Source organism: Niallia taxi (assembly GCF_004005475.1).
In the GTDB taxonomy this organism is placed as follows: Bacteria; Bacillota; Bacilli; order Bacillales; family Cytobacillaceae; genus Niallia; species Niallia taxi.
Map to the genome: position 1 here is coordinate 1 of NZ_RZTZ01000020.1, position 57,671 is coordinate 57,671.

Below are 57,671 nucleotides of genomic sequence, written 5' to 3' on the forward strand. Positions count from 1 at the left end.
TTCTTTAATCATAAAAAATTCCCCTCTTGTCTTCACGAACCATAGCTCCTCTCAACAAACTATGGTTCTATTTTAGATGGGGAATTTTATTCCGGCTATATTGAGGATTTTAACATCGGCTTTAACAGATGATTATACTAAGTCAAAAATATTAGTAGGAAAACGGCAGAGAAAATTAAAATAATTAATACAAACAACTTACCTTTTTATTGTTGTTTTAATGTTTTAATATATTGTTTTATATTTTTTTATTGTTTTAATTGTTTTATGATGTCGAAAAGCATAGAATTACCAAGGCTTCATGGAGTTAAAGTATCACTAATTTAGCGTAAACCATCACCAATATAGCGTAAGGTATCACTAATTTAGCGTAAACCATCACCGATATGGCGTCAAAGTATCACTAATTTAGCGTAAACCATCACTAATATAGCGTCAAAGTATCACTAATTTAGCGTAAACCATCACCGATATAGCGCCAAAGTATCACTAATTTAGCGTAAACCATCACCAATATAGCGTTAAAGTATCACTAATTTAGCGTAAACCATCACCGATATAGCGTTAAAGTATCACTAATTTAGCGTAAACCATCACCGATATAGCGTTAAAGTATCACTAATTTAGCGTAAACCATCACCAATATAGCGTCAAAGTATCACTAATTTAGCGTAAACCATTACCAATATGGCGTTAAAGTATCACCAATTTAGCGTGAATCATTACCAGTATGGCGCCAAATATCACTAATTTAGCGTGAGCTATCATTAATATGGTATTAAAGTATCACTAATTTAGCGTGAGTCATACTCAAAGGCGTTATATTATCACTAATTTTGTTTGAGCTATCCCAAAGGGCGTTAAAGTATCACTAATTTTGTGTTCAAACACCGATATGGGGTTATTACTATCACTAATTTAGCGTAGACATTAAAAAATACCTTTGAAGTATCACTAATCTTGCGAGTATCCATACATAATTAATGAAAAATCACTAATTTATTTACAAAACTTCACGAAGTTAAGATTATTTCTCTTAAAGGGATTTATGAAGGTTAGTTGTTTACAAATTACTAGAAAAAGGTGATAAAAGAATTATTAACTATCACTTATTTTGTGAAAAATGTCGAATTTGGCAAGGAAATTAAAAGAAAAGAACAGGAAATGATAAATAAATATAGAAATATGTCTAAAGAAATCAAATAAATTTAAAGGCTTATGAAATAAAAGGAACTTATTCTTGAAGTGTTTGATTTTTATTAATTTGAATATACCGGGAACTATCACTAAATTGGCGTTAGTTTTATGATGAAGTATCACTAATTTTGCGTATAAAGAAATAAAAATCAGGTTTTAACATATATTAATGAAAATTGTTCTTAACCATCACTAATTTAGCGATAAATGTACCGAATATATTTGGGATACGCAAAATTGGTGACAGTTTAAGGTTTAAAAATACACTTTTATAATTTTCTGTGCAAAATTAGTGATATTATTAAGAATACCTGAGATTTGTAGATGCTTTTATTTACAATACTATCACCCTATGTTATTTTTAGTGATAGTATACATATAGAATTTGGAGGATCGTATTCGTATGGATAATTCAATAATTGAGATGGGAAATGAACTCGATAGTATCAATACGAAAAACTGGGTAACCAAATCGAATGAGTTAATTGAAAGTACATATAAATTATCTTTGCAAGAACAACGCATTCTTTTAGTTATGGCTTCTAAAGTGCAACCTAGTGATGAAACGTTAAAAACCTATCGGTTTAGAGCAAGAGATTTTATAGAGATTATAGGAAACTCAAAAAAAACAGGTTTTTATTCTTATCTTAGAGAGATTGTAAACGGACTTCAAACTAAGGTCCTGACTATAAAAAAAGATGGTAAACAAAGAAACTATAGCTGGGTAATTACATCTATATATGAGGATAATGAAGGATATATTACACTTCAATTCCATCCGGAGTTAAAGGGCTTTTTTTTAGAATTAAAAGACAAGTTTACCTCTTATCAACTAGAAAATGTTGTTCGTCTAAATTCCGTTTATTCTATAAGGATTTATGAACTTCTTAAACAATATGAGCGAATTAGAAAAAGAAAACTAACGTTAATGGAATTGCGGACGTTTTTAGGTATAGAACCTACTAAGTATAAGCAATATGGACATTTAAAGAGTAAGGTTTTATTAGTGGCTCAAAAGGAGGTTAATAATAATACCGATATTAATTTTGAGTTTAATGAGATTAAAACCGGGCGAAAAGTAACCAGTATTGAATTTATCATTAGAAGTAATATCCATCATATAGAGGAAGCAGTTCCTGATGACGTTGACTTGGAAGAGGAAGAACAATTACTATTATTTGATGATTTGCAGACACAGTTATCTAATTTAGGAGTAACAGTTGAGAAGATAAATTGGTTAATTAGTGAATTTCCAGAAGATCAAATTAGAAGAAATATTGATTATGTCCAAGCTCGAAAGGGAATTAGTAGAAAAGCTGGTTACACTGTAAAGGCAATTCAATTAGATTATGCTCTGTCCACTGAAAAGGAATGTTCAGATAAAATTTTACTTGATCCTGTAGAAGAAGCAGTGCGTCAATTTATAAACGAAAATGTACCTAAGAAGAAAGTAAAACGAGTTGAGCATTTGCCAATATATATGTTAAGACAGCCTGCTATTAATTTCTTCAGTAAATATGTTTCCGAAGAAGAAGCAACAATGATTTGGGAGTTGCGACAAGAAGAGATTTATAATGAAATTAGTAAAAAAAGTAAAAATATGATGAGTAATAAATAATCATATTAACAATATCTGTTGAAAAACACCATGCTAATTCTATAAGCAGGGTGTTTTTTTATGTCATTTGTTTTTTGCAAAAATAAAATACATAAGTTTGCAAGTTTATAATACAGACTATTGCAATGAAAAGTGCAAAGCTATAAAGGATTTGACATGGAGCCTCTAGGGCCAAGTCCAAGAGCCTCAAAAGCCAGATATAACAAGTATCTGGATCTGCCAAGATAGGCTATAACACAAGCGCCTCTCCATGTGAAATCGTGGGTAAATCACTGTGTATTTTTGCTTGCAACTTTCTGTAATGATTCTTTGCTACACTTTACACTATAATTTTGCATTAAACATTTTTTCAGAGAATAATATACATTTTTTTTTGTAAGGTTTGTTCATACTACTTTATATTTACAATTATTATAAAGATGAGGAGGTATGTTAAGGTTTTTATTAATTTAAAAAAAAGTAATTCTACGCATTCAATTTTCTTATTATTTAAATAAATATCAATTAGGGAAGAATACATCATTTTGACAACATAAGATAAAAATAATATAAATATTCTATGTTCTGGTAAATACTTTTACAATCCAGGAAATAAAGATAAATAAATAGTGAAATATTGGGGATTAAACATGAAATTATCAAAAAGGAAATATAAGCTATATATAACTTTTAAAGGATTAGCAGTTCTTCTTCTTCTTGGGAGTTTATTAGCTATAATTAAAGGTTTTATACCCATTGAACCTACATCAAATATTTCCCATATAAATAAAGAGCTAGGTAGTAACTACTTAAAGATATTAAATACTTTTCTAATAATACCTATTGTAGAAGAATGGATATTCAGAAAATTTATTCCAGAAATTTTTCAAGATATAGTGGGAAGAAAGAAAATAATAATATTCTCCAATTTGCTTTTTTCATTTCTTCATTTTGACTGGTTTTTTCTTTCCTACTTTATGAATGGTTTAATTTACTCATGGGCATATGCAAAAACAAACGATTTAAAGATCCCTATAATAATTCACAGTATTTGGAATATAAATGTTTATTTAATATCGATAAATTTACTGTAATTCTAGACGAAATAAATACAGAAGAAAAGTGTTTGGTACTTAAATGTTAAGCAAAGAGTAGGTGAAGAATACAGAATTTCACTAAATAGTTTGGAGTATAAAAAGTGCTCAGGGAATGATTTATAATAATAGAAAAATGTTCCCTTCTTTTGAGGAAAACATAGTGTTTGGCACCTACAAATTTTAAACTTAGGAGATTTAAAAACGTTTATGGTAAAAAATACCCATAATTATTATAGGTAAATAGTATTGACCGCTCTATAATATCCGTGTAATATTTAGGTCGAAAGAAGATATCGTGTAAAATAAATACATTTTATACAATTTGTAGTAATTATTAGTTACCTGATGCTACTGTTAACCTCTCTATTATAAAATAGCAATCGCCACATGAATTAATTGGAATTATTATTAAGTGTTACAAATTTCTTTAAAATATTATTAATTATACTTTTTTAGAAATAGAGTTTCGTAAAATGATTTTCTTAATTAAGGTGTTTGTTTTTGAGAAGGCAGTAGTCCAGGTGGGCTACTGCCTTCTTTTTTTTCTATATAAAATTTAATTAAAAGAAAGGAGGAAACTATTATGGCAGAAAAGTTATATGTCGGGTGGACTGAATATGATGTGAAAGAAAAAACATGGCAGTTACTAACAACAGACGGTTCAACCTATGTTAAGGTAGATTTTAAAGGTAATTTTATTAATACAGCGACTAAAAGAATGGTACCACTTTATAAAATCTATGATCAGATTAGGAATTGTACTGATTCAGAAGGAATGATTATAGCAAAAAGGAAACGTTATGGAACACCCTTATTACCAATGAAACATAGAAAAAAAGCAAGAATTGGATAATATGCCTTTAAATAACATGTATATATTTTTAATATGCAAATAATGGTTTTAAGAAACTGATTTTATTTTGCATTGTTCCTTGAAAACTTTATATAGTTGACGTACTGCACTTGTCCCTTTGCAAGTGTCACCTGGTTGGTTGCCAGGGGTATAAGGTTATAAGACGTAAGAAGGTGTCTTTATTTTTAACATAGTTTAAATAATGTTAAAGGTTTCTGATTATCCGAAATCAGAATCAATTAAGTACTTTGCGATGACCATAGAACAGCAAACCACTGTTTGATAATTGAAGCAAAGTGTATTTGCCAAGATCCTTATTTATAAGGGGAGCAATTTACTTAATAAGGTGGCAACTCAAGGCCTTAATCGTTGCATTAAACAAAGACATAATTTGTATACTAAAAAAATATACACACTTAATGGGCAAAGCTACAGAAAAAAGGTGAACTGAATGAAAAAGAGTCTTTGGACTAGTGAAATAAGATTTATCTCTGGTAACAAAGAAGTTTTGGAATTTGCTGATGAAGAAAAAGCTATTCAGTTTTACAACATACTTTTATCTACTCAAAAAGGAGACTTCGTTAGTATCTTTTTAGATACGGGTCTAACAGAAACATTAATCAATATTAACAATATTGAAACGATTACGAAACCGAAAAAAATGATGGATATATCCACTTTAATATAATTTAATCAGTCAACTACTATTATCAAAAGAGCTATCATTTCATGTATAGCTCTTTTTTATTTTTTTTAAGGAGGGGAGGCTTACAGTACTATATTTTATCGAGTAAGATTATTAAGGAAAAGGAAGATAAAATTGTGATGAAATTTAGCTTTAAATCTATGCTTTCCCTTTTTATAGTCCTTATCGCTGCAGCTGGACTAATGAAAGAGAAGGAACTTTCTGCAGCAACCCTTCAAAATTTAAAAGATTCTACTATAGCAACAGTCGTAAATCAAAATACGGAAATTAGCAGTAAATATAGATTCTATCCGGAATTTACTAGTGAGACTACTGTAGAAACATTCGGATCTGGGTGGTCTAAGAAATTCTCCAATGATGCAGCTGATGAATCAGCAGCTTATTTGGCTTTTGTTCCGAAAAGTGATTCACAAAAAGGGAAGCAAGGAATTATTTATAAAAACGTGGGTTTATTTGAAGGAAAAGTAATGGATTTAAAGATAACCGTGTTGGATTGGGATAGTTTAAAAGAATCTCCTGCTAATATTGGTTATCGAATGAATAATATTGGACATATTACGCAAGGATACAGATCGGTTAAACAAAAATGGGAATTTATTGATCATGAAAATGGAACAGCAATTAAGGTACATGGTTATTTAACTGTTAACGATATTGATGCTGTACAAGGTGTATCGTTCACTGATACTCAAATAAACAAATTTGATAACTTGTATGTTACAAATGATGATTGGTTGAAATACGAACATAGTAATGGACAATATACTATTTTTGAAAGTGTAAATGGTGGAGCTACTAATTATGATAAGTTTGCCAGTTTTACTATTACTTTCTCGAATCAATCCGAGTTAACTTTTGAATGGAAGAAAATGTACGACTATAGTCCTTCTAAGACAAGGCCTACTCCTTCTTATGAAACAGAATTTATTTCACCTGGTCAGTATTTTTCCATTACTGGAACAAAATTAGCGAGAACAGAAGCTATGGCACTAGAAAAGTATATTAATACAACAAGTACTAGTGAGATGAAATTAGAACAAGAGAATGTTTTAACTTCCTATAAACAGAATTTTTCCTATGAATTAATAAATCAGGTACATGATGAATACCCAGAATTCTACTTTAGCAACTATCAAATAAAAGATGTGGTTCCTAAAGGATTAAAGATTGAGTCCATTAATATTTATGACAAGGACCAAAAGGATGTAAGTAGTTTATTTGATGCTAAAAATAGTGGTAATACAGTATTATTACAAGCAAAATCAACTTCTTTAGAAAAGAGCTCTTTTTATGGAAACACCTATAGAGTAGAAATCAAAGTAGTTCCAGTAAGTTTAAATGAATTAAATAAATTGGCAGAAAACGATGTGATTGAGTGGAAAAACACCGCAAGCAATAAGATTAATGGTGTAACAAGGAATTCTAATACCACTACAACTAAACTGTATCGAAGAAATGTTACCGAAAATCATATGGACAAAACAGAAGGTAAAACCATTGTAACCAACAGTAATAAAATGTTTGATGGTGAATCTTATTCTTATATTCCTAAAATGGATTTGACTTATAAATGGAACAATACTGCTTACCCTTACTCTCCAGAAAGTACGGATAAACAGGAAGGTACGATAAAAGGAAAAGATATTACGGTTAATTTTGAGTACACCCATCCAATTATTAATTTAGGATTTAAGAAGATTCAGATATATACAGATAAATCCGATAAAGGATTACCTGTAAAGCTTCAGTATGCTGTTGGTTTATTAGGTAATTCCGAAGGGTGGGACACTAAAAAAGTAGACATCATAATTAATAATAAGGATACAAATAAACAGGTGGTAAATGAAACTTTTACCGTTAATGAACTAAAGAATACAGTGGAACTTAAAATACCTACCAGTACTTTAAAAGTGGATGATAAAGCTAATTATGAGGCTCAAATTCTTCCAAAAGATAAGGGTAATGTATTTATCCAGGAAGAGAAAGAAAAAATTAGCACAATTGGATATACTTCTTCAGAAGAGCAATTGAATATGAAAGCTGCCGATGTGGAAACGACTATTTATAGAGGGGTAATTATGACAGAAAGGGAAATTGGAGAAGAAATAAAAAAATACTATGAAACCTTAACGTTACCTACTTTAAAGCATGATCCAGTTAAAAGTGGTTATGGAATAGATCTGACCAAACAGATCACATATAAGAATGATTTGAAGATGTTGCTAAATCTAATTAAATCCCAATATATCGTTGATAATCGGTTAATTGATTCTTATGTAGATTACCCACAAAAAGATAATAAAGCCAATATAAATGCTGTAACACAGTCTATAAAAATTAATGATGATACTCTGCAACAGGTAGTAACTCTTCCGAAAGTATACATTGAAGAAAAAACAGGTGCTGTTTTCTCTGAAGGACAGAAACTAGCTAGTGATGCTCGTATTCAATATAAACTTAAAAACGGTGGCAATAAACTTTATGTGCCAATTTGGCTAGACAAATTAGGGGAGTATGACATTCAATTTAGCAGTTTGGAACAAATAGGAGTTAACCAAGTATCTTTTCATATACAGGATTCTATTACTGTTAATGCCTATATGTATGGAACTATTGGTTCGGATACGATTAACAAGGATGAAATACTTATTGAGCCAGTAGATCCAGAAAATCCTTATCCAGATGGACTGCCAAAAGGTTGGACAGAAGATGATCTATCCTGGTTCATTGAATAATTATCATTAATGAAATGAAAATGCTTGATACGAATTTTGCAATATAGACACTAGGTATAGTTAAATAATTTAGCTCCTTGACAAAGTGACGTTAGATTAAAATGTAGTAAAAGAAACGTATAAATAGGTGTAACTCGTTTAGTTTGAATCTATAAAAAGTGTTCATAAGTTTCACCCTAGGAATGTATGAAAATACATTCCTTTTTTAATTCAAAAAAATATAGATGAAGGTAGGAAAATATTATGTTAGAAACGAATACAGATCGCTTTTGGTGGATGATTGGTGCACTCTCTGTTGGAGGAGCAGTTTTTGCCGTACTTAAATTGAAATATCCAGAGTTACTTGATAAAGGTATTGAAAATTTACTTGGCTCTTTCCCTAATATTGCAGGGGTTGCTTCAGGTTTATTAAATTTATTCAGTTAAAGTATAAGGAGTATACAACAGAATAGCTGGACTTCTTCTTAATTAGAAAGGATTACAAATAAATGCTAAGAGATCTTCCTTTTACTCTGTGGTTAATGCTTATGGGGATATTATTAATAATTGTAACAGGCATTTATTACCAAACTAACTTTAAGCAAGACTCAATTGTGCTGAGTCTAACGGAAACGATAAGAACAACTGCTATCCATAATGCAGATAATAGTTCGCGAATTAAGCCTGGAGAACTTTATATTTCTATCCAGGAATTTGAAAAGGACTTTGAAGAGAGAATGTCTGTAAATAATAATGTGAAAATTAGTGATGCGGCAACCTATAAATTTGAGTATTTAAAAAATGGAAATGGTGCCATAAAAGCTATTAAGGTACTTATTATAGATGGTACGATGAAATATCAAGCAACTGCTAAAGTAACTATTTCAGAATCATAAATAGGAGGCGATAGGTTGATAGAGAATAGGCTAAAAGTAAAAACCCCGTGGATAAAGCCAGAAATTCTAAAAAATATACAAGAATCATTAATTCAATCCCATGCAGAACTAATTGTAAGAGGACTCTTAGATCCTGCTGCAAGGGATGAATTAAAACAAGTTGTTATGAAGGAACATCCATATGAGGTAAGAGGAAATGAAGATATTGTAGAATATATCGTCCAAGAAACGGTCGGTACAGGAATTATTGAAGAAATTATAAGAGACGAGACTGTTACGGATATTGGCTATAATGGTACAGATTTAATTATTGAAACGAATGATAAAAAAATGAAGTATACAGGGAACCGGGAGATAACAGAAGAGTATATCATTAGGATTATACAAAAATTCGCAAATGCAAATGGGAAAGACTTCACCCCTAAAAATCCAATTTTAGATGGTAAATTCGGCAATATACGTATTAATGCGGTACATGGCCAAATTAGTACAGCAGGAACTACAATGAGCCTTAGAGTAGTTCGTCCCCAACTAGCTTTAAGGGAAGATAACTTTGTTGATTTTGCTCCAGAATTTATGTATGCGGTCTTTGAAAGTGTTATAAAACTGAGGACAAATATTGTTATTAGTGGGGAAACTGGTACAGGGAAAACAGAGTTCCAAAAACTATTAGCTTCATTTATAGATTTTAAACACAAAATTGTACTAATTGAAGATACACCGGAAACATTTTTAAAAGAAATGTTCCCAGATAAAGATATTCTATCCTGGTTGACTAGTGCAGATATAACGATTACGGATTTAGTTAAAGCGGCATTACGTAATAATCCTAGATGGATATTAGTTTCGGAAACCCGGGGTCAAGAAGCATACGAAATGATACAAGCCGTTTTGTCTGGCCACCATATTGTTACTTCCTTACATGCTATCAACGCTAGAGCTATTCCTAAAAGACTAATAAACATGGCTAAAATGGGATATACCGTATCAGAGGAAGCATTAGAAGGAGACATCAGAAGATACTTTGATTTTGGAGTCCATATTAAACGAGTAGAGTATCAGAATCAGATTATACGATATTTGGATGAAGTGGTAGAGTTTAGTGAAGATAAAGACCAAACAATATTTCAACAACAATTTAAAGATGGTTACTTCACCTGTAAAACAGGTAGCATTTCTAACGAACTAAAAGATCTATTATCTGAAAAAGGAATAAAGCTTGAATTTCCTGAAAATCAAACATTTACCCGTCCTGTTAGTTTTCTAAAACAAACAAAAAATATAGACCATTAATTATTGGGAATTTTTTTCAGCTATTATAAGTTAATTATAGTATTCTTACTCTCCAACTCTTAGTTTCTGGGAGGAAAAAAGCAGGTGTTTATTAGTGAAAGTTAATAAAAATGTGAGAAAGTTAAATACTCGAAAAAAACGTGTTTTAAATGTTAATGAATTAAATGCTTATAAAGTGGCATACGGAAAGCCCTTAAAAACAAAAGATTTTGTTTCCTATGTTGGAATGCCAGCTTTACTATTTGCTGGTTTTACATTCTTGTTACTTTATTATTGGTGGCTTTCTATCTTTATGGCTATTACAGGTGCCTTATATGGAATGAAAGTACTTTTACCTAAAAGTGTGGAAAAGGTTTATCAGTATCAATCCTTCGCTCAGAGAAATAAATTTATTAACAACATAACGCAGATATTAACGGATGATGGTAAAACAGTGACGATGGCTTTGGAAATAACTAATACCAGAGCAGAAGGGGAATTTCAAAAGGATATTAATGAACTTCAAGCTAGGTTAATTGGTGCAGATAATACCATGATTAATAAGGCTTTTACGTCAATGGAAAATAAATATCAAGATGATGTTATCTTTGCTCAATTTTTAGAGCAATTAGAAACAGCGATGCTAGAAGGACGAACAAATATAGATACGTTAAAAGATATCAAAACATACCATAACGATATGAAAAAGAAACAGAGTGAATATCAAAACAAGAAAAACGGGCATCTAACAGATGTGAAGATGCTGGGAGTTGTTGTTGTCATATTCCTTTTAGCTGTTTCTTATTCTTTTGGGATTAGTACGTATATTAATGACTTCGCACGACAACCAATAGGTTGGGTCACTTGTGGAGTATATATGCTTTTAATGGGACAGTTCTTTCGTAAGTTTTCTTTCTTCCTTTTTGATGACTCTGTTTTGGAGGTATCTCTATGAGAATAATAAAACAAACAACTAAAAGGAAGAAGTTTTATAGAGCATTGGCTGAAAAGGATCTATATCCCATGCTATTAGAGATGGGGAATAGCAAAAGGAATATTGATGCATTTCAAAAGAAAAGACTACTACAGTCATTATTTTTAATGGCTATATTCCTCTTTTTTAGCACCCTACTTACTCAATGGCTTTACCTTGTAATGGTTGTAGGGGCTTTTTTATTTTATAAAATACAGTACAAAAATATTCGTTCCAAATATACAACATGGAGATTCCAAAGACATTTGCAGTTCTCCCAATTTACCAGGCTACTAATACCTTATTTAAAACAAAGTAAAGGACAAGTTTCCTTGTATTCGATTTTCAGTAAGTTAATGCAGCGTTTAGATGATGAGCAGGATAGAAGTTCTCTTTATAGGTTAATGAGTGAAATGAGTAGTAGACCTAACGATATACAACCGTTTATCGATTATGCCAATAGATCCAGTGGAACAGATATGTCAGTCCTTTTTATGAGTACGATCTTTGACTTTCAACAGAGTACTTTTGATACTTCCGTAATTGATGAATTAGGAAGAATATCTAGTGAAGAACTCATTAGTGGAATTGATGAGATCATTACATTTAAATTGAAACGATTTATCTTCTTTCCAACTAAAATTGTAATGTCATCATTCGTTATTGTTCTTGGTTTCGCAATAGCTATGCTAATTGCTAACCTTTCAACTATCAATTTATAAAGGAGGAAGTTACATGTTAGAGGGGGCAGTAATGGAATTTTGGAAATGGATGCTAACCATTGTATTACTGATGACTTTCGTTTCTTTCGCAATGTTATGTATTGATCTTGGAAACATTAACTCTTTCAAACAACAAGTTAATTATCAAATAGAAAGATATGGCGGTCTTACAGAAACAGCAGTAGCTAATCTTAATGAATACTCCCAATCATATTATCAAGGTGACTTTATTATTGAAAGTGGTCAATTAAATGAAAAGGTTTCATTTGGCGATACGGTAGATTACAACGTAAAGGGCACTTTTGATATCAAAATTTTCCCTATCATACCAGATGTACATTTAAGTGTTAAAGGAACGGGTGTTTCCCAGGTTCGTTAAAGGAATAGGTGAAGAAATATGTTAGAAAATAATATGTTTCGCATAATGATGTTCATTGTTGGCATCTTGGCTTTAGGCGGTACTTTTTATTATTTAAACCAACATTACGGAGAATATAAGGAGATAATGAATCAGTTTTCTTCTTATAGACTAAAAAAATTTTAATAATGAGGTATGAAACATGGCAGGAAGAAAAAAAGAGAATCCAGTAGAGAAAGCTGCTGAAAAGATCTTAAGAAATAGGAATATCGATTTCAATGAATGGAAGAAAGATATTATTACTAAAAAGAAAATCGCTGTAATGTCAGATGAAGATAAAGAGTGGACAGAACGAACTATCCAAGAAGCTGCATTGCAGCTCATTATTCAAGAAACGTTAGAAGAAGAATCTTATAGATAGGGAAATAATTTTCCCTATTAATATATGCTTTGCAAATCTAAGAAAATGAAAGAAGGCTTTAACATGAAATTAAAAGAAACTGCTCAAAACCTAGCTTATAACGATATTTTTGATAGTGTATCAGGGTCATTAGAAAATTTCACTGGTAAGCTGCAAGGTATAGGCCTTGTCACGATTGTTACTTGTCTAGCTATTATTGGTTTTATGTTTATGTTTGGTGAAGGACCAAGTCGAACTGCAAAAAAATGGTTGTTTTATGTAATTGCAGGAGCATTTTTACTCTTTGGAGCAGCTACATTAGGGAGCACAATAAAAGATACAGCAGGTTTTTAATAATAGTTGGTTTGTAGGGAGATGATTCAAAATCTCCCTTTTTAATTTGTAGGCGAAAGGAGCTTATATAATGTATAAAATAACATTTAGATTATTGGATAAAAAAATTACTCGCTCGATTAAAGCTCTTAAAAGTAAGAATGGGTATGCTCTTCCTGAAGCGGATAGATTATTAAAAGAAATGCAAAAAGTGATTCATAAAGAGATGAAGATTACTATTGTCGTTCATGACCTTGATAATGAAATAGAATATACCTTTGAACAAAAAGCGATTACTCCGACTGGAAAAGAGCCAAACTTAATGGAAATTTTAAAGGATGATATCATTGCTTCTGGTCATGAAGATGCACAAAAATTAATTAGCGACTTAGAAAAACAATATCATATAGAGCGGATAGCTGAAAGAGAAAATGCTGGTAAAGAAAAGAGTCGTACAGCCAAGGGAAGTAAAAAAGGTCTTTTTAGTATATTAAAGAAACAAGAAGGCACACAAGTGACTTCAGAAGGATTTGCTGATCTCAATCGTGAAGACATCTACACTTCAAGTACAGATAACAAAGAATTCAATGAAGATGATTTTGCTGATATGAATGATCTTTCTAATGAATCGTATACAGAAGAAAAGAACCTGTGGGCAGATTTTGAGGAAGAAACAGAATACGTATCTGAAAGTATTAATACAAATGCTTTTGTTCAATTTGGATCTAATGAAAGTACTGAAGAAGAATTCTCTTTAAATAATGCTGAAATTCAGGGATACATTCCATCTGATTATACTAATTTTGAAACGGAACAGGTTGATAATTTAGAACAAGTAGTGATTTATGATGAATACGCAGAAGTTGAATCCATACCTGGCATTAAAAAAAATAACAATGCCAAATTAAAACATGAACAAGTTATTTTCCCAATTTATGATACGTTTATCGATATGTCTTCTACTAAGAGTGTAGTAGATCGAAATAAAGCACGATTGGATAATGAAAATTTACTTAAGTTTTTGGGGTTAAATAAACTCAATGACAGCACTATTCCAGAATTAAATACAGTCATTTATGATTATGCTATAAATGCATTAAGTGATACAAAATTTGAGCTAATCCGAGACTACTTCCTAAATCAAGTAGAAACCATTAAAGATAAAGCTCAAACGGAATTATCGCAGGCATATGAACAGGCTATGTCACTTAATTACAGAGAAGCAGCTAAAGAACAAAACGGAGAAGAGTTACAATCTATTGGTCTGAAAAGTGAATCAGAATTTGAGAAATTCAGATTGGAACAAGATCAGGAATACATTAGTAAGTTAGAGAAATTTGAGTTGGAACAAGAAAAGGCATTAGAAGACTTTAAGCGAATGCAAGAAAATGAGAAGTCTACTTTTGTAAATGATTTATCTACAAAAAAAGATACAAGAATTGGCATATATAAAGATAATATGCAACTTCAACTTGAAAAAAAAATGAACGATTTCTTAGATGATAAGATGTTTGATTTGAAAAATGCTTCCGTTAATCAATTATCCGAAATGAAAAGAAGAATGATCCGGATCTTTGAGGAAGAACTAGATGGCAGAGTAGATGACACTTGGAATATGATGCAAAATTCACTGAAAGAATTAAAAGATGACATTCAAAACAGAATATCTAATTGGACCATTGAACTATCCAGAAAACGAAAATTAGAAGCGGAAGAACGCGAAGAGGAACGTAAACAAAAAGAATTAGAATTAGAAAGAGAACGAATTGAGGTTCAACGTCAGCAACTAAAAGCACTGCAAAATAGGCCTGAAAGGAACCAACACACCGGGATGAACGAAGAACTTTTCCTTAAAATGATTGATCGGTACAATGACTTGCTTGATAAAACGTTAGATTCAAAACAAGTAAATATGCCGGCTCAACCGGTATACAAGGAATCCGAACAGCCTGAAGTAATGGCAAATACACGTAAAAGAAAAAACCCATTACTAATCACTGGTATAGTAGGAGCACTTCTCTTATGTGGGGGTCTGTTCTTAGGGCAGGCAATAAGCGAATTAAATAGTAATCATGTAGTAAAAGCTAAAGCAACAACAAGTACTAATATAGAGCAGGAACCATCAGCTGAAGTCCAAAAACAAGAAGCAATAATAACTTTAGAAGAGCTATTACAAGAAAAAAATTATGATAAAGCAATGGCACTATATAAAGATGATGATAGCCTAGTAACTATTGAAGAAACCCTTTTTCAAAACAAGGATTTAGCTTCCTTAATGACGTTCAATAAAGCATTTGATGGGGATACAGTATACGGAAAAATTGATGAAGCGATTCTCTCCAAGAATGATCAAAAGGTAACAGATTTATATATAAAGATGTCCAAGCAAGAAAAAAGGAATTTAAGCAAGGAGAGAAAAGCTGACATAGCACTATCCCTTTATCAAAGGGAAGAGAATAAACTTGCAACAGAATTACTTAGCAAATAAAAGTAGTGTTTTTTTACAGTTAAAGAAACATTGTTTCATCGCAAGAAAAGGTGGGAAAGCATTATGGCTATAAAGAAAAGAAAGTACTTATCCCATAGCTATAACTATAAAGTGGATGGGGAGGAACTTCCCGAAAAAAACAGCAAAATAAATATAAAGACGTTGCTGGTTTCTATATCAGTAGCGCTTATTGCGTTTTTATTCCTTAATTTCGTTGTAGTAAGCTTTTCTAATGTAATGCAGAGTATAGCAAGCGTGGATAAGGAATCATCAACCACTTTCGATATATTTCAGATAGGGATAGAGGATGATATTCACTTAATGAATGCCTTCAGTACTCCATTGGATTGGAAAGTAAATTTTATGATATTGGCCGTGGATCTCCTTTTAGGAACTTTCGTTTATTCAAAAGTTAATTATAAGAGTGAAAAAGAAATTGCCTATGGACAAAAAGGGGATTCCAGATTTACGAAAACTATTGAGATTGAAGAACAATACAAAGGCATTCCAGAAAAGGAAAAAGAATTTGAAGGGATAGGTGGTATCCCTATATCCCATTATAAAGACAACTATTTTATTGATACGGATACAGTTAATACTTGTATTTTAGGGGTTTCTCGTTCGGGTAAAGGGGAAATCATTATTACTCCCATGATTGATATATTAAGCCGAGCAAAAGAAAAATCTAGTATGATATTAAATGATCCAAAAGGTGAACTTTATGCAGGAGCGAAGGATACATTAGAAAAGAGAGGTTATGATGTACAAGTTTTAAACTTACAAGATCCTCTGCAATCCATGAGTTATAACCCGTTAGAGTTAGTAAAAGAAGCCTGGCTGCAAGGAAATGAACAAGAAGCTGCTAAAATTGCAAATTCAATTACTTTCACCTTATATAATGATCCTAATGCTGGAGATAATAAATTTTTCAATAGTGGAGCACAAGCCGCCATAACTGCGATAATTCTAGCTTTAGTTGAGCATTGCGTAAATAACAACTGTCCTGAAAAAATTACTATGTCCAATGTTGCAGAAATGCTTAATGAGTTAGGTACTATGTTTTACAAGGAAAATGAAGATGATTTTGTAGAAAAAAACGCCTTAGATGAGTTCTTTACAAACTTGCCGCAAGGTCATGTTGCTAAGAAAAAATACGGCTCTACAAGCTTTGCAGGAGATAAAACAAGGGGTTCTATCCTGGCAACTGCAAACGATGGATTACAGCCTTTTATTGATCCATTATTCGCCAAAATGACTTCTAAGAATTCCATAGACTTAAAACAAATTGGATTTCCAAAAAGTTTAATTGGACAACTAGATAATTCTTTTATGAATAAACGAATTGATTTGTCTTTTCATAAAAATAATAAAGAAAAAACATTACTTGGTAGTTATCGAGTAAAAGTAAAAGCACAAGGAATGTACAGGTTAAACTTTAATGAACAGTTAGAGAAGGGAGATTTGGTCCTTATCAAGTATAAGGATGAGCACTCTTCCTATAAATTGATTTATGAATTGAAGTTTGAAAAGGAAATAGATGAAGATGGAAACATTGTTTATCAGAAAAAAGAGAATTGCGAACATCTTCCTGAATTAAGAAGGGAAGTTACCATAAACGAACGTGTCAATACGTTCCCTGAAGTAAAAAGAAAGCTTTCTATGAAGTATTCAGACAAGCCAACAGCTGTATTTATGATTATTCCAGATTATGATTCTTCTAACCATACGTTGGCATCTATCTTTACTAAACAGCTATATACCAATCTAGCAATGAATTGCGCGGATACAAAAGGGAAGAAATGTTTTACTAGAGTTCAGTTCTTAATGGATGAATTTGGCAACATGCCGCCAATCGATGATATGGACCAAGTACTAACCGTATGTTTAGGAAGAAATATTCTGTTTAATATCGTGCTCCAGTCTTACACGCAATTAAAAAGAAAATATGGAGAAGCAGCAGACACAATTAAAGAAAATTGCCAAAATCATATATATATTATGTCTACGAATGAAGAAACCATTGAAGAATTATCGAAAAAAGCAGGTCATACAACGCTAATTAATCAATCTTCTAATGAATCACATTTGGAAATGGATAATAAAATTACGAAAAGTGCAGATCAGCAGCGTATTATCACATTTGATCGCTTATCACAATTAATTGAAGGGGAAACATTGGTTATTCGTTCTTTACATAGACAAGATAATAACGGACAAAAGGTAAGACCTTATCCTATATTCAATACAAGAGAAACAAACATGCCGTATCGTTGGCAATTCCTAACACATTGGTTAGATACATCAAAGGATCTTAATGATATCGATATTGAGTCTGAACATTCTAATTTAGAATTAAGTGATTTAGATGTTAATTTTTCCGATTTTATTGTAAATCCAGGAGCAAAAAGCAAGTACATGAAAGCTAACCAACAGGCGAAAAAACAGAAGGAAGAAGTTAAGGAGATAGAAAAAAAGCCAACAGTTAGTGAAGAAGAGCTTGTAATAAGAGATTTGACCGGTTTAATTGCAACAGTGAAAAACCCTAATAATTATCACTTATTCATAAAAAAAATGATCGTGATTTATCGACAAAATGGTGCATTGCCTTCTAATGCCAAACTGCAAGAAATAGCCAGGTCATTAGAGGAAAAACAGCTAATCATAAAATTAAGAGAACTAATGGAAGTAAGGGAGAACTAATTTATTAGTTCTCTTTTTGTTTTGAAAGGAGCTAATAATGAAGTTACATAAAAAGAAACTACTCTTTGCCTTGGGCTTTTTAAGTATAAGTTTAGCCGTTTGGTTCTTTCCTATAAATGCCTTTGCAATAACTTGGTGGTGGGAAGAAGACACGGAAGACATTGTGAAATTTTTAAAGGGACATTCTGACTGGCTTCAATATGGTTCCTTCTTTCCCTATATGTTACATGCTTTAGGATGGGCATTGATAAAGGGATTGTATTTTATAACGTCCACTTTAGAAGGATTAATACCTGAAACTTTAAGTTTATTAGATTTTTTAAATGATAGTGGATTACAAGGAATATCAAAGGCTATTATGAATGATCTTGTGTTAGTCCTTATGATACTTACCTTAGTATATATAGGATTTAAAACCATAATAGCTAAACAACCTCCTAACTTTAAATCGGTAGGAGTTAATATATTTATCTCATCTTTCTTACTTTTAGGATTACCTACTTTAATGGATGCTTTACAAGATGTTTCTACTCAATTCTATGATGCGACTCAAACAAGTGAAGATGGAGAAAATTCTGGTTTAAGTTGGAATCTAATTAAGGAAAATACAGCTGACTTGGTGTATGTTGCAGAAAATGGTTTCGACTTAATAGAAAATGATGCAGAAGGAACGGAAAAAAATGCTTTAAAACCTAGTATTTTTAAACGCGTTGATATGGCCGAGATTATTACACCAGATTCAATAAGCGATATAGAAGCAGAAGATATGGACGAATTAGAAGCTTTAAAATACACGCTTACTTCAGATGCTTCAGGGGAATATCAGGCATTGGAAATTGATGATGGTTGGTTATCTTTCTTCTCGGATAACTTTGATACCGGATATTTTAGATTTCCGGCTAAATTCCTTCCAATGTTTGTAGGATTGACTGCTTTAGGATTTGCTTATTTCTTCACCATATTTATTTTTGCCACAACGATAATTGAAATTGGAATTAAACGAATTGTAGCCTTATTTGTATTCGCGACTGATTTAGAGTCAGGACAGCGAACTAAACAAGTAGTAATGGATATATGTAACGCCTTTATGCTTATTGGTTTTACCGGTTTAATGTTCCGTTTTTATACGATATTTTTAACTTTCTTAGGATCTTCAGATGTAAATATCTTTATTTATCTAGTATCCATTGTTTCGGCTACATTCATCTTAATTAAAGGATCTAATACGATTATGAAATACTTCGGCATAGATGTTGGATTAAAAGATGGATTTGTACAAATGGCAGGCGCTCTTGGTGTAGCTGCAGGCGCTGCATCCCTAGCAAAAAAAGCAGGTGGGTCAGTTTCTAATATGGCAAGTAAAAAACAAGATAACAATAGCACAAAAGATAAATTAGCAGATGAAGCAAATGAAGATGGTAAATCTGTAAATGATGATTTAAAAGGTCAAAATGGTCCTAAGAAATTAGGCGGTCTTAAAGGTAGTGTTAATAGTGCAGGAAAAGCACTTGGTTACATGAATGAACGTGGCTTAGGTGGAATGGCAGAAGATGCCCTTAAAGGTACTGGTTCAGGTATTTCAGGCGCCGTTAAACAGGGAACTAAGGTCGTTTCTAATGGTGTTCAAGGGGTTAAAGATAGCTTCAGTGAAGGGGCTGTAAGTGGTGCTTTACAAGCGCAAGATAACAAGGATAGATGGAATGGTAGCAATAAAGCTGGTGCTCAAAGCAAACCAAACAGCGAAAATGAGGCTTCACAAGCTACTCAAAACGAAAATAAATCAAATACATTACAAGGAAAAACAGAGCAAAATACAGGCTCGTCAGGAACGCCTAGCGGTAATAGTGTAAATAATGCTTCTACATCTAATAATGGTGATTCACCAACAATGAATGCTTCTAATGGTAAAGGCCGAACAAATGAAGAAATATTAGCTACCATGAAGCTTCAAGAAGCTACTATGCCATCAAAAAGCCAGGATATTGCAGCTAATGTTAAAGCTACTTCAAATGGGGAAATTCCTTCTGGTTCAGGTAAAACTATCAGTCAAGATGTTACAACTTCAGGTCCTACCAACACATCTACAAGACAATCCATTGTCCAGGATGTACAGCAAGGATCAATGGGGCCTAAAACCGATGTAAAACAAAAAGTAGTTCAAGATGTTCAGAGAGCTGCTTCAGGAGCAACGGATACAGTTTCTCAAATGGTAGTTCAAGATGTTCAAAGAGCTGCTTCAGGAGCACCAGATACGGTTTCTCAAAAGGTGGTTCAAGATGTTCAAACTACTTCAACTAAAACAGAAACAATTAATTTCAGTGAACGATTAAATAACTATGAATCAAGAAAAGAAATAAAACCTTCTCGATTTGACTTTATCAATAAAAAATAAGGAATGAAGAAGAATGTATACCAATCCAAAGAGTACCAAACAGGAAATTAAATTATGGGCTTTTTACTTAGTGGATATAGGCATTGTGGTAGGTATGCTCATGATCGCGACATATGTAAAAAAGGTTATACCACTCGGACCAGGAATGACGATGTTTTATTATATATTGTCGGCTGCATTCGGGATGTTCTTATGCGCGAAAACTCCCAGTCATCCCACGGATCGCAACTATAATATTCTCTTCTATCTATTCAAGATGGACCGGAATAAATACCATGCTATAGAGATTAAAGACTTTGGTTTAGAGGAAAGGACGGAAAAACGGTGATGAAAGTAGCTGAAAATAAACAGAAACGTCAAGATACTACGATTCTTGACGTTTTGTTTTCTTCTTTTAAAAGTAATGACTTACCGATTATCGATATTATGCCTTATAAAAGAGTGACAAAAGAAGGCTTCCTTATAGATAAACAGAATGAATACCAAGCTTATTTAAGAGTAAAAACAAATGATTTAGTTTCGATGAACAATTCCGATTTAAACAGAATGATTTCTCAACTAACTAGTATATGCAGAGTATACACAGAGCCTTTTAAAATCCTTTCTATGACTTATTCTACTGAAACATCGAAACAGCAAATGTTTTGGAAGAGTCGAATTAACAAATATCGAAGGGTTTTAATGGCTGACAATGTGCCAGAATCAGAAATGATTAGACACGAAGTAATGCTTCGCCTGGCTGTAGACAATTTAAGAAGAGTAACGTGGGTCGAGGATAATCTAACAGAGCTTACTTTCTTTATTGTCGTGTACGAAAAAAGTCAAAAGGAGTTAGAGCTTCGCGTTAGAGATATGACAAGATTAGGCGGTAAACAGTACGATTTACAGCTTGTAGAAAGAGACAATATAGAGAACATTTTAATTCGTTTAAATAACATGAATACAGAAGTCTAGGGGGAATGAAAACATGAGATTAAAAGAAAAACAGAAAGTAAGTTTAAGAGAAAAGGGTTATGATCTTAATTTCATCTCAAAAATACAGCCAAAAGGCGGTGTACGATTTGGAGAAAAATATATTAACACTGGTGATGCACATATAGGCTGTTTACATGTTTATGAGTTTGCGGAAGATGTTAGTGCTTTATGGTTAGTTAATCTTATGAATATCGAAAATACTATTGCAACCCTAGATCTGGCAACGGCAAACAAGGAAGAAGTTATTAAGGATATCAACCGTTCTATCGGTGAATTAAGAGATCGACAAGATACGGAAAGACGTTCTACGGATCGAGACGATGCCAATTATGAACTACAAAATTTAAGAAGCTTTGCCCAAAGTATTACCCAAGGTGGAGAAGTAGTTAAAGTAGCTCATTGTCGTATTTTCTTCTATGATTTTTCCCTGGAAGAATTAGAAAAAAGAATGAGTGATACCAAAAAAGAATTGAATGGAATGAATCATAAAACAACTATTTATTTATTCCAAAGTAAGCAAGAATGGATGTCTTTATTTACTAGCTATGAACAACAAACCAAGTTTAACGATACAAGACCAGGAAAGCCATTACCTTCTGCTTCTGTAGGGGGAGGAATCCCATTTCACCATGTTTCTTTAAAAGATCCAAGAGGAATTTACTTAGGCCAAACCTCCACAGGTGGGCCTTTTTTGTTAGATCCATTTTATTCAACACAAACAAGACGTTCATTTAATGGATTTGTATTAGGAAAAATGGGATTCGGTAAATCAACACTTATGAAAATGTTAGAAGAAGGACTTGTTGCTAAAAATGCTTTTATTCGTGGATTTGATAAAGCAAGAGATTATTACGAACTAGTAAAGTCGCAAAATGGTAAAATTATTGATCTTTCTAATGGGGGTATTAATCCATTGGAAGTGTTTGCGACTATGACGAATGTACAAGGGGATCAAGTAGATGAGCTAGGCTCTTTTATGCAGCATATCTCGAAAGTAGCTAACATGATTCGTTTCTTAAATCCTCAAATTACTGAGATTGAAGTAACGGAATTTAAAGGGCTTTTAAGATCTTTTTACGTATACAAAGGGCTTTTGTCTCCTGATTATCAAATGAGACCAGAAACCATTAAAATAACGGGTTTAAGACCGGAACAATACCCGATTATGAGTGAATTTAGCCATTATTTAAAAACATCTGTAAAGTACAGCAAGCCAACGCCTGAACGTATCCGAACATTAGAAATGATTCAGATTATGGTAGATGAGATGGTGAATCAGTATGGCCCTTTATTTGATGGACATTCTCGAGTAAGTAACTTTGAAAATGAGCAAATTGTCTTCTTTGATATTGATGGTATTTCTCAATTGGACAAGCCTGTTTTTAACTGTCAACTATTCACAGCATTAACGCTAATTTGGAATCATGCATTAAAAAATGGACGAAAAATAAAGCATTTTTTAGAAGAAGGTAAAGTATCGTATGAAAATCTTCGTTACTTCATGGTCCTATTAGATGAGTGCCATAACATTATTAATTCTAACAATGTTTTTGCCGTTGAATATGTTGTTTCTTTTGAAAGAGAAATGCGTAAATTTAGCGCTGGTGTGTTTTTTGCGACTCAATCACCAAACGAAATTCTTCCTGAAAGTGCAAGTGATAAGAGTGTAGCGATCATTAAAACCGTCTTTGAATTGACTACTTATAAGGTATTTTTAAACTTAGATAACTCGGTAATGGGACGGATGAAAGACGTATTGGGGGATTCTTTAACAGATACCGAGTATTCCATGTTACCGGAATTAAAAATCGGACAGGCTATTATTCAAACGTCTTCCAGTGAATCCTATACCGTCACATTTGATCCAGAACATGACCAATTAGCACGTTTCAAAGGTGGTCAATAAGATGGAGCAAAGTCCGGTTAAAGGCGCTGTTAGTACCGCTAAAGGGTCTGTGAAAACAGTCCGAGTAGTTAAGAAAATATTAGCTCTTTTCAATGTAAAGTTTTTGCTTATAGCTCTGGCTATTCTTCTATTAATAGCTGCAGTTGCTGCAATAGCTGGTACATCAGGAAGTAAGTCCGGTTCCTTTAGTGGATCTACTGGAATGAATCTTTCAGAAGCAACATTACAATGGAAAGAGACAGTGGAAAAGGAAGCAAAAGAACAAGGAGTAGAAGATTTAGTACCTTATATATTAGCTATTATTCAAGTAGAAACAGGGGGAGAAGGCAACGATGTCATGCAATCTTCCGAAAGTACAGGGAACGGTAAAGGAAGCATAACTAATCCAAAAGCAAGCATCAAGCAAGGGGTTAAATACTTAGCAGGAATAAAAGCAAATGCGGAAGCGCTAGGTTTAACTGATCCTTGGGCAATGGTTCAATCTTATAACTTTGGTGGAAATTATGTGACTTATTTAGCTAATCATAAGGAAGAACATTCTACCGATGTTGCAGAAAAATATTCTAAAGATGTAGTAGCTCCTAGTCTTGGAAATACTTTAGGAGCTACCTATTCTTATATCAATGCTGTCTCACAGGCAAAAGGAAAAACGTACTTATATAATAATGGTGGTAACTACTATTACGCTGATTTAGTACGCCAATATGTTGCTTCAGGAAGTGCAGAAATCCCCGTTGGGGACGATGTTTTTAAAACGGTAATGGATGAAGCGATTAAGTATATTGGTTGGTCATATTCTTGGGGTGGATATACGCCTTCGATGGGCTTTGATTGTTCTGGTTTGGTTCAATATGCCTTTGGAAAAGCAGGAATTACCCTTCCACGCGTTGCAACTCAACAATGGGCAGCAACCGAAAAGATAGACATTAAAGATGCAAAACCTGGTGATTTAGTGTTCTTTAAAGGGACGTATGGGACGCCAGATCATATAAGCCATGTAGGAATTTATGTAGATGAAACGCGCATGTATGACTCTAACGGGTCCGGTATTGGCTATCATTATTGGACAGATTCTTATTGGTCCTCCCACTTTGATAGCATCAGAAGAGTTGTTAAATAAGAGATAGGAGCAAAAGAAATATGAACATTAATAAAGCAAAGAAATCAGGAAAAGGGCTATATATTGTAGCCTTTTTTTTAATTCTATCCTTGGTACTGAATGGAGTACTCTATAAAAATCTTTATGCAAAAGAAGCTGTTTCCTCGAATAAATTTAATAAAGAGTTAAAAGAAAAAGAGACCAATATAAAAGTGTTACAAAGCGAAATACAGGGCCTACAAGACGAAATAAAAAGCTTAGATCCACAGGAAAGAAAAGAGCTTTCTAAAACAGAATTAGAGCAACAAGAAGCCTTTAAAACAATAGCGAATGAATTTATAACAGATTATTTAACCTATTCCACTAACACCATAAACGAACGTAGAGAAAAGTTAACACCAATTACTACAGCAGAATTATTAAACCAAGTAGCACCAGAAAGTACAGATAATGATCCTTCTCAATTAAGTTCTGATCCTACTTTTTCCGCAAAAGTAAGTAACGTGATTTTATATATTTCAGGGTTTGATTCTTCTACAGATCAAACAAAAATCATTGGAGATGTGACTTATAAAACACAAGGAACAGAAGGGAAAACAACAGAACATAGCTTGGTAGAAATGGAACTAATTAAAGATAAAAAAGGACAAATAAAAGTTAATAGTTATACCTATTACCCGATTAATTAAAATTTTAAGGATGGAGATATAGTTGATGACCACAATTGATCGATTAACACCAAAACATGATTATTCAGAAGAGAATTGTTATCTTGTCTTTTATCATAATGCGAAACCAACACAGACAATTGAAATCAAAGTAGAGTGGTTTGACTTAAATTACGGAAACAAAGTTGTATGGTTATTAATACGTGAAAAAGCAAATAACCAGGATGAAAAACCAAAATACAGAAACATTAAATTTGAGAATATTGATCCTAATGTACGAATTGTGAAACGAAGAAAGGAGAAAGTCATTTGAAGGAAAAACTACTAGAAATCAGAAAAAAAGCCATTCAATTTAGAAAGAAACTGAAGCTAAGTTTAACACAATTATACTTAACGTGCTTTGGAGTTTTTGTGGCAACATTCTTATTCATCTTTATTTCTCCTATGATCTTTGGCGGCAATTACTCTTATGCAGAAGCGAAAGTGAATGAAGATTATCCTATAAATAACGGTGTTGAATTGGCCCTAACAAAGAAAGAATATAATCCTGAAAAGCAGTTTATGCGATTGGATTTTTCTATTGAAAAAAGCAATTCAAACAGTAATTTATCTAACATCGAGTATCAAATATCCAGTCAATATATAAAAGATCGTAAGCAATTAGATGTAGAAGTAACAAAAGTAAATGATAATTATGTTGTAGCAATCATAAAGGGAATACCGGAAGGTTATTCTGTCTTATCTACAACGATTAAACCGGAATACGTTCACCCTGAAATAGAAAAAGTGGATGATTTAAATGATCGTGAAGTAAAAATTTATATCAATGAAAACAGAAAAATAGAAAACAATGAGCTGAAAATAGGTACAGAAAAGCAGTATCAAATAGAGTATATAAGCTATCAACAAAAAGAGATTGAACAGCAAATAGAAGAAAGTAAAAAGGAAATTAGCAAAAATAATTTAGCTATTGAAGAAGTAAATAAGACGATTGAAAAACTAGAAAATGAAATGTCTTATCAAACGGAATCGGAGAAATTTACAACACAAAAAGATGTGAATAGTAATAAAACAAAGATTCAGCAATTTGAAGAAAAAATAGATTTATCTAATCAAAATATTGATGAATTAAACGAAAAGATGAAGCTATTAGAAGAGAAAAAAGCAGCAATCAATTAAAAAAACAACTATATCTCTAGAGATATTTCGGTATATCGCCACTATATCTACGGTATATCTCGACCATATCTCTACTAAAAAAAGTGATATCAGCAATTATAATTAGAAACCTAATAGGCACAGCCTATTTAACACTTTTTTTAAAAAGTGATATCAGGTTTCCTTATGCTCTTTACTAAAAAGAGGTTCTTAAAAGAAAGGGGTACTTAAATGGATATTTTAATTAGGGATATTGATCCTTCTTATATAAAAGAAATTGATAAGAGAAGTGAAGAGTTAACAGAAAAGTTAGGAAGGAATTTTAGTAGAAATGAATATATAAAAATGTTAATTCAAAATGATTGTGAATTACGCTTAACAAAATTAAAAGAAGATAAATTTGACCATGTAGTCGATAATTTGGTTACCACTTTAAGTAGACAAGAAAAGACTTTGCAAAACTTTATTAATAGTAATAACCGTCTTTTTCATATGCTTGCAACCGGAATTGATTTAGATGAAGGAGCGGAAAAATTATGAGTAATGAATATATAGGTAAGTACATTCGATTTACTCCAACTACGATAGATATAATGGATGAATTAATTCAAAATAATCCTGGAATTAAGAACTATGCAGAAGCAGTTCGATACGCTTTACTTTTTTTATCTACTAATCAAAACGATGAAAGCAAAGAAGAGGTTCTAACAAGAAAATTAAATGCAATGAGTAAGAATATTGATCTCCTTACAGAAATGATTGCTGGTGGATTTCATGAACAAGGCGTTAAAGCAATTAACAATATAGATGAAACATATATATACCAAGATGCAAAAAGAAATGTGGAAAATAAAATTCAAAGATCCACAACTATTAAGACTAATGTAAAAAGATCTAATATGATAACTTCAGAACCAATTGCAGAAGAAAAAAAGGAAATAAAGCAGGAAAAACCTAAAGCATTTAATTGGTCTATATAACTAGAAAGAAGGGGTAAGATGGTAAAACCAAGTGTGATATTAACTTCTCAATTTACAACACCAACAGCAAAAAGCTTTTCTACGTATGTAAATTATATGACTAGGAAAGAAGCATTGTTAGGAAGTGAAAAGAGTTTAACAGAAGCAGAAGAAAAGGAATTATCCAGGATTCAAAATGTCATTCGTAGATATGATATGGAACAAGGGAATGCGTACTTATTAGGAAATAAAGAAGAGGATCTTTCCGAAAAAGAATTAGAAGCCAATACGATATTAAAAACAAAAAATGAATTTCAAAGTGAAACAGACTTTAGTAAGTATTTCTCTTATATGAGTCGGCAGTATGCATTAGAAAAGAAAAAGAAGTTATCTCTTGATGAGGAAAAAGAATTGGAAGTAATAAAATATTCTATTTCTAACTTGCCGAATCAAAATTTAATAAGTGAAGCAAAAACACCTTCATTAGAAATAAAAGAAGGTGTTTTTTCAATTGATAATACCTTAACTACAAAAGATCTAGAACAAGTACATGACACTATTAAGAAGGCACAAAATAATGGGTCTGTTTTTTATCAAGATGTCATTAGTTTTGATAATGACTTTCTAATAAAAGAGAAATTGCTCAATCCAAAAACAAATGAATTAGATGAAAAGAAAATTCAATATGCTAGTAGAAAGATGATGGATAGTATGTTTAAAGATGAAAAAATAGAGTCCGGTTACTGGTTTGCTTCTATTCATCGAAACACAAAACATATTCATATTCATTACGGCACAGTGGAGCTTCAAAACACAAGGGAATTAATGACGGTAGAAGAAGATGGTGTTTCTTACTTAGCTCCTAAAGGCAAACGAAAACAAAAGACAATTGATAATATGAAAAGCACTTTTGCGAATGCCTTAATAGATCGTACGGCCGAACTTTCCAGGATTTCCGAATTGAGAAATACACTAGTTGATGAGATTAAACAAACGTATGCAGAAGATAAGGAATACCTCGAACAAGTAAAGATATTAAAAGACATATATAGTGTGCTGCCGGCAAATAAAAAACATTGGCAATATGGGAGCAAACATGTGACAAATCAAACTAGAAATAAAATTGATTACGTCACAGAATACTTAATGAGAAGTAACCCTCATTACAAAGAGTACTTAGAAAAAACAGAAGAAGAAAGTAGCTATAGAAAAGAGTTGTTTGGTGATACTCAAAGAGCTGACAAGGATTATGGATGGAATAAAAAGAAAGACATTCAAAAGAGGTTAGGAAACGCCTTATTAGCTCAAATGAAAAAACAATCAACGGATTCTGAAGTAATGAAAAGGAATTATCTAGATAATCCTTATTCAAAAAAAACCAATCAAGAAAGTAGCTATAAAGAGAAAACAAATTATAAAAAAGGCAGCTATAAAAAGCCCTTAATAAGTCGAAAAACCATGCACCAATTAGAACGGGCAGTAAATGATGATTATGCAAAGTACAGAGCAGAAAAAGAACATGAACAAGTGCAACAAAGAATTGCCCGGGAACAGGAAAGAAATGAATTTTAGTTATTAGTCTTTTATTCCTTAAAGGAGGTGAAAGGTATGCTTTCTAATCTATTTAAAAAGGAGAAAAAACTAAATAAAATGCTAGGAGGAAAAGGAACATGTTAGAAATGGAAAACGATTATTCAGTTGGAGAACTATTCATGATTGAGGAAATCGATGCAGAATCAAACAAATTGATTCTAGCTAACTATGTATTTAATAAAAGAAAAGAAGTAAGTGTATCCGATGAAAGGATTGCATTCTACGCGAACCAATTTGATCAGGCAGTAGAAAATAATTTATTCCTTTTTGTTGAGTATGATGAAAGAAGAGGTGTTATCGTTGGCTAATCCAAAGTATAACCGTAAAACAAGTGAAGAAAGAAAACAAGAAATTCAAGCTATCTCCGAAAAAGCATTACAGCAAATTGAAAAGTACACAAAATCAGTTGAAGACGTTTTAGAATATGCTGACTTTATGTCTCGTTTTCATTCCTATTCAGCGAATAATTTAGCACTTATCCAGCAGCAATTTGAAGGCGCTGAAGCAGTTGCAAGCTTTAAAGATTGGAAGGATAAAGGCTATTCTGTACAAAATGGTGAGAAGGGAATACAAATATTAAGTTATGCGCCTGTTACTCTATTTAAAGATGCTAATGGAGAAATGAAACAACTTTTACAGGCCACACAACAAGAAAAGAAAATGATTAAAGACGGTCAGATCCCAACAAGAAAAATTGCTAATTTTAAAGTTGGTCATGTATTTGATATATCCCAAACCAATGCACCAATTGAAGATTTACCGAAAATCTTCCCGAATAAACAGTTTAATTTTCAAATAGAGGAAGGTAGAAATACCGAGCATTTAAGAAAAGGAATAGAAGCTGTCTCTAAAGAATTAAAGATTGATATAAGAGATATGCGACTATCTGAATTAGGTGTAACAGAATTAGGAGTTTCCAAAGGGGCCTTTGTTCAAGGGAAAGATGGAAAAGAAATTGTCATGAATAGTCGTAACACCGAAACCCAAGCATTAGCAACTTCTATTCATGAATTGGCTCATGCGAAGCTGCACATTAAGGGTGGAGAATATGACAATATGGAAAGAGCTACAAAGGAATTTCAAGCAGAATTAACCTCCTATATTGTGTGTAAACATTTTGGAATGGATACATCCGAAAAGGCTATTCCGTATATCGCAACATGGACGCAAAACGGAGAAAAGATTGAAGATAAACAAAAGGCATTGGAAGGTGTTCATAAAACGGCTAAAGAGTTTATTGAGATTATGGATACTGTCATTTCAGAGGAAAAGGAAAAAGAAATGCAGGTAGCAAATGAACAAGAAGTGAAGCCGCAATTTAACGATAGACAATTACATTATATGAGTAACATTTTGATAGCAGATGAAGCTTCCCTTAGAAAAAATATAAATATTGATCCTTGGTCAGAAAATTTTTATGAAAACCTATCTAATGGAACAGTTGAACGTACACAAGCTGTAGAAAAACATTTAAACCAGGATGAAATAAACCAAGTTATGCAGGAAGTCAATGTATACCGGAATGAAATTGATGCGAAAGAAGAATTAACCTCAACTAACTTATATGATTTGGTACGTGGTAAAGACATTCCTAAATTTAAAGAGTTGAAAGATCAAATTAAAGATTGGCAAGAAGATAGTAAAGATATCAACCCTATACCTGGTATCGAAGAACAAATTTTCCGAGATAAATTAGAATATGACAGGATTGATACTACTTATTATAAAGATGATAATGACCGGAAAGCCCTAACAAAGTTACAGACTAGGATTGAACTGAACAGTATAAAAGTACAAGAAAGCGAATTGGCAAATGCAACTAATGGTGAATATTCAAAGATTGCAGATCAAGAGATAAAGCAGGAAGAAGTAAAATGTGAACTGACAGGAAAAGCAATTCCAGATGATAATATATATTTTAAAACGCATGATGGAAAGTCCCTTTCTGAAGAGGTGAAAATGCTAATGTATACAGATGAGGAATGGACAAAATCAACGAGAAATGGTAATTACCAGTCCTTTAACTTTTATAGCATTCACTTATCAAATAGTGAAATGACAAGTATGGAACCTGAACCGAGAATAGATAATAAAAATGTATACTACTTTTATGATGGTCAATCAAAACCTGTAAAGTTAGGAACAGTATCAGATATTGTTTCTAATGCTCAAAATCAGGAATCGATTGACCATTTTTCTTTGGATAAAGAATTTATTCGAGATCTAGCTTTTTCTAAAAATGAACCGAAAGAAGATTTTAACGAAAAAATGCAGAAACATAATGTCCTTAAAAACCCTAAGCTAAAGGATTTTCAACAAGTAAATGAACGCTTAGGACTAGGGAAAGACCACAACTTATTAGATATTAAAAATGAAGCTGGCAGAAAGGCACAAATGGCTTTAAGAATGGGTATGCAAAGGTAGGAGGAGTAATAAATCTTATGAAAACAAAGCATATGAAGGCTTTAATTCTAACTCGTGAAATAAATGTACCTGATTATTTAATTCAAAAAGTAAGTGATAATAACTTCTTAATCCATCGTGAATTAGAAGCTAATGAGCTGCATTATTACGAAAATGAAAAGGATCGCATTTTAGACTATAAAGGACAAAAATTTCTTGTGAGTATTAATTCCTTTGATTCTTTAGAGGAAGCAGAAAAGGCCATCTTAGAATATTGGTCCGTTATCAAAATGATGGATATAAAAGTTAGAAGCAAAACTAATAAGTTGTTGTCTAACGGATCTACTCATTTGAAAGGAGTTCTAACGCATGGAATTTCAAAATCAGCTAGAAATACTGTTAGAAAATCATCTTAATAATATTCGGATTGATAAGGAGCTGCTTTAAGTAAAAGTGGCTCTTTCTTTTATCTTATTAAAAGAGAAGCAAAATGCAGTATAAAACACATCTTTCCACTTCTTTAGTCGTTGCCTTTGGTGCAGTATTTCCAGATATAGATGAGCCGTATTCCTGGATTGGAAGCCGAACAAGGGGAATTTCTGATCTCATAAAAGGATTTTTTGGTCATAGGGGCCTAACGCATTCTCTAATGGGCCTATTTATCGTTTTTGTAACAATGATCCTAATAATGTGGTTAGCCTTACGCCTTTTAGCCCTATAATCGGCCTCAACCTAGGATACCTTTTACATTTAGTTGGAGATAGCTTTAGTAAATGAGGGGTTAAATGGTTATTACCCTTTTTGGACAAAGCTTTTCATTCTGGTTTGGGTGTTGTGTATTACAAAACAGGTTTTCTTGAAGAACGAATTATTTTTATCGTAAGTACGTTGCTTTTGGTTGCCCAAGTAAGAGCGCTCAACTTTGAAAGCCTATTTAATTTAAACATTGTACAAGCAATTTCAAATGTGATCAAGAACGCGACTTCATTTATTGGATCTTAACTATTAGGAGGAATTTTATATGCCGGCTTTTACAAAAGAACAAATTAAACATGCGGAAGCAATTGATATTATAGATTATTGTGAGCAAAACGGAATCGATGTAAAGAGTGATAACGAACGTTATTACCGGCTAGTAGAACATGATAGTTGTGTGATAGACAGAAGAAAAAACGCATTTTATTGGAACAGCAGAGGAAAAGGCGGTAATGTGATTAACTTTGTTCAAGAAATCGAACAAACTAACTTTATGGGGGCTATGAACAGCCTATTAAATAAGGAGTATGAATATCAAAATAATAAAAACGTTAAGTTTATTAGTGAACCTTATGAGTATTCAGCAGAAAATGAAGTTGATACGTTTGATAAAGCAAGAGATTATCTTGTTAAAGAAAGAAAAATTGACAGTGCTATAGTGGAGTATCTTTACAATCAGGGAACCATTAAACAGGACAAAAAAAATAATGTTCTTTTTTTGTGGAAAGATTATGGAAATGTGATGGGATGCAGCGAACAAGGAACGGTCCACTATGATAAATTTAAAAGAGGGTCTTGGAAGTCTATACAGAAAAACTCAACGGCCAATTATGGATTTAACTTCCTTAATGGAGAACCAAAAAACTTAAAAATGTTTGAGTCTTCTGTAGATGCTTTGAGTTATGCGACTTTAAATAAAGGAAAAATTCAAGATACCTGGTTAATAAGTATGGAGGGCCTAAAATATAATACCGTACTTAATTACGTTATAAAGGCAAAGGAAAGGCTTGGAGATGCGCCTGATAATGTTTCTCTATGTGTAGATAATGATGCTGGTGGAAAAGCCTTTATAGAAAAATTAAGCATGATTCAGATTAAGCGAAAAGATGGCAGCATGTACGATTTTGACCATGAACTTCCTAATAATGAATCCGGTAAAGACTGGAATGAACAGTTAAAATTTGAGGTAAAACACCGAGAGCAAGAAAGACAGAAACAACAACATTTTTTTAATCAACAAAGAACTTAATTAATGCTCCAAATTAATAAAAAATAACACGACAAAAAGCCAAACGGGGCTTACTCGTTCAGCTAAAATTTTATTTAATATTAGATTTGCAATGTATATCCATCCACCAATGTTTATTATAATCCTTATTTTATTCATGTATCATCCATAATTTCTATTATGACGTTTTAATATCTTGATAGCCCTCTGTATGCTGCTGGATAATTTGATCCTGTATTGTTAGGAGTAACTGTTAATTTGACACCTCTTATTTTCTTACGAAGAATTTGAATTGCCGACTCTTTCCACCAGGATTCTTTTTTATAACAGCAACAGCTATTACTGCATCAGTCAAGGGATTAGACGCGTACTTTAGCTAGCTTTTTGAATTATCCAAGTGGTCAACTACTTGTAGCACTTCTTTCTCTTTGAAGTATCTTATATAAGGTTTCAAACCAACAGTTGTTACAGCAGCTGTTGAATAGGAAGACTTGGTAACAGCTGATACATTTATGCTATTAGTTTTATTATACTCTAAAGACTTTTGAATTTCGGCAGTTCTAAAGTAATCGTTTTCTAATTTGGCAAGGTATTATTGTTCATGTGACTTAGGAACTTCAGTAAGGATATTTTGTTCATCATCTTATCCTAAATCACTTCGGTTTTATTTTGATAGTCCTATAATTCAGTCAACTTATGAAAATGTATTTGGAAAAGAGAGACAAAAAGTTATAGTTATACAAATAACCCCCTCCAATATGGAGGGGAAAACCAAATTTTAATTTCCGAATATTGGTTTTTAGAAAACATCATTCTTGATTTTATGGCTTAATTTTAATGGTTGCTTATTTATTTGTAATGTCTTATTTTATGGAATTGATAATATATCAGTATAGAAATCGAATGCATGAAACATTTTTACTTTTAATCCTTTTATTTTTGCAAACCTTGGGTTAATGGTTTCATTACTCCTCTTTTTCGTCCTCTCTCCTTAAAAATAATAGCTTAACCCAGGACCACTTTTCCACTTTTCCACTTTCACTCCTCTTGATGGACCTCTTTTTTCTTAGATTAAAACAATTTGTATTATATTGAACATTAAAAAAGGGGGTCAATATCAATAAAATGATCTTATTAACTTGAGGTTTAACAGGATAAATTAAATATTGTAGAATAATTTAAAGAACCTACAAAATAATAGACCTTGAAAATAGTGGATATGAAGTAATTGGAAAATCAATGGAGTTACCAAAAGAAGAGTGAGAAGGTGTTGCATACAGAATACCTAAAAATAGGGACCTTTGTTGAGGATAATATGAATTCCTAATTGGAAAAGTTGGATACGGAGTAGGACTATACATTTTAATGAGATTTTAAGAAGAGATGTTGTTTAAATTATCTTTTGAAATTTATAGATGTATCACCAACAGAAAAGAAAATACAGGTGGAATGTTAACTTTTACAAATTTAAGAATGGAAAGAAAAAAAGCTATACTTTTTTATTTTAAAGTATAACTACAGCTTTACATTTATTTTGAGCTTTAATGACGTCTTTGCCAAATTCTAACACTCGATGCAAATAGATACCCAGGTCCCATTGCTAACTCCCCAACAACATCTTTACTCTTATTACAAAAAGAGCAACTATCAATCTGTACAGTATTACCATAGGATGTATTGTTATTATCAGATGGCTATGAATTCTTTTCCAATGCATTATATAGTTCATCAATGACTTTTGTATCAATGTAGTCAAAATCACTTTTAAGCTTTATAGCAACTGTTGTATAGGCAATAGCCATACCTTCGTAAAAACGTTGGCTTTCTAATAAAGTACAACTTTTTGACTTTTCTTCACATAACGAGCTAAGTTGTTCTAATTCTAATATTATCTCTTCCAACTTAGCACCGGTAATAAATTCTTCTTGAGAATCTTCACTCATTTTTTTCACCACCTTTTATTAAGACATTTGTATACAATAATTATTCAATTTATTCTATAATAATGTGCCATTGGATTATTTCCTTCCTTTATCAGGTTCCTCTTTTTAGCTCCCCCTCGTACCTTTGTGCCGATGCTAGTTGAATTAAAGTTGACTAGTGGAAATTAATTTTAATGGACAATTCAGTACAGCTTAATTATGCCTACTAAGAAGTTCGGAGAATACTAGGTAATGTTGACAATCCATAATGCCTCCAGCAAGTGAAAGGGAAATATCAATTGTTGAGGAGAAGATGAAGGTTAAATTACCCAATTCCTATAAGGATTTACTGAGAGATAATAATGGTCTGTCTGTTGATGGTAGAATATTAATCTATGGCACACAAGATATAATGGAGAGAAATGAAACTTGGGAAACACAAGAAAATGCACAGGGTTATATTGCTATTGGTGACGATGTAGGTGGGAAAGTTTTTCTTATGCACCAAGGTGATAATGAGACCATGGTTTTAATGGTGATGGCGGGGATATGGTTCCCAAACATGCCCATTTGCTTACTTCAGATTTTACTCAATGGGTTCAAAAAGGATTCTTAATTAATTCAGATGAAACGGAAGATGTGTCAACTGGTCTAAAAATTGCGAAGTCGTTTTAATAGACACTCTTGATGGTGGATTAAAGGATTTAATAAAAATGAAAAGATACTTAAGGCTATATAGTGCAGCAGCCGATTTACTAAAGGATTCAAAGAAGCTCCATTTTATAATAGTAAAGGAGTTTCCATATGGATTAGCAAAGAAATTAGTTGGGAAAGTGGAGAATATTAAAATAAATCTTAGGGTTATGAAATAAAACTCCTTATTCATTATGAACTTATTAATACTATAGCTGAAAGCTCTGAACTAACAAAAAAAGAGTCAACTAAAGTAGTTGACTCTGAAATGGAAACAATCAAAACAGGAATGAAAAATGGTGAAAAAGTAAAAATCTTAGGGTTTAGTGCTTTTTCTGTCAGTGAACGTGTGTCTAGAAAGGGACGAAACCCTCAAACAAGTGAGGAAATTGAAATTGCAGCAAGTAAAGCACCTTTTAAAGCAGGAAAAAATTTGAAAGATGCTATAAAAGTATAAGAAGTTTAATATGGTAGGGGATCAATCCTCTACCTCTTTTTATATGCCTTTTAGGTTCTTTTTTTGGATTAATTTTAGACAGTAGGCTCAAAATCAATAACCTATATATTTGTATAAATCCGGGGTATGTTATTTAACGATTATATAATTTTTGTATTAACCGTTTATGGATTTAGACGTTTTTTTGTTATATGAGATTACATTCTAAAAAGGATTAATACTTGCTTATTGGAGTTATCGCTCATTTTCTAAAATTAGTATTTAAACATAGAATGTATTATTTCATACAGAAATATTTTTAAAATCTATTGCATGTAAACTATATTGATAAAGTATAATAATGTCTTTAATAAAGTAAATAGTCAGTTGGGAGATTTCAAGATGATTGAAAAAGGAAAAATGAGAGCTGGGTCTCATATTTTATATATATTTAATCAAATTGACAAATATATAGATAATGCAGTTGATTTTATTCTTGATGGAGTATTAAATAATGAAGTTATTCTTTTTGTTGATACGAAGGAATCATTCGAAAATGTTTTTAAAAAAATTAGAAAGATGGGCTATAATTCAATTCAATTGGAAAGACTCATATTTGTTGATAGTACAGAAACCTATATTATTGATAATCAATTTAATCTTAAGAAAACCGGGAATCTAATTGGTTTACTAAATCCTTATTTTGAGATGGGTTGTACTATACGAACGTGGGGGCAAGTCCTATTGACAGACCATATATCAACTTTAGAGAGACTTCGAATATTTGAATCTAATAGTGATGAGTTTATCTTAAAAAGTAACTTAATTTCTGTCTGTGCTTATAATGGCCAAACTACTTCTGCTTACATTCAAAACGAGTTGATGAGAACACATACTCATTTTATGACAGATAGTGAATATATTCCCTCTCCACTGTATGATAGAAATTATCTGCAAATTCCTTCAAAAGAAGAAATAGAAAAACAAAAAAGTATAGAAAAACAGTATAGAAATCTTAAAAGTATAAATAAAAGATTAGCACAAGAGAATGAGCTAATAAGTATAAAAAATATGGCTATAACTGAAAGTGAGCAAAAGCTTTGAATGGTATTTGAACAGTTGCCTAATCCTATCATTATAAGAAGAGATTCTAGAATTCTTTTGATAAACGACATTGCCAAAAAACAATTGTTAATTATTAGTAACAACATCAGTAAAAAACATCATTTACATATATTCTTTGATAAATATAAAGAATATTCCTATTTAACAGAAAAAGATACAGTTCATAATCATAATTTCACTCTAAATAATGGCGAGGAAAAACATTATATTATTAAATCAGTGGAGCTTCTTTTTGAAGGTGAACCATCTATTTTACATTCCTTTCTAGATATTAGTCAGGAAAAAGAAAATGAAAAAATAATTGTTCGTTCAGAGAAAATGAGAGTAGCAGGAGAACTTGCTGCTAGTATTGCACATGAAATTCGCAATCCCTTAACTGCAATTAAAGGCTTTTTTCAATTGATGAATCGAGAACAAGAAAATAGTATGTATTACAGTGTAATAGATGATGAGATAACAAGAATTTAGCAAATCACGAGCGAATTATTAACCCTTGCAAAGCCACATACTGAAAGACGTGAAATTCATAATATAGTTCACCTAATAGAGGGAGTAATAATTTTACTTACATCACAAGCCAATTTTTATAATATTCAAATTATTAATCAAGTCAAGAGCAAAGAATTATACATTAATTGCGATGAGACAAAGATCAAGCAAGTTTTTATTAATTTAATCAAAAACGCAATTGATTCTATGGAGAGTGGTGGAAAAATTATTCTCAAAATTTATGAAATTGACGACAATATTCAAGTTAAAGTAATAGATCAGGGTAATGGTATTCCAAAAGAGTTGATGAATAAGATTGGGGAACCTTTTTATACTACAAAAGAAAAAGGGACAGGAATTGGTTTAATGGTTTGTTTTCAAATTATAGAAAGTCATGAAGGTACTATAAAGGTGGAAAGTAATTATGGTAGTGGTACTACATTTACGGTCACGATACCTTCTTCTATACGTTGAATGGTGAGTGAATAAATGCTGGATTAATACAGTTAAATCCGATTTGTTGAAAGAATATATTATAAAACACAAGTGTATTAATCTTAGTTAAACGGAAAAGGATGTTTAGTTGCTAAATTATTTAAACTGTACAACCCTAATACCTAATAAGGAGCATAATTACATATATTAGAACCTTAGTTACTTCCTTATAACGTAATTAAAGGTATTCTGTCTGTATGGGAACGTATATACACAAGCAAAGAATATAATGGCGATATTAGGAAAACAGTATTCTTAAGGTGGGTCTGTGAAAGAGTTAAGCAACGTATATGGAGTTTTGATTCTTAAAGCGGTGATTTCAATTGCAAAGTCCTTTGGCATGGAATATGAAAAAGTAAAATCATATGTCCATTGCTTTTTGAATCTCAATTTCTTGCTTTACTGAAGCTTCTGTTTTTAAATGGTAGCCAGCTCTTTAGGAGTAAGGGAATATCATCTGTATTCTTACGGTATAAGTTACCTGGGTTCCGTAATGGATTTATTTTCATCCTAAGAAAATGGTAGATTATTCGTTTTCACGTTCCATAACAACAGACTTAGTAATGACTGCTTTAGGAAACGCTTACTCTATTCAAAACCAGCCAAATGTTTATTTCTACACACAGATTTAGGTTCCCAATATACAAGCTCGGAGTTACGGCAATACGTTCAATCTTGTGCAAGCCATTGGTATATAGGGGATTAGAAGGTTTTTCTTTGCTAATTAATCACTCTAAAAAGGAATAACGCTTGTTATAAGGGGTAACGGCATTTTTATGCAAACAGTTTGACCTCTACTGTAAATTAGCGGAATATAATTCTTCCTAAGTAAAATGATATAAAATTATTTAGTTTTATTTCATTTTATAGTAATATTAATTTAAAAAAATGGTTATATTTTAAATTAAGGAGGGAGAATTTAATGGTTTATGATAAATTATCTAAAATTTTTTATAAAACAGATAGTAAAACCCATCATTTAGAATATGAAAAAAGATTAAATAGCTATGGCTCCTATAAAACTAATCTAAGTATTAGACCTTTTAGAAAGGAAAAAATGTTGAGCCAGGAGGAAACTCTATTTTTTGTTAATATAGATAAACTGATTAAACTGTATGAAGAGATACTAACTAATAGTTGTACTATTCAATTAGCCGTTAATAAGTTACCACCTTTTGCAGTTGAGCCTTACTTTCATAAATTAATTATTAATGAAGCCCAAAGTAATAATGAAATTGAGGGTATTCGAAGTACAAAAGAAGAATTATCCAATGTGTTAGAACACATCAATGACAATAAAGCAACTGCCAAAAAACGTTTCTTAGGTATGATGAAAACTTATAGATATCTTGAACAGTTAAAACCATTCCACTCAGTAGAAGATTTCAGAAAACTTTATGATGATTTAGTTGCAGATGAAATTTCAATAAATAAACAACCTGATGGTAGATATTTTAGAAAAGAGGGCGTAAGCATAACTGATGGCGCTAAGGTTACTCATAGAGGAATTGATCAAGAGTCAAAAATTATTGAGAAACTGAACGAAATTATCCACTTTCTAGAAACTTCGGAAATTCCGGATTTATACAAGTATATGATTGCTCATTATTACTACGAATATATCCATCCGTTTTACGATGGAAATGGAAGAACAGGAAGATTGTTGGTTTGTAGTTACGTGTCTAGAAAGTTAGAGAGATATTCAGCCATCACATTATCTTACGCAATAAACACTGACAAAACTAAATATTACAAATCTTTAGAGAATGTTTCTGATCCTCATAATAAAGGGGAACTAACCTTTTACTTAATAGATATGTTAGAAATATTGAGTTCTGGTCAAAAGGCAATAATTGAGGATCTACAACTAGGTTTAATTAAAGCACAACGAATTAAGGAATATATTAGGGAACTAAATTGGGCAAATGATAATCTTTTAAAGAATGTTCTTCATATTTTACTTGATATAACAGTTTTTGCAGGGGAAAGTAGAATGTTAACAAATGCAGAATTAGTTCGAGTACTAAATGTAACCCCACACAAAATAAATAAAGTTATGGCGGAACTCGAAGAAAAAGAGATAGTACATTTGGTTAAACAACGCCCTAAGACCTTTGCCATAACAGATACCTTTTTAGAGAACATTTTTATTTAAAAGCTAATGTTAGTGTTTCTAATGAAAAATAAGTAAGGAGATTTCTTTAAAATCCAGTATCATGGAGGAGCACTGGCTAGTTTTCCACCTAAATACTAGCACAGTTCAAGCCACAGAAAACTTCCTGTAATGAGTAGACTCAGACTAACTCATTGATACGTAAGTTTCAGAAGAAAGAAGTAAAAAAGTAGTCGTCGGTGATTTAACATTCGTTAAAGTCAAAAACAAATGGCATTAAGTATGTACCTTTGTCCATCTCTTTAATTGCGAAATATTGATTTCAATACAGGATTGAACAAAAGATGCGAGCCTTATCGCATGTGCTTTTTCTTCTATTCAAGGTGATCTGCGGGATATCCATTTGTTACACACCGACCGTGGTAGAGATTTTAAAAACCAGGTCATCGACCAAACGTTAGCGGCCGTCCATGTTGGCCGCTCTTTAAGCATGAAAGTGCTGTCCATATGATAACGCTGTAGCGGAAGCTACATTTAAAATCATTAAAACGGAGTTATTAGCCAAATGAAATTTGATAGTTTAGGCAAATAAGCATCTTTCTTTTGATTTCTGGTAATTCCAAGAGTGTCCAACTATATGGCATTGAACCGTTATCCTTGTAAGGTTTGAATAGTTTTTTTAATTATCATTATTCTCAAAAGCCACTATTCGGATTGCCTTTAACCAGCTCTTAGCAATCTCCAGATCTCCTGTTCTCTTAGATTCTCTCTCCACATACTTTCTTAAAGTCATAACATAGTCTTGATCTATTTCAGCAAATTTTCGTACATACTGAATTTGTTCTTCTAATTTATAAATGCAGCCTAAAGCAACATAAACAGAACCAAAGGTGATGTTTTCTTTTGTACCTAACCGATCTAATATTCTAAGCCCTAATTCAAGCATAAATTTGCCTTCTTTCTATAGGATAATCGTATAACTTAACGAAAATAATACGCTGTTCTTGCTGCATTTACAACCAAATTTTGTGAATTAATACCAACAGAAGGATTTTTTAAGTGTCGGAAATTGTTGAATGACTTTTTTGGAGTATGCTGCTATAAGTAACAATTTATATAATTACTCTATTAAAGCTTAGGAGCGATTAAATAGATAGTTAGTAAAAAAGATTTATTATCAGATTACACTTACAGGGATACTTACTTTTGGAGGGCTGTGACAGTAAAGCTTTTCCTTTTGAAAGTTTAACAACAAATCTGATTGCTGGGCAATGTTTGTGTTACCACAATCACGCTTTTTCGTTGTAAGATGCTCTCCCTCGACTATTTCAGAAGTGCTGTCCATAAAGTCTGTATAGGAATCTGTAAAAGTCACACCTTGAAGTGTGACATCACCTTGAGTCATCCCTCCCATTCTGCCGGCACCCTCTTGGGTTGCTGTTTCTTCTTCTGTTGTTGTAGATGTACTGTTTTCTATTGGGTCAAAGCTAGATGCAAGACCAGTTGTAGAGGAATAGAAATTATAGCCTTTAATTTAGTCATATAAAGTAAGTTCCTCTGCTGTTTCCACATCAATTGGAGTAGACAGTGAATTTAGCTCGTCCACCACCTTCAGATGATTCCGATTGCATTTCCTCCCTTAATGTCCATGTCAACCTGTAATGTCACATATCTGCACCAAGATGCTTTCTAGCCAAGTCACTGGATTTTTTTGCTGCTGTTTGAATAGATAAGCCTGTCAGCACAAGTAGGCAAATAACAGAAAACACAATTATCTGCAGTAGATTTTTTCCCTTCCTTGCTTTAACACTCAGAAAAGCTCGTTTTAAAAATTCATATTCTCGCTCCTTTAACTTTTTTTCACAGCCCTCAATATATATAAAAGGTGAAAAAACGGTGAAAAGGAAAAAGACCTTTCGGAAAAATAATAAAGCAATTAAACGAGTGATAATAATTAATCATAATAGATGGAGAAAATCTCTCTATTAATAGTGAAAAGGAATAAAAGAGGCACAAAGATTATTGGAGATTATATGTAAAACAAACTGAATTACATCTTTGTTTTAAAAACATCTAAGAGATGAACATCGTATATTATCCGATTAAAAGGGTTATGAAATCCTCCGAATATGTGAGCATTAGAGAGATATCCGTATCAATCCGAGGGAGTTGAATAAAAAAATAATTGACATCATCAATTAATGACGTTATCATCTAAGTTAGAGGCGATGAAAAATGAAAACACAGGATAAAATACAAATTCGAGAATTACTACAACAACTAGTTCGTGACTTTGGACTTCTTCAAAAAGATGGTTCTGACTGTTGTGGGATAACAGTAACACAAAGCCATATTGTATATGAATTGGGGAAATCTCCAAACATTTCTCTTCAGACTTTAGCTGAAAAGCTAATAATGGATACTGGTCTTTTAAGCAGACAAGTAAATAAACTAGTGGAGCTTCAATATATATTAAGGGTTCCAGATCCAAATGATCGGAGATATGTCCTTTTATCTTTGACAGAAATAGGTGAAGCAAAAGCTGAAGAAATATCTAACCAAATGTTAGAATACTTAGGAAACATATTTACTCATATTCAAGAAGATAAGCATTCGCAAGTATTAGAAAGTCTAAGTTTATTGCTTGATGCAATGAATAAAAACGATGGATTAGGTAGTTGTGCCACCAGATAGGTGGCTTTCATTAAATATTATATTTGATAAAGTCAATTAATGTTTAAGTCAAATAAAATAGGAGCGATAAAAAATGCTTAGGAAAGCTTCGGCAGAAGATTTAAAAGAAATTCTTGAAATCTATAACCAAGGTATAGAAGACGGATTAGCGACCTTTGAGGAAGATTTAAAAGACAAGGATTACATGGAGAATTGGTTTGCTGCTCACCAGGGCAGATATGCTGTATTTATAGCTGTTAATGAAGATGGGAAAATCACAGGATGGGCATCAATAAATCCTTATAATACTAGGACTGCCTATTATGGGGTAGGAGAACTTTCAATATATATACATAGGGATTTTAGAGGAAAAGGAATTGGTCATAAACTATTACAGGTACTAGAAGACGAGGCAAGATTACAGGGATTTTATAAAATAGTACTCTTTACATTTCCTATTAATAAATTAGGCCAAGGTCTTTACAGAAAGTTAAATTATCGGGAGGTTGGTTTATTTAAAAATCAAGGGAGATTAAGGGGGAAATTTGTAGACGTAATGTTAATGGAAAAGTTGTTGTTTAATCAAGAATATTACTTATAAAAGGAGTGTAATAAATATGTCTGAATTTAAAATTTTGTCCAACTGCTGTCAACTAACTAATGATGTTGAAGAGAAAAGTTTAATGAATTTAGATTTACCTATAGCTATCATTGGTGCTGGTCCTGTAGGTTTAGCTGCTGCAGCTCATTTGATTCAATATAAACAAAAAGTAATTATTTTAGAAGCTGGAACAGAAGTTGGAGCAAACATTCTTACCTGGAAACATATAAAATTATTCTCACAGTGGAAATATAACATCGATAAAGCAGCATCTTCTTTATTAGAGAAATATGAATGGGAAAAACCAAATTTAGAGGAAATACCCACTGGTAAAGAACTCGTGGATAATTACTTAATTCCTTTCTCAAAGATTCCAGAAATACGAGAAGTAATTGCTTTAAATACAAAAGTCATTTCTATAGCTAAAAAAAATATCGATAAAATGAAGACAGCTAACAGAGAGAATGTTCCATTTGTTATTTATACAGAGCAGAAAGGTATAATTCAATCTATTGAAGCACGAGCTGTCATTGATGCTACTGGTACTTGGGGAAACCATAATCCAGCTAACTCCAATGGGGTTTGGCTAAAAACCGAGAAAAATCTAAGGGAAAAAGCCTTTTATGGATTACCTGATATCTTGGGAGAAAGTATCCACCGTTACAAAAATAAAAAAGTAGCAGTCGTAGGAAGTGGGCACTCTGCTATTAATGCTTTGCTTGAATTAGAGAAATTAAAGGAAGAGCATCCAGAAACAGAAGCTATATGGATTATTCGGAAAGAACGTGTAGAGGATGCATATGGTGGAGAAGAAAAGGATGCATTAGTAGCAAGGGGATTATTAGGTAGCAGAATTCATGAAATGGTAGATAAAGGGACAGTCAAAGTGCATACTTCTTTTAGAATTGAGCAGTTGAGAGAGAATAATAATGCAACAATAACGATTAATGGAGAAGTAAATGGTGTAAAATCCGAAATTGATTCAATTGATGAAGTCATCGTCAACACAGGAAATCGACCTAATTATTCTTTCTTAAATGAATTACGAACAAAAGTTGATTTTGCTACTGAAAGTGTAGCAGCCATTTCCGATTTAATTGATCCCAATCTTCACAGCTGTGGAACAGTCCGCCCTCATGGTGAAAAAGAATTGAGACAACCGGAGAAGAACCTATATATAGTTGGATCTAAAAGCTATGGTAGGGCACCGACCTTTTTAATGGCAACGGGGTATGAACAGGTACGTTCAATAGCTGCATATATGGCAGGGGATATAGAAGCTTCGGAAAAAGTAGAATTAGATTTACCTGAAACAGGGGTTTGTAGTGTAAATTTCGTAAATGCTAAAAGTGTTAATAGCTGCGATACAGACACTTGTTGCTCTTAAGATTGGAATAAATATAAATATGAATAAATAAGCAAAAAAGGGTAAATGTAATTAGTATTGACATTTACCCTTTTCCTTTATTAATATATAAGCATATAATTATATGGTGAATTAAACTAAGAAAGGTGGTCATAATCATTATGAAAGAGGACAAATCCCAAGACTTAAAAGAGACTGCAATTTTGTTAAAACTTTTAGGTGATAAAACAAGATTATCCATGGTGAACATGTTAGCTGAACAGGAATGCTGTGTGTGTGAATTTGTTGAAATTTTTCAAATGTCCCAACCTGCAATCAGTCAGCATCTCAGAAAGTTACGGGATATTGGGATTGTGAAAGAACAAAGAAAAGGGCAATGGGTAGTCTATTCCCTAAATACAGAAAGTGAATATTACTTACTGACAAAAGATATTTTAAACCATGTACCGAGTGAACGAGATAAGTTTGTTTGGCTAGAGAAAAATGGATTGAGAATTATATGTAATTAACGGAGGTTAACAACTTTGCTACATACTTTATTAGCTATAATTATCTTTTTATTAACACTGACATTAGTTATCTGGCAACCGAAAAATCTTTCAATTGGTTGGTCAGCATGTGGCGGGGCTATATTAGCTCTTCTAGTTGGTGTTGTTGATTTCAATGATGTCGTTGACGTAACGGGTATTGTATGGAATGCAACACTGGCATTTGTTGCTATCATTATTATTTCATTAATCTTAGATGAAATTGGTTTTTTTGAATGGGCGGCTTTACATATGGCAAGAGCGGCTGGTGGTAACGGTTTAAAGATGTTTGTTTACGTTGCTATTTTAGGGGCTATTGTTGCAGCGTTTTTCGCAAATGATGGTGCAGCACTAATTTTAACACCAATCGTTTTAGCGATGGTTAGGGCGTTAAAGTTAGACGAGAAAATGGTTTTTCCGTTTATCATTGCAAGTGGTTTTATTGCCGATACTACATCTTTACCTTTAGTAGTAAGTAATTTGGTGAACATAGTCTCAGCTGATTTCTTTAATATAGGATTTGTAGAGTATGCATCCCGAATGATTGTTCCTACTATTTTTTCTTTATTAGCAAGTATCCTTGTGTTGTATTTATACTTCCGTAAAAGAATTCCAAAGGTTTATGATTTAAATCAATTAAAAGTACCAACAGATGCAATTAAAGATCTAAAAATGTTTCGTTTATCTTGGTTGATTTTAGCTGTATTGCTTGTTGGCTATTTCGTGAGCGAATTCTTTTCGATTCCAGTTTCACTTATCGCTGGTGTAATCGCTATTATTTTCCTTGTATTTGCAAGAAGAAGCTCTGCGGTATCTATTAAGAAAGTAGTAAAGGGAGCTCCATGGGCAATTGTATTTTTCTCGATTGGGATGTATGTCGTAATTTATGGATTACGTAATGTTGGTTTAACTGACCTGCTTTCAAGTGTTATTCAAGCAGCTGCGGATCAAGGGTTGTTTGTAGGAACTTTGGGTATGGGATTCATCGCGGCTATTATATCTTCCATTATGAATAATATGCCAACGGTACTTATTGATGCTTTAGCAATTGCAGATACAAATGCTACTGGAGTAATAAAAGAAGGGTTAATTTATGCGAATGTTATTGGTTCAGATTTAGGTCCTAAGATTACACCAATCGGTTCATTAGCAACATTGTTATGGCTTCATGTTTTATCTCAAAAAGGCGTAAAAATATCATGGGGGACTTATTTTAAAACAGGTATTGTCTTAACTATTCCAACTCTTTTGATAACTCTAATCGGCTTATATCTGTGGCTTTCTATACTTTCATAATTGAAAAGGGATAGTTAATTACACAAAGAATATTGATACTAATTTTGGAGGATTAATCATGAAAGTACTTATTATCGGATCTGTAGCAGCAGGAACATCTGTAGCGGCAAAAGCACGTAGGAACGATGAAAATGCAGAAATCACTCTATATAATGCGGACTACGACATTTCTTATTCCATATGCGGTATTCCTTATTTTCTAGGTGGAGAAGTAGATGAGTTGGAAACATTAACCCCGAGAAGTGCAGCTTGGTTTAAAAAGCGTTATAACGTAGATATCTTTACTCGTCACGAAGTAACTTCCATTGATGCAAAGATGAAGAAAGTTCAAGTTAAGAACTTAGATACAAATGAAATAAAAGAAGACACATACGATGTACTAGTTTTTGCAACAGGAGCTTCTCCAATAACTCCTGATATTAATGGCATTGAAAGTGAGCATGTTTTCCAGGTTCGTACGATGCAAAATACAGCAGCCATTGATCAATATATGAAAACAAATCAGCCAAAGAAAGTAACAATAATTGGAGCTGGATATATTGGTTTGGAAATGGCTGAGCAACTAACTCATCGGGGCTTAGATGTCACAATAGTTCAACGTAGTAATCATGTAATGGCTCACCTTGATATGGATATGGCTTTTCGCGTGGAAGAACATTTAGTGAAAAAAGGAGTAAACCTCATCTTAAATGATGAAGTAACTGCTATAAATAAGAAAGAAGTACAAACTAAATCAGGAAAATCAATTGAAACGGATATTGTGATATTAGCAACAGGGGTTCGTCCAAACACTCAATTGGCTAAGGATATCGGAGTAGAAATTGGTACTACGGGTGCAATCGCAGTTAACACTAAAATGCAAACTAACCTTCCTGATGTATACGCTGTTGGTGATGTTGCTGAAAGTTACTCTGTAATTACAGGAAAACCTATCTATCGTCCATTGGGAAGTACAGCTAATAAAATGGGAAGAATAGCTGGAGATGTAATAACAGGTGGCTCTTTAGAACATCGAGGTATTTTAGGCACTGGTATACTACGTGTATTCGATTTAGCTGTTGGTCAAACAGGTATGAATGAAGTGGAAGCTTTAGAAGAAGGCTATGATATTGAAATACTTTATAATATTAAACCAGCAAGAGCAGAGTACCTTGGCGGAAAAGAAATAGTCATTAAGGCAATTGCAGATAGAGAAACTGGCAGGGTTTTAGGTGTACAAATAGTAGGGGAAGAAGGAGTCGATAAACGAATTGATGTCTTTGTAACAGCTCTGACGTTTAAGGCAAAAGCAGAAGACTTATTCCATCTAGATCTTGCCTACGCACCACCATTCAGTACAACAAAAGATCCAGTAATGTACACTGGAATGGCTTTGCAAAATGCTATTGAAAAGAAAAATAAGCTAATTACACCGAAGGAACTAACAGAGAGAATAGAAAAGGGAGAAGTATTTCAAGTTATAGATACACGTGCACCAAAACAATATAATGTATCAAAAGTGGCGACGGCAATAAATATACCATTAGGTCAATTGCGTGATAAATGTAAAGAACTTGATCCCAATTTGCCAACAGTAACTTACTGTAATGGTGGAGTAACTGGCAATGCTGCACAAAATGTTATGCGCAACTTAGGGTTTCACGATATCTATAATCTTTCTGGTGGTAATAAGAATTATCAAAATTATATAAAGAACAAATAATTAAACGATCAAAAGATTCTAGGTTTACCTGGGGTCTTTTTTCTCGTTCATAAAATAGCTCAAATTATACCTAAAACCTTAGTGATTGGTATTAAATTTGTCAAACATTATCAAGTAGCTAGAGTTAGGTTCTACTTGTTTTTTTGATAGTAATCTTGAAGGATTTAGTACTTCTATTATTTGGGCTAATCAATAAATTAATCATGAGAAATGGAGTCTATTCTATTATTACTTGAATGGAGCCTACAGGCCATTATTGGCTTAATTTAACTCATATTCTGATTAAGTTCGTAACGGTCAACCCTTTACCACGTCAAGCACAGTAAGAAGTTAGGTGATAACTCTCCAACAGCAAAAGTCAATGCACAACTAGTCAAAGATGGTAGATATGCCTAACCATCGATACCACAAGGAGTTTTGCGGAACTGCGGTTAAGAAATTACGTGATCTATTAAATTTGGACGTACAAATTGTGCAAGGCCAGGTACACAAGTGAAATGTCGATACTTTCCAGAGTTCTTTACCATAGTTGGGAGGGGAAGGCAGTTCTTCATTTATTAAGCTTGAAGCATTACCAGAAGAATTGGTTAGATATAGTTAGATATACAGAAGAAGAATTAATAAAATACCTTAGGCAAGCAGTGAAACGCAGTATAGGGATTAAGAAGATTCAAGCTTTAAAAGAAACAGCCAATCGCACGATTGGCATCCGACGGTGTGCCATGATGGCTAAATAAACTCATTCAAGCCGTGTTCTAAGAGCTTGACCAAACCTGGATACACTACTTCAAGATATTCCAGGCAATGAACAAATGTTAGAAAAAAACAGCAGGCATTGGACACGATACATTGGAGGGTTTCTTCGCTTATGTTGGCAATTTGAGTGAATATAATCATCTTCTTCAAATAATCAAATTGGCGGCACTAAATTTAAAAGAAAATATTTCAGTAAAGCATAGAGGGAGAACCAAAATTACGAAACGTGGCCGAAAGAAACTAAGAGCACTACTGTTTCGAGTTAGAGCATCCATGTTTTTAGTAGCCAAGAATAAAGCATTTAAAGCCCAGTATCATTACTACACAACGAGACCTGATAATCGGTTGAAATGAGATGCAGTCTGTAATTGTTTTGTGTAATAAATAGATACGGATTCTCTTTTTTGGGAAGAAGCAATTTGTATTTCAGGAGGAAAAGATGTTAAAGGACATACCGCATATGCATTCTTCAAAATGGAATTCGCAAATAGAGCCCATTTTACTTCTCTTGAACAACTAAAACTGGAATGGAATGATTATCTTCATTGGTTTAACTATATTTGAATTTATGGAACACTCGGTTACTTAACGCGAGTAGAATTCAAAGAGACAGGCCTTATAAAAGTTGTCCAGTTTGGTGTTGATATTCCAAACTCGTTAGATTGATAAAAAACTATCTCTCTTTTAAGCATAAACCTCCTCCAATGTTGTTATTTACTTAGAAATTCAATAATCTGACTGTAAAAAGAAGATTGAATTGAAACTGTTAATTTCATTTTCACTAATAGTTAATGCAATATCATAGAGGGTTGCCTCCTAAAAAGCGAATAAATAAATTCTTTAGGTCAATAATAAGAATGAAAATTATTCCGAAAGGGTCGACATTACTATGAATTTTAGTCCCCCTGAAAATATAAGAAAATTAATTGATGAACAATATGAATTACTAGATGATGCTCATACCCATTTGCAAGAAGTTTGGGTAGAGGATATTTTATTTTCTTTTGGTTGGTGGACTTCATTAACTATGACTATAGTTCCATGGATAGTTTGGCTTATTTTTAGAAACAAAGAGAGCAGCACTAGGTTATTGTTAGGTGGTCTTTGGGCAATGTTCATTTCAACATGGTTGGACTATGTGGGTGTAACGATGGGTTTATGGAGATACTATAATAAATTAGTCCCTTTAATGCCTGATTATATACCATGGGATTTTGCATTAATGCCAGTTACAGTCATGTTTTTTCTACAAATCAAAGCAGATGCAAATCCATTTATTAAATCGGTCATTTATTCTGGTATGACAGCTTTTTTAGCCGAACCTTTATTTTTAAAGTTAGGGTATACTAAATATCCAGGATGGAATCCGATTTTTTCATTCCCTGTTTTTATAATCATATATTTAGTCGCTCATTTCTTGGTTAATAGTAAGGCTACTAAAGCGATTAGATAGAGTTATTTACATGTCGGTCAGGTAAAAAGCTTTGTAGTGTTTTAAGTTTCTTCTTTCATGTATGGGATAGTTTACAGTTAGCCAGACATTTGATTAGGCATTTTTAAGTTTTTTTAAAGCTAAAAAATATAGTTTTGAGCGCTTTATATCGATGGCTTGCTTACAGGGAAGAGTTCTAACACATTTTAGATTCTTCTATTTATTTTATTTAGCAAGTAACGCCAAAAATAAAGCTTAATGATGTAGCGATTAAATAGTATTCACACTAATTAAGAAGTATATTCTATCTAAATTAGGGAAATACTTTTATAAAAATTTTATAAAGATTGGTTAAAGACTAATAAAAATAATTCTATAAACTCATTCATGGATAGATTTAAGAAGGTTCACTTCTTTCCTACAAACTATTACTGCATTGTAGTCAATACCAGGCTGTGAATGATTTTAAAGAGAAGATTGAAGAACTACTATATAAATGGATAAATAGAGGAAATCCTTGATCAGAGGAAAATTTAGATTCTTCCTACAGAAGTTTTTACTTCCAACTTCAACTATTAATTCATCATTTATGAGCTGGGGGCGTTAATTCCGTAAGCCAGTTCTTTGGGGAGGAGAGTACAATTTACCCGTAAGTAGCTAAGCTTCCTTCTACTCTACTTGTGGAACAAGAAATAAATTATAGACTCATAATGTTGTACAAAATAAAAAAAGCTATGGTATAAATAACCATAGCTGTTCGACCATTAGCAATTACAAATCATTAGTACGTTTCCATCTAGGTCTTTAAAATTAAAATAAGCAAAATCACCAATATGTTCTATTTCTTTAACAATTGTAATTCCTTTGTTTTTAACAAATTCATATGCTTTATCAATTTCAGGAACATAAAAATTAAATAAAACGTGGTCAGAGGGATTTAGTTTAAACTCTGGGTCAAATGTGTGATCGTCCAATGTAAGTCCAGTTTCAGAAGTAATAGGAATGTTATAAACAGGTGATTTAACAATGTCCTTATTGAATGGTAATCCAAGTAAATCACTGTACCATTCAGATGATTTTTCTATGTTACTAACATGGATAAAAACGTTATTTACTTTACAAGCAAGAGGAGAATTAGAATTCATAAACAGTCCACCTTTATATGGGAATTAATTTACAGAATTCAATAAAAAAGTAGAAATACCTTTCAAACATTGAAAAATTTTCGTCGGAGTTCATATACTGAACACTATTTGACCAAAACATAGCAGATGTGTGGAAGTGCCTGGTCATTTCATATAGAAGGTGGGAGTCCCGAGAAGTAAAATAGAAGGTATTACTGGTAGTATAATGAAGATCATCAAAAGTATATTATTTAATCAAAGTATCAGAACGCTTGTTCACATAATACATATTAACGCCTCATAGATTTCTAATTACAAACGGCTAAAACCTTTGGTTCATTAGGGATTAACCGTTTTCTTTATTATACCATATTTAAGAGTTAAATGTTTGTTTATTGAGGGAGTTAAGGATGCTATTAAACTAATTCAGATAATGTATTTAGAAAGGATAGATGAAATAAATGTAATAAAAGACCTCTCTATCCTTCTGATGACCAACATTAAGTTGTTATAAAAAAATTTTTTAAATCATGATAACTCCCATTTTTCTGTACACCAAACCTTTTTTATATTCGTATCCATTCTGATTTTCTTACCAATACATATTGGGTGCATTGGATGGGTATGACTTGTATCAAACTCAGCTAGTATTGGAATTCTATTATCTAGTTGTTCTAATAATATATCTAAGGGTTTCCTACCTGTATCCATATCATCATATTGCTCGTGTTTTCCGAGAATAATCCCAGAAACTTTATCAAAAATGCCGTGTAATTTTAGCATTGCAAAGTTCTTCTCAACTACTGATGCAGTTTTCATTGTATCTTCAAGGAATAATATGTCACCTTCTTTAATCTCGGGAAAATACTGGGTCCCGATAAATCCGTACATTGCATTATTGTTTCCACCTACTAATCGTCCCTCAACTACCCCTCCATTTACACCAATCCATTCATTAGTATACAATTCTTTTTCCTTTATTTTATCTAACCAATTTGCCATTTCATCTGACCAATAAAAAGGCTGTTGAATTTCATATGGAAGTTTTTGTTCCTTACAAAAATAATTCTCAAAGAATTGATATGTATCATTCACTAGTGGTTCAAATTCTCCAAAAGATGGTACTAATGCTGGTCCGTAATAAGTCGATATGCCAGTTTTTGCATACAAAGCCAGTAGAATGGCTGTTGCATCAGAATACCCCACAACAATCTTAGGATTCTTTTTAAAACTTTCATAATCAATATAAGGAAGCAAGCTATTAGAGTTTGTTCCACCAATCATAGACATAATCATTTTTATAGATGGGTCACGTAGAAGTTCATTCAGTTCCTCTGCTCTCTCTTTGGGGTTTCCAGAGCGATAAAAATCGCTTTTTCCTGTTAAAAAACCTTCAACGATTTGGAATCCTTTGTATTCTAAGAAAGATTTTGCTCTCTTATATCTTTTTTTTGCTGTTACAGAAGCGGGAGAAGAAGGGGTAAATATGCCAATCTTATCTCCTTTATTTAGTCTCATTATAGTTTCTCCCTTTCTTTTATTACTTTTATGCTATCTATTAATAATAACAAGTTAGCAGACAAAAAAGGTACTTCTTTTCATCGCCTACTGTGACAGCATTCCTGTAATAAGTGAAACTTTCTTATGGCAGAAAAATGGCAGTTTAATGCAATAAGAATATTTTGATTTCTTAAATTTTTTCTTCATGTTTTATAATGGAAGTATTCTTTCAAATGAGGTGAGTGGAATGTCTTTCTATAATGTTCGAAGTAACTAGTTTTCGGGCTGGAAAAAAACGCGTACCAGCTAAAAAGGGAGAAGTATGCTCTTTTTCGGAACTATAACTTGGAATATTTATAATCAGTCATTCTAATTGTTAGCCGAGTCACTGTTTGGCTTTTAAATTTGAAAGGTAGGTTCAAAAATGGATGAATTAGAATTTTATGATAAGGTTGGAAAATAAACGGCTGGGACTTTAGTAAATTAAACGTTATATCTGAAGGGCTTAAGTGGGATTTTTACGAAGAAGTAACAAAAAAATGTAAAAGTTCGGATATTCTTTTGGACGTTGGAACTGGTGGAGGAGAAAATTTATTAAGAATTGCTTCTTCATTGCTTTTTCTAGTTGGAATTGATTTATCAAGAGGAATGATTGAAACAGCGCATTCTAATTACAAAAAGTCAAAAGTATTAAACGTTCGATTTTCCCAAATGTCTTCTGATAATTTACAATTTCCATCTGGTTTTTTTGACGTTATTTCAAGTTGTCACGCACCGTTTTCTTCAATGGAAATAGCCAGGGTAATAAAAAATGGTGGATTTTTTTTAACGCAACAGGTATGTGAAGCTGACAAATTAAATTTAAAGGAAGCTTTTAAGCGAGGGCAAGGTTTTGGAGAAGTTGACGGAACCCTAAAAGAAAGATATATAATGGAACTGAAATCAGCTGGTTTTACTGAAGTTCAAGCTTTTGAATACGATGCTAATGAATACTATCAAAGAGCAGAGGATCTAATTTTCTTACTGAAACATACACCCATTATTCCTGATTTTGGTCAGGGAGAGAAAGACTTGGATATTTTGGGGAGTTTCATTGAAAATTATAGAACCGAAAAAGGAATCCGAACAAATTCCAAAAGATTTCTGATAATAGCAAACAGATAAATTATAATAGATAAGTTAAATAACAAGGTCATCTTTTGACGATCTTGTTTCATTGATGGAAATTAAATAAAAGGGGGCTTTGATCCAATAAGGATTAATGCCCTTTTGCATTTATGTCTTATGGCACTATAAAGGGCAGCATTCCTGTAATAAATGAAAATAAACACTCTTATGTCACAATCGGGGCAGTTTAGCTATGTAGTATTTGCAAAAAAACAAAAACGAAACCCTCACATAGATAGTGAGGGTTTAACGTGGAAAGGAATAAATCCAATCAAACCTATTATAACTTTCCCCACTTGTTCAGAATTATTCTTTTTTCAATGGAATTAATAATAATACATACTGTGATAGTTAAGTTTTTTTAAAAACAGTTGTTACAGCAAAGAAAAAAAAACAATGTCCCTAAAAAAAAGCCGTATAACGTCTAAAATAGAGATTGTCTATCCCTATTATTAGTTAACTATGTGATAGCTCGTAATACGTTCGTACATTCCTAGCAAATGATTGAAAATAAAAAATGAATATAATAACTCTCCATTAAGAAAACATACTAATTGCTTCTTTTGCATATTTAAGTTGGATTAATGAATAGATAAGGGATGATAGGCATTGCTAAAGAAGCTATTAGTAGTAGGATTTAGGATTTGGAAGTACCATGATTGGTATAGGAATTAATGGATTTATCATGCCTTTTCATTTAATAAATGGAGGAGTTTTTGGTATAAGCTTGTTGGTTAACTATATATGGGGTATAAAAACAGGAGTTTCATTTATACTTATTATATTTCAATTTATTTGTTCGCCTTAAAGTTAGCGCCTGTGTTCTTTAAAAACGGAGTAATTGGGATGATGATTTCTGGAGTTATAATTGATTTATTCGGTCCGTTAAACGGTGTATTTCATCTTCAAATTATGAGTAGTGTTATTTTTGGATCCATCATGATTGGGATAGGGGTGGGGGTAATGCTAAGGTCCAGGAGGCATGGATTTGCTAGCACTTTTATTTGCAAAATGGACAAATTTAAATGTGGGTGGCATTTTATTTCTCATGGATACTACCATAATCATTACTGCACTCTTTTTAATACGTGATATAAAAATATTATATTCATTGATTATCGTCAGTATTGTTGGATTATTAGCATGTATAATTGCTACTTTTCAAGAGATTAAATTTTATGTGAGTTGATGTTAGGCGATAAGTTTTTCATATTTTTTCAGTTTGTAAAGATTATCGATTTTAAGGCTTAAATCCTCCTTCTTAACTTAAAATCCAAGCAGATTAGATGAACATAATAGAAGTTATATTTAAACTGCTAACTTTTTTGATGTCCCACTGCTATAGGGGTATTACAAGTTATTTATATATTTTTTGGTGTGCCATGAATATAACCTGGAGCTTGTTCTAGCTCTGGAGCTTCTCCAGTTCCAATAGAATTTGCTACATATTCAAATTGACCCATACCATCCATAAAAGTACCACTTGTGGTGTAAGTTTATTGTTTGTTTATTGAGGGAGGATAGTTGAAGAAAGATTTAGGTTTTTTATAAAGTTTTTTAAAAAAACCTTGGAATACAAGCGAATACCTTGAGTTGATTGACCCGAAATAATTAAGAAACCTAGTATACATCTGCAAAGTCTTATGGCCGAGGGTCTCTTGCCCTCGGCTTTTAGAACTATAACTTTAATTACTTTTTTTCTTCAAGTTCCTTGATCAGTTCTTTCATTTCTTCGATTTCTCTTTTCTGAGTATCAATAATATTATTTGCAAGTTCTTTTACTCTTGGATCCTTTAAGGTGGCACGTTCACTTGTCATTATAGCGATTGAATGATGGGGAATCATTGCTTTCATCCACGAAACATCATTCACTGTAGCTTGACTTCGTACAAGCAAAAGTGAAAGAACAAATACTGTTGCACTCCCAATAAAAATGCTGATATTTGCTTTTTTATTGGTGTACATCTTCAGCATGAACACTAACATAATCATAGACATTGCTGCTCCCATCATGATGGCCATATAGAGTCTTGTTTCGCTAAAAAAAATATGATTTACCTGGTAGGTATTAAGGTACATAAGACAAAGCATAATAATAGTAGACGTTAATACCATGGCTCCAAATCTTCCATACTTATTCACTTTAACCCCCCCTTTTTTTTTGCGTTACTTTTTTCATACCCTTCTAGCCTTTATTTATAACTGCTTTTTATATTAAGGTAGGAAGGAAACAAGTTACTTCTCAAGGACTACGAAGGTGGGCTGCCACAATCAGCGGTCTTATAGTTATTGAGCTAAGGTAGGAAAAGCTGAAAAAGAGGCATTAGTCTTATATCACCCATTGCATGATTAATGAAGTTAAAATCATAAATATTTTTAAAAAAATTGGAAACAATGTAGCATTTTTATAACAAATTATTAGGGGGGCATAATGAAAATTAATAAATTTGTATCTGTAATATTAATATTAATATTAGTGTCAATGTTATCTGCTTGGAGCAATAGTTATCAAAATAGTTCAGATAAAAATATAAGTGGTGAACATTCTGGTTCTGCTGAAGTTCCTAAAGGTTTAAGTGTAGCAAAAAATCCAATTTATAAAGTCGGAAGTCAAGTAGTTGTTAAAGCTGACCACATGAAGGGGATGTATGGTGCGAAAGCAACTATTGTAGGAGCTTATAACACGACAGCCTATATTGTTACTTACGCTCCGACAACTGGTGGACCTATGGTGAAGAATCATAAGTGGGTTATCCAAGAAGAAATGAAAGATGCTGGTATGAAAACCTTGAAACCTGGAACGGAAGTTAT

At 32.4% G+C, this 57,671-nt stretch carries 57 protein-coding genes and 1 pseudogene (1 of these 58 running past the window's edge); 52 read left to right on the forward strand and 6 right to left on the reverse strand.

What is annotated here, in order from left to right:
* The first annotated feature begins 1,600 nt into the window (after positions 1–1,600).
* From EM808_RS25640 to EM808_RS25790, 31 genes are all read left to right on the forward strand, one after another.
* Positions 1,601–2,815, forward strand: coding sequence for a replication initiation protein (locus EM808_RS25640; RefSeq protein WP_127742225.1), 1,215 nt, complete (start codon positions 1,601–1,603; stop codon positions 2,813–2,815).
* A 629-nt stretch (positions 2,816–3,444) separates the two neighbouring features.
* Positions 3,445–3,888, forward strand: a complete 444-nt coding sequence (locus EM808_RS25645; RefSeq protein ID WP_127742227.1) for a CPBP family intramembrane glutamic endopeptidase — start codon at positions 3,445–3,447, stop codon at positions 3,886–3,888.
* 586 nt (positions 3,889–4,474) lie between these two features.
* Positions 4,475–4,744, forward strand: coding sequence for a hypothetical protein (locus EM808_RS25650; RefSeq protein ID WP_164849799.1), 270 nt, complete (start codon positions 4,475–4,477; stop codon positions 4,742–4,744).
* Positions 4,745–5,195: 451 nt separating this feature from the next.
* Complete coding sequence (locus EM808_RS25655) at positions 5,196–5,432, forward strand: hypothetical protein (RefSeq protein ID WP_127742229.1); 237 nt, start codon at positions 5,196–5,198, stop codon at positions 5,430–5,432.
* 134 nt (positions 5,433–5,566) lie between these two features.
* Complete coding sequence (locus EM808_RS25660) at positions 5,567–8,185, forward strand: hypothetical protein (RefSeq protein ID WP_127742231.1); 2,619 nt, start codon at positions 5,567–5,569, stop codon at positions 8,183–8,185.
* 243 nt (positions 8,186–8,428) lie between these two features.
* Entirely contained in the window at positions 8,429–8,611 is a 183-nt protein-coding gene (locus tag EM808_RS25665) for a hypothetical protein (protein ID WP_127742233.1), read from the forward strand.
* 62 nt (positions 8,612–8,673) lie between these two features.
* Positions 8,674–9,060 carry a hypothetical protein gene (locus EM808_RS25670; protein WP_127742235.1) on the forward strand — a complete coding sequence of 129 codons (387 nt, stop codon included), beginning with the start codon at positions 8,674–8,676 and terminating at the stop codon, positions 9,058–9,060.
* A 15-nt stretch (positions 9,061–9,075) separates the two neighbouring features.
* Positions 9,076–10,353 carry a CpaF/VirB11 family protein gene (locus tag EM808_RS25675; protein ID WP_235856715.1) on the forward strand — a complete coding sequence of 426 codons (1,278 nt, stop codon included), beginning with the start codon at positions 9,076–9,078 and terminating at the stop codon, positions 10,351–10,353.
* Between the two features lie 94 nt (positions 10,354–10,447).
* Positions 10,448–11,287, forward strand: a complete 840-nt coding sequence (locus EM808_RS25680) for a hypothetical protein (RefSeq protein WP_235856716.1) — start codon at positions 10,448–10,450, stop codon at positions 11,285–11,287.
* A complete protein-coding gene (locus tag EM808_RS25685) occupies positions 11,284–12,027 on the forward strand; it encodes a hypothetical protein (RefSeq protein ID WP_127742240.1) in 744 nt (247 codons plus the stop codon). The genes EM808_RS25680 and EM808_RS25685 overlap by 4 nt, the downstream gene beginning before the upstream one ends.
* A 13-nt stretch (positions 12,028–12,040) precedes the next feature.
* Positions 12,041–12,406 (forward strand): DUF4320 family protein, encoded by a 366-nt coding sequence (locus EM808_RS25690; protein ID WP_127742242.1) that lies wholly within the window; start codon positions 12,041–12,043, stop codon positions 12,404–12,406.
* Positions 12,407–12,587: 181 nt separating this feature from the next.
* Positions 12,588–12,806, forward strand: coding sequence for a DUF5415 family protein (locus EM808_RS25695; RefSeq protein ID WP_127742244.1), 219 nt, complete (start codon positions 12,588–12,590; stop codon positions 12,804–12,806).
* 63 nt (positions 12,807–12,869) lie between these two features.
* Positions 12,870–13,139, forward strand: coding sequence for a TrbC/VirB2 family protein (locus EM808_RS25700; protein ID WP_127742246.1), 270 nt, complete (start codon positions 12,870–12,872; stop codon positions 13,137–13,139).
* A 70-nt stretch (positions 13,140–13,209) separates the two neighbouring features.
* A complete protein-coding gene (locus EM808_RS25705) occupies positions 13,210–15,606 on the forward strand; it encodes a hypothetical protein (RefSeq protein WP_127742248.1) in 2,397 nt (798 codons plus the stop codon).
* A gap of 63 nt (positions 15,607–15,669) precedes the next feature.
* Entirely contained in the window at positions 15,670–18,306 is a 2,637-nt protein-coding gene (locus EM808_RS25710; RefSeq protein ID WP_127742250.1) for a VirD4-like conjugal transfer protein, CD1115 family, read from the forward strand.
* Positions 18,307–18,343: 37 nt separating this feature from the next.
* Positions 18,344–20,698: a pLS20_p028 family conjugation system transmembrane protein gene (locus EM808_RS25715; protein WP_127742252.1), complete on the forward strand. Its 2,355-nt coding sequence runs from the start codon at positions 18,344–18,346 to the stop codon at positions 20,696–20,698.
* A 13-nt stretch (positions 20,699–20,711) separates the two neighbouring features.
* Positions 20,712–21,026, forward strand: a complete 315-nt coding sequence (locus EM808_RS25720) for a DUF5592 family protein (protein ID WP_127742254.1) — start codon at positions 20,712–20,714, stop codon at positions 21,024–21,026.
* Positions 21,023–21,652, forward strand: coding sequence for a hypothetical protein (locus EM808_RS25725; protein WP_352308867.1), 630 nt, complete (start codon positions 21,023–21,025; stop codon positions 21,650–21,652). Before EM808_RS25720 ends, EM808_RS25725 begins: the two co-directional genes overlap by 4 nt.
* Before the next feature lie 13 nt (positions 21,653–21,665).
* Positions 21,666–23,579, forward strand: a complete 1,914-nt coding sequence (locus EM808_RS25730; RefSeq protein WP_127742257.1) for a VirB4 family type IV secretion system protein — start codon at positions 21,666–21,668, stop codon at positions 23,577–23,579.
* Position 23,580: 1 nt separating this feature from the next.
* Entirely contained in the window at positions 23,581–24,699 is a 1,119-nt protein-coding gene (locus EM808_RS29720; protein ID WP_127742259.1) for a bifunctional lytic transglycosylase/C40 family peptidase, read from the forward strand.
* A gap of 20 nt (positions 24,700–24,719) precedes the next feature.
* The gene (locus EM808_RS25740; protein ID WP_127742261.1) at positions 24,720–25,367 is read left to right on the forward strand and encodes a molecular chaperone Skp; all 648 of its coding nucleotides are present in this window, start codon (positions 24,720–24,722) and stop codon (positions 25,365–25,367) included.
* A gap of 25 nt (positions 25,368–25,392) precedes the next feature.
* Positions 25,393–25,659, forward strand: coding sequence for a DUF5513 family protein (locus tag EM808_RS25745; RefSeq protein WP_127742263.1), 267 nt, complete (start codon positions 25,393–25,395; stop codon positions 25,657–25,659).
* The gene (locus tag EM808_RS25750) at positions 25,656–26,525 is read left to right on the forward strand and encodes a hypothetical protein (RefSeq protein ID WP_127742265.1); all 870 of its coding nucleotides are present in this window, start codon (positions 25,656–25,658) and stop codon (positions 26,523–26,525) included. Before EM808_RS25745 ends, EM808_RS25750 begins: the two co-directional genes overlap by 4 nt.
* Positions 26,526–26,735: 210 nt before the next feature.
* A complete protein-coding gene (locus EM808_RS25755) occupies positions 26,736–27,044 on the forward strand; it encodes a hypothetical protein (RefSeq protein WP_127742266.1) in 309 nt (102 codons plus the stop codon).
* Positions 27,041–27,484, forward strand: coding sequence for a hypothetical protein (locus tag EM808_RS25760; protein WP_127742268.1), 444 nt, complete (start codon positions 27,041–27,043; stop codon positions 27,482–27,484). The genes EM808_RS25755 and EM808_RS25760 overlap by 4 nt, the downstream gene beginning before the upstream one ends.
* An 18-nt stretch (positions 27,485–27,502) precedes the next feature.
* Positions 27,503–29,035: a MobP2 family relaxase gene (gene mobP2, locus EM808_RS25765; RefSeq protein WP_127742270.1), complete on the forward strand. Its 1,533-nt coding sequence runs from the start codon at positions 27,503–27,505 to the stop codon at positions 29,033–29,035.
* 98 nt (positions 29,036–29,133) lie between these two features.
* The gene (locus EM808_RS25770; protein ID WP_127742272.1) at positions 29,134–29,364 is read left to right on the forward strand and encodes a DUF5511 family protein; all 231 of its coding nucleotides are present in this window, start codon (positions 29,134–29,136) and stop codon (positions 29,362–29,364) included.
* Complete coding sequence (locus EM808_RS25775) at positions 29,333–31,480, forward strand: ArdC family protein (protein WP_164849801.1); 2,148 nt, start codon at positions 29,333–29,335, stop codon at positions 31,478–31,480. The genes EM808_RS25770 and EM808_RS25775 overlap by 32 nt, the downstream gene beginning before the upstream one ends.
* Before the next feature lie 17 nt (positions 31,481–31,497).
* Entirely contained in the window at positions 31,498–31,875 is a 378-nt protein-coding gene (locus tag EM808_RS25780; protein ID WP_127742276.1) for a hypothetical protein, read from the forward strand.
* A 74-nt stretch (positions 31,876–31,949) separates the two neighbouring features.
* On the forward strand, positions 31,950–32,180 hold the full coding sequence (locus EM808_RS29300) for a metal-dependent hydrolase (protein WP_235856717.1): 231 nt from the start codon (positions 31,950–31,952) through the stop codon (positions 32,178–32,180).
* Between the two features lie 300 nt (positions 32,181–32,480).
* Positions 32,481–33,464 carry a DUF3991 domain-containing protein gene (locus EM808_RS25790; RefSeq protein WP_127742278.1) on the forward strand — a complete coding sequence of 328 codons (984 nt, stop codon included), beginning with the start codon at positions 32,481–32,483 and terminating at the stop codon, positions 33,462–33,464.
* Positions 33,465–35,137: 1,673 nt separating this feature from the next.
* On the opposite strand, the gene EM808_RS29310 is transcribed toward EM808_RS25790, so the two are convergent.
* Positions 35,138–35,386, reverse strand: a complete 249-nt coding sequence (locus EM808_RS29310; RefSeq protein ID WP_235856718.1) for a hypothetical protein — start codon at positions 35,384–35,386, stop codon at positions 35,138–35,140.
* Positions 35,387–35,678: 292 nt separating this feature from the next.
* Between EM808_RS29310 and EM808_RS29315 the strand changes: the two genes are divergently transcribed.
* The 7 genes from EM808_RS29315 to EM808_RS25825 all read left to right on the forward strand — a co-directional run bounded on the left by EM808_RS29315 (position 35,679) and on the right by EM808_RS25825 (position 40,758).
* Positions 35,679–35,981 (forward strand): SMI1/KNR4 family protein, encoded by a 303-nt coding sequence (locus EM808_RS29315; protein WP_235856719.1) that lies wholly within the window; start codon positions 35,679–35,681, stop codon positions 35,979–35,981.
* A 97-nt stretch (positions 35,982–36,078) separates the two neighbouring features.
* A complete protein-coding gene (locus EM808_RS29320) occupies positions 36,079–36,237 on the forward strand; it encodes a hypothetical protein (RefSeq protein ID WP_235856720.1) in 159 nt (52 codons plus the stop codon).
* An 8-nt stretch (positions 36,238–36,245) separates the two neighbouring features.
* On the forward strand, positions 36,246–36,515 hold the full coding sequence (locus EM808_RS25805; RefSeq protein WP_412758989.1) for an HU family DNA-binding protein: 270 nt from the start codon (positions 36,246–36,248) through the stop codon (positions 36,513–36,515).
* 381 nt (positions 36,516–36,896) lie between these two features.
* Positions 36,897–37,598: an MEDS domain-containing protein gene (locus EM808_RS25810; RefSeq protein WP_127742282.1), complete on the forward strand. Its 702-nt coding sequence runs from the start codon at positions 36,897–36,899 to the stop codon at positions 37,596–37,598.
* Positions 37,599–38,087 carry a histidine kinase dimerization/phospho-acceptor domain-containing protein gene (locus tag EM808_RS25815; protein ID WP_127742284.1) on the forward strand — a complete coding sequence of 163 codons (489 nt, stop codon included), beginning with the start codon at positions 37,599–37,601 and terminating at the stop codon, positions 38,085–38,087. It begins immediately after the preceding gene.
* A 183-nt stretch (positions 38,088–38,270) separates the two neighbouring features.
* Positions 38,271–38,582, forward strand: a complete 312-nt coding sequence (locus tag EM808_RS29325) for a sensor histidine kinase (RefSeq protein WP_259347171.1) — start codon at positions 38,271–38,273, stop codon at positions 38,580–38,582.
* 943 nt (positions 38,583–39,525) lie between these two features.
* Complete coding sequence (locus EM808_RS25825; RefSeq protein ID WP_127742288.1) at positions 39,526–40,758, forward strand: Fic family protein; 1,233 nt, start codon at positions 39,526–39,528, stop codon at positions 40,756–40,758.
* Positions 40,759–41,395: 637 nt separating this feature from the next.
* Here EM808_RS25825 and EM808_RS25830 read toward each other — a convergent pair.
* Both EM808_RS25830 and EM808_RS25835 read right to left on the reverse strand, forming a co-directional pair.
* Positions 41,396–41,662, reverse strand: coding sequence for a hypothetical protein (locus EM808_RS25830; RefSeq protein WP_127742290.1), 267 nt, complete (start codon positions 41,660–41,662; stop codon positions 41,396–41,398).
* A gap of 231 nt (positions 41,663–41,893) precedes the next feature.
* Positions 41,894–42,130 carry a hypothetical protein gene (locus EM808_RS25835; protein ID WP_127742292.1) on the reverse strand — a complete coding sequence of 79 codons (237 nt, stop codon included), beginning with the start codon at positions 42,128–42,130 and terminating at the stop codon, positions 41,894–41,896.
* Positions 42,131–42,951: 821 nt separating this feature from the next.
* Between EM808_RS25835 and EM808_RS25840 the strand changes: the two genes are divergently transcribed.
* The 10 genes from EM808_RS25840 (at position 42,952) to EM808_RS25880 (ending at position 51,090) form a co-directional block, all read left to right on the forward strand.
* A complete protein-coding gene (locus tag EM808_RS25840; protein WP_127742293.1) occupies positions 42,952–43,410 on the forward strand; it encodes a MarR family winged helix-turn-helix transcriptional regulator in 459 nt (152 codons plus the stop codon).
* A gap of 73 nt (positions 43,411–43,483) precedes the next feature.
* On the forward strand, positions 43,484–43,990 hold the full coding sequence (locus EM808_RS25845; protein WP_127742295.1) for an arsinothricin resistance N-acetyltransferase ArsN1 family A: 507 nt from the start codon (positions 43,484–43,486) through the stop codon (positions 43,988–43,990).
* 16 nt (positions 43,991–44,006) lie between these two features.
* The gene (locus EM808_RS25850) at positions 44,007–45,377 is read left to right on the forward strand and encodes an NAD(P)-binding domain-containing protein (RefSeq protein WP_127742297.1); all 1,371 of its coding nucleotides are present in this window, start codon (positions 44,007–44,009) and stop codon (positions 45,375–45,377) included.
* Between the two features lie 140 nt (positions 45,378–45,517).
* A complete protein-coding gene (locus EM808_RS25855) occupies positions 45,518–45,865 on the forward strand; it encodes an ArsR/SmtB family transcription factor (protein ID WP_127742299.1) in 348 nt (115 codons plus the stop codon).
* Positions 45,866–45,880: 15 nt separating this feature from the next.
* Positions 45,881–47,179 carry an arsenic transporter gene (locus EM808_RS25860; RefSeq protein ID WP_127742301.1) on the forward strand — a complete coding sequence of 433 codons (1,299 nt, stop codon included), beginning with the start codon at positions 45,881–45,883 and terminating at the stop codon, positions 47,177–47,179.
* Between the two features lie 58 nt (positions 47,180–47,237).
* Entirely contained in the window at positions 47,238–48,881 is a 1,644-nt protein-coding gene (locus tag EM808_RS25865; RefSeq protein ID WP_127742303.1) for an FAD-dependent oxidoreductase, read from the forward strand.
* 497 nt (positions 48,882–49,378) lie between these two features.
* Positions 49,379–49,618, forward strand: coding sequence for a hypothetical protein (locus EM808_RS29335; RefSeq protein ID WP_235856722.1), 240 nt, complete (start codon positions 49,379–49,381; stop codon positions 49,616–49,618).
* Positions 49,619–49,760: 142 nt separating this feature from the next.
* Positions 49,761–49,991: an IS110 family transposase gene (locus EM808_RS29340; RefSeq protein WP_235856727.1), complete on the forward strand. Its 231-nt coding sequence runs from the start codon at positions 49,761–49,763 to the stop codon at positions 49,989–49,991.
* 120 nt (positions 49,992–50,111) lie between these two features.
* Positions 50,112–50,201 carry an IS3 family transposase gene (locus tag EM808_RS29915; RefSeq protein ID WP_127742305.1) on the forward strand — a complete coding sequence of 30 codons (90 nt, stop codon included), beginning with the start codon at positions 50,112–50,114 and terminating at the stop codon, positions 50,199–50,201.
* Positions 50,202–50,526: 325 nt separating this feature from the next.
* A complete protein-coding gene (locus EM808_RS25880) occupies positions 50,527–51,090 on the forward strand; it encodes a CBO0543 family protein (protein WP_127742307.1) in 564 nt (187 codons plus the stop codon).
* Positions 51,091–51,833: 743 nt separating this feature from the next.
* Here EM808_RS25880 and EM808_RS25885 read toward each other — a convergent pair.
* Positions 51,834–52,214 (reverse strand): VOC family protein, encoded by a 381-nt coding sequence (locus EM808_RS25885; RefSeq protein WP_127742309.1) that lies wholly within the window; start codon positions 52,212–52,214, stop codon positions 51,834–51,836.
* Between the two features lie 507 nt (positions 52,215–52,721).
* Positions 52,722–53,711 carry a S66 family peptidase gene (locus EM808_RS25890; protein WP_127742311.1) on the reverse strand — a complete coding sequence of 330 codons (990 nt, stop codon included), beginning with the start codon at positions 53,709–53,711 and terminating at the stop codon, positions 52,722–52,724.
* Between the two features lie 406 nt (positions 53,712–54,117).
* Here EM808_RS25890 and EM808_RS25895 point away from each other — a divergent pair.
* The 3 genes and pseudogenes from EM808_RS25895 (at position 54,118) to EM808_RS29350 (ending at position 56,049) form a co-directional block, all read left to right on the forward strand.
* A pseudogene (locus EM808_RS25895) lies at positions 54,118–54,857 on the forward strand (class I SAM-dependent methyltransferase).
* A gap of 688 nt (positions 54,858–55,545) precedes the next feature.
* Complete coding sequence (locus EM808_RS29345) at positions 55,546–55,668, forward strand: YitT family protein (protein ID WP_235856728.1); 123 nt, start codon at positions 55,546–55,548, stop codon at positions 55,666–55,668.
* Between the two features lie 174 nt (positions 55,669–55,842).
* Positions 55,843–56,049: a YitT family protein gene (locus tag EM808_RS29350; protein ID WP_235856724.1), complete on the forward strand. Its 207-nt coding sequence runs from the start codon at positions 55,843–55,845 to the stop codon at positions 56,047–56,049.
* A gap of 500 nt (positions 56,050–56,549) precedes the next feature.
* Here EM808_RS29350 and EM808_RS25905 read toward each other — a convergent pair whose 3' ends face one another.
* The gene (locus EM808_RS25905; RefSeq protein ID WP_182102926.1) at positions 56,550–57,002 is read right to left on the reverse strand and encodes a DUF305 domain-containing protein; all 453 of its coding nucleotides are present in this window, start codon (positions 57,000–57,002) and stop codon (positions 56,550–56,552) included.
* A gap of 289 nt (positions 57,003–57,291) precedes the next feature.
* Between EM808_RS25905 and EM808_RS25910 the strand changes: the two genes are divergently transcribed.
* Positions 57,292–57,671, forward strand: partial view of a YdhK family protein gene (locus EM808_RS25910; RefSeq protein ID WP_127742313.1) — the 5' portion only. The gene runs 160 nt beyond the window's last position; the window shows 380 of its 540 coding nt (coding positions 1–380); it begins with the start codon at positions 57,292–57,294; its stop codon lies beyond the right edge, outside the window.

Coding starts and splice junctions, on each gene's coding strand:
- EM808_RS25640 (WP_127742225.1), top strand. CDS start 1,601: ATGGATAATTCAATAATTGAGATGGGAAATGAACTCGATAGTATCAAT.
- EM808_RS25645 (WP_127742227.1), top strand. CDS start 3,445: ATGAAATTATCAAAAAGGAAATATAAGCTATATATAACTTTTAAAGGA.
- EM808_RS25650 (WP_164849799.1), top strand. CDS start 4,475: ATGGCAGAAAAGTTATATGTCGGGTGGACTGAATATGATGTGAAAGAA.
- EM808_RS25655 (WP_127742229.1), top strand. CDS start 5,196: ATGAAAAAGAGTCTTTGGACTAGTGAAATAAGATTTATCTCTGGTAAC.
- EM808_RS25665 (WP_127742233.1), top strand. CDS start 8,429: ATGTTAGAAACGAATACAGATCGCTTTTGGTGGATGATTGGTGCACTC.
- EM808_RS25670 (WP_127742235.1), top strand. CDS start 8,674: ATGCTAAGAGATCTTCCTTTTACTCTGTGGTTAATGCTTATGGGGATA.
- EM808_RS25685 (WP_127742240.1), top strand. CDS start 11,284: ATGAGAATAATAAAACAAACAACTAAAAGGAAGAAGTTTTATAGAGCA.
- EM808_RS25690 (WP_127742242.1), top strand. CDS start 12,041: ATGTTAGAGGGGGCAGTAATGGAATTTTGGAAATGGATGCTAACCATT.
- EM808_RS25695 (WP_127742244.1), top strand. CDS start 12,588: ATGGCAGGAAGAAAAAAAGAGAATCCAGTAGAGAAAGCTGCTGAAAAG.
- EM808_RS25700 (WP_127742246.1), top strand. CDS start 12,870: ATGAAATTAAAAGAAACTGCTCAAAACCTAGCTTATAACGATATTTTT.
- EM808_RS25705 (WP_127742248.1), top strand. CDS start 13,210: ATGTATAAAATAACATTTAGATTATTGGATAAAAAAATTACTCGCTCG.
- EM808_RS25710 (WP_127742250.1), top strand. CDS start 15,670: ATGGCTATAAAGAAAAGAAAGTACTTATCCCATAGCTATAACTATAAA.
- EM808_RS25715 (WP_127742252.1), top strand. CDS start 18,344: ATGAAGTTACATAAAAAGAAACTACTCTTTGCCTTGGGCTTTTTAAGT.
- EM808_RS25720 (WP_127742254.1), top strand. CDS start 20,712: ATGTATACCAATCCAAAGAGTACCAAACAGGAAATTAAATTATGGGCT.
- EM808_RS25730 (WP_127742257.1), top strand. CDS start 21,666: ATGAGATTAAAAGAAAAACAGAAAGTAAGTTTAAGAGAAAAGGGTTAT.
- EM808_RS29720 (WP_127742259.1), top strand. CDS start 23,581: ATGGAGCAAAGTCCGGTTAAAGGCGCTGTTAGTACCGCTAAAGGGTCT.
- EM808_RS25740 (WP_127742261.1), top strand. CDS start 24,720: ATGAACATTAATAAAGCAAAGAAATCAGGAAAAGGGCTATATATTGTA.
- EM808_RS25745 (WP_127742263.1), top strand. CDS start 25,393: ATGACCACAATTGATCGATTAACACCAAAACATGATTATTCAGAAGAG.
- EM808_RS25755 (WP_127742266.1), top strand. CDS start 26,736: ATGGATATTTTAATTAGGGATATTGATCCTTCTTATATAAAAGAAATT.
- EM808_RS25760 (WP_127742268.1), top strand. CDS start 27,041: ATGAGTAATGAATATATAGGTAAGTACATTCGATTTACTCCAACTACG.
- mobP2 (WP_127742270.1), top strand. CDS start 27,503: ATGGTAAAACCAAGTGTGATATTAACTTCTCAATTTACAACACCAACA.
- EM808_RS25770 (WP_127742272.1), top strand. CDS start 29,134: ATGTTAGAAATGGAAAACGATTATTCAGTTGGAGAACTATTCATGATT.
- EM808_RS25775 (WP_164849801.1), top strand. CDS start 29,333: ATGATGAAAGAAGAGGTGTTATCGTTGGCTAATCCAAAGTATAACCGT.
- EM808_RS25780 (WP_127742276.1), top strand. CDS start 31,498: ATGAAAACAAAGCATATGAAGGCTTTAATTCTAACTCGTGAAATAAAT.
- EM808_RS29300 (WP_235856717.1), top strand. CDS start 31,950: ATGCAGTATAAAACACATCTTTCCACTTCTTTAGTCGTTGCCTTTGGT.
- EM808_RS25790 (WP_127742278.1), top strand. CDS start 32,481: ATGCCGGCTTTTACAAAAGAACAAATTAAACATGCGGAAGCAATTGAT.
- EM808_RS29310 (WP_235856718.1), bottom strand. CDS start 35,386: ATGAGTGAAGATTCTCAAGAAGAATTTATTACCGGTGCTAAGTTGGAA.
- EM808_RS29315 (WP_235856719.1), top strand. CDS start 35,679: ATGAAGGTTAAATTACCCAATTCCTATAAGGATTTACTGAGAGATAAT.
- EM808_RS29320 (WP_235856720.1), top strand. CDS start 36,079: ATGAAAAGATACTTAAGGCTATATAGTGCAGCAGCCGATTTACTAAAG.
- EM808_RS25810 (WP_127742282.1), top strand. CDS start 36,897: ATGATTGAAAAAGGAAAAATGAGAGCTGGGTCTCATATTTTATATATA.
- EM808_RS25815 (WP_127742284.1), top strand. CDS start 37,599: ATGGTATTTGAACAGTTGCCTAATCCTATCATTATAAGAAGAGATTCT.
- EM808_RS25825 (WP_127742288.1), top strand. CDS start 39,526: ATGGTTTATGATAAATTATCTAAAATTTTTTATAAAACAGATAGTAAA.
- EM808_RS25830 (WP_127742290.1), bottom strand. CDS start 41,662: ATGCTTGAATTAGGGCTTAGAATATTAGATCGGTTAGGTACAAAAGAA.
- EM808_RS25835 (WP_127742292.1), bottom strand. CDS start 42,130: ATGGGAGGGATGACTCAAGGTGATGTCACACTTCAAGGTGTGACTTTT.
- EM808_RS25840 (WP_127742293.1), top strand. CDS start 42,952: ATGAAAACACAGGATAAAATACAAATTCGAGAATTACTACAACAACTA.
- EM808_RS25845 (WP_127742295.1), top strand. CDS start 43,484: ATGCTTAGGAAAGCTTCGGCAGAAGATTTAAAAGAAATTCTTGAAATC.
- EM808_RS25850 (WP_127742297.1), top strand. CDS start 44,007: ATGTCTGAATTTAAAATTTTGTCCAACTGCTGTCAACTAACTAATGAT.
- EM808_RS25855 (WP_127742299.1), top strand. CDS start 45,518: ATGAAAGAGGACAAATCCCAAGACTTAAAAGAGACTGCAATTTTGTTA.
- EM808_RS25865 (WP_127742303.1), top strand. CDS start 47,238: ATGAAAGTACTTATTATCGGATCTGTAGCAGCAGGAACATCTGTAGCG.
- EM808_RS29335 (WP_235856722.1), top strand. CDS start 49,379: ATGTCGATACTTTCCAGAGTTCTTTACCATAGTTGGGAGGGGAAGGCA.
- EM808_RS29915 (WP_127742305.1), top strand. CDS start 50,112: ATGGAATTCGCAAATAGAGCCCATTTTACTTCTCTTGAACAACTAAAA.
- EM808_RS25880 (WP_127742307.1), top strand. CDS start 50,527: ATGAATTTTAGTCCCCCTGAAAATATAAGAAAATTAATTGATGAACAA.
- EM808_RS25885 (WP_127742309.1), bottom strand. CDS start 52,214: ATGAATTCTAATTCTCCTCTTGCTTGTAAAGTAAATAACGTTTTTATC.
- EM808_RS25890 (WP_127742311.1), bottom strand. CDS start 53,711: ATGAGACTAAATAAAGGAGATAAGATTGGCATATTTACCCCTTCTTCT.
- EM808_RS29345 (WP_235856728.1), top strand. CDS start 55,546: ATGCCTTTTCATTTAATAAATGGAGGAGTTTTTGGTATAAGCTTGTTG.
- EM808_RS29350 (WP_235856724.1), top strand. CDS start 55,843: ATGGATTTGCTAGCACTTTTATTTGCAAAATGGACAAATTTAAATGTG.